Origin of the sequence: Caballeronia sp. AZ10_KS36, assembly GCF_023631105.1 — a bacterium.
Taxonomy (GTDB): domain Bacteria; phylum Pseudomonadota; class Gammaproteobacteria; order Burkholderiales; family Burkholderiaceae; genus Caballeronia.
In genome coordinates this window covers 1-55063 of record NZ_JALQDQ010000002.1, presented here as the reverse complement: position 1 = coordinate 55063, position 55063 = coordinate 1, and the positions used below count along the sequence as shown (strand labels likewise).

The window sequence follows — 55063 nt, the reverse complement described above, 5'->3', positions numbered from 1 at the left end:
GGCGCGCAGCTCATGGAATGGGGCGGCGCCCAACGCTGGTGGATCACCGACACCGATCCGCAGACCGTGCGCATCAGCGCGAAGCAGGCCGGCGGTCACGCGACGATCTTCCGCGCGGGTTCCGCCTACGACCGCAACGCGGGCGTGTTCACGCCGCTGCCCGCGCCGCTCATGAAGATTCACCGCGGGTTGAAGGCCGCGTTCGATCCGGCGCGCATCTTCAACCGCGCCCGGCTTTATCCCGATTTTTAGGCGAACCGAGCAACGCGCAATGCAAACCAATCTCGCCGATTTCATCCGCGGCACCGCCGATGGCGACGAAGCCGACGCGATTCTCCGCAAGTGCGTCCACTGCGGTTTCTGCACGGCGACTTGCCCGACGTATCAGCTGCTCGGCGACGAACTCGACGGACCGCGCGGGCGCATCTATCTGATGAAGCAGATGTTCGAGGGCGCGCCCCCCACGCGCAGCACGCAGACGCATCTGGACCGGTGCCTCACGTGCCGCAACTGCGAGACCACGTGTCCGTCGGGCGTGCAGTACGGCAAGCTCGTCGAGATCGGGCGCAAGGTCGTCGAGCAGAAGGTCGAGCGGCCGATGCGTCAGCGCATTCAGCGCCGCTTTCTCGCGAGCTTTCTGCCGAACAGCACGCTCTTCACGCCGGCGATGAAGCTCGGGCAGCAAGTGCGCGGCGTGCTTCCGCGCACGCTGCGCGCGAAGATTCCGGTGCCCGAAAAGCCGCTCGCGCCGCCCACGCGCAAGCACGCGCGCAAGATGCTGATGCTCGCCGGCTGCGTGCAGCCCGCGATGATGCCGAACGTCAACACGGCGACGGCGCGCGTGTTCGATGCGCTCGGCATCGAGATCGTGACCGCGCCGAGCGCCGGCTGCTGCGGCGCGATTCGTCTGCATCTCGGCTACAACGATGACGCGCTCGACGACGTGCGCAACAACATCGACGCGTGGTGGCCGTACGTCGAAAGCGGCGTCGAGGCGATCGTGATGAACGCGTCGGGCTGCGGCGCGACGGTCAAGGAGTACGCGCACCTGCTGCGCAACGATCCGGCGTATGCGGACAGGGCGCGGCGCATTGTCGATCTGACGCGCGATCTGGCCGAGATTCTGCCGGCATTCGAAGAAGAACTCGTCGCGCTGGCGCGGCGGCGCGCGGTGCATACGGTGGCGTTTCATCCGCCGTGCACGTTGCAGCACGGGCAGCAGATTCGCGGGCGCGTCGAGCATCTTCTGACGGCGCTCGGTCTCGAAGTGCGCCTGCCTGCGGACGCGCACATGTGCTGCGGATCGGCCGGAACGTATTCGGTGCTGCAACCGAAGATGGCTTACGCGCTGCGCAACCAGAAGCTCGACCGGCTGGAAAAGACCGAGCCGCAGATGATCGTGTCGGCGAACGTCGGCTGCATCTCGCATCTGCAAAGCGGGACGTCCACGCCGGTGACGCACTGGATTCAGCTTTTGGAGCATCTGCTGTACGGCTAGGCGGATTCGTATAATGGCCCGATCCGCCATGAATGTCGCTCGCGCATGTCCATCGCTCAACATCTGGAAGAAGTCCGTCAACGGATCGCGCAGGCCGCCGAACGCGCGTCGCGCGATCCGGCGTCCGTCAAGCTGCTCGCCGTATCCAAGACCTTCCCCGCCGACGACGTGCGCGCCGCCTTCGATGCCGGCCAGCGCGCGTTCGGCGAGAATTACGTGCAGGAAGGCATCGTGAAGATCGCCGCCCTCGCCGACTTGCGCAGCCAGATCGAATGGCATTTCATCGGGCCGTTGCAATCGAACAAGACGAAGCTCGTCGCGGAGCAGTTCGACTGGGTGCATTCCATCGACCGCCTGAAGATCGCGGAACGCCTTTCCGCGCAGCGTCCCGAAGGCGCGACGCCGCTCAACGTGTGCGTGCAGGTGAACGTGAGCGGCGAGGCATCGAAAAGCGGCGTGGAGCCGCACGATGCCGCGGTGCTCGCGCATGCGGTGGCCAAGTTGCCCGGCCTGCGTCTGCGCGGGCTGATGTCGATTCCCGAACCCGCCGACACGCTCGACGCCCAGCGCGCCCCGCACGCGCGCCTGCGCGATCTGATGGATGCGTTGCGCGCCGACGGCCTCGAACTCGACACGCTCTCGATGGGCATGTCCGCCGATCTCGAAGCCGCCGTGCTCGAAGGCGCGACCATCGTGCGCATCGGCACCGCGATCTTCGGCAAGCGCACTTATAACCACTGACTCATCACTCACCATGAAAATCGCATTCATCGGCGGCGGCAACATGGCCGCGGCGCTCATCGGCGGTCTCATCAAACGCGGCGTCGCGCCTGCGGATATCTACGCCATCGACATCAACGACGAAGCGCGCGCGCGCACCGCGAAGCAATTCGGCATAAAGACGGGCGCGGCCATCGACGCGACACTCGCCGCCTACGACGCCATCCTGCTCGCGGTGAAGCCGCAGGTGCTCAGAGGCGTCGCCGAGGCGCTCGCGCCGCATCTCGCGCGGCAGACGGTCATCAGCATCGCGGCGGGCATCCGCGCGGCGGACCTCTCGCGGTGGCTCGGCGGCTACGCGAACGTGGTGCGCACCATGCCGAACACGCCCGCGCTCATCGGCATGGGCGTGACCGGGCTCGCCGCATTGCCGGGCGTGAGCGACGAGGCGAAGGCGCTTGCATCGCAAGTGCTGGAAGCGGTCGGCACGACCGTCTGGTTCGACGACGAAGCGAAGATCGACGCCGTCACCGCCATCTCGGGCAGCGGCCCGGCGTACGTGTTTTATTTCATCGAAGCGATGCAGGAAGCGGCGCGCGCCCTCGGCATGGACGAAGAGCAAGGCCGCGCGCTCGCGGTCGCGACGTTCACGGGCGCGGCGCAGCTCGCGGCGCAGTCGAGCGAACCGGCGAGCGTGCTGCGCGAGCGCGTGACATCGAAGGGCGGCACGACGGCGGCCGCGCTCGCAGCCTTCGATGCGCAAGGCGTGAAGGACGCGATCGTGCGCGGCGCGCTGGCGGCAGAAGCGCGGGCCAGGGAAATGGGCGATGAATTTGGAGCGCGTTGAGCGCCCAAGGACGCGGAGCACGGATTCGATCCTCTCGCCGTCGCGGCACGAGCGGCTGACGATCTGCCGAGCGATGCGCTGATCCGCTTGCGGTGGTCGTTGTCATCAACGGCCATCCTGCGGCGGTTCAAGCGGCAAGCAGGTGACCGATCGAGCGAAGCGGAAACTGCGTTGAAGGATGCTGAGAGGTTGTGCCCGCGCGATCTCAGCTTCCGATTGCGTATTGAAGCGCAATCCCCGCGAACAACACACCGCCGAGCCAATTGTTGTGCTTGAACGCGGCGAAGCACGCCATGCGCTCGCGGTCACGAATGAGCAAGTAGTGATACCCCGCGCAACCGGCCGCGCCGAGCCAGCCGAGCCAGTAAGGCCAGCCGAAGTGCAGCGTGATGCCGATGCCCGCATACACCGCGAGCGTCGCCGCATAGCACAGCATCACGGCGAGCACGTCATACCGGCCGAACGTCAGCGCGGACGTGCGAATGCCGATCTTGATGTCGTCGTCGCGATCGACCATCGCGTATTCCGTGTCGTACGCGACCGACCAGAACACGTTGGCCGCGAGCATGATCCACGCGAGCATCGGCACATGATCCTGCACGGCGGCGAACGCCATCGGAATGCCGAAGCCGAACGCGATGCCCAGATACGCCTGCGGAATCGCGAAGAATCGCTTGGTGAACGGATACGTGCCCGCGACGAACAGCGCGAAGACCGACAGTTCCTTCGTGAGCGCGTTGAGCGGCAGAATCAGCAGGAACGCGACGAGCGACAGCGCCGCCGCGAGCGCCACCGCTTCCCACGCGCGAATCTTCCCCGACGTGATCGGCCGCTCGGCGGTGCGCTTCACGTAGCGGTCGAAGTCGCGGTCCGCGTAATCGTTGATCGCGCAGCCCGCCGAGCGCATCAAAAGCGTGCCGATTGCGAAGATCACGATCAGCATCGGCGATGGCCGGCCATCCGACGCGATCCATAACGCGTTGAGCGTCGGCCACAAGAGCAGCAGGCTGCCGATGGGCTTGTCCAGGCGCACGAGGCGCATATAGAGCGGGAGACGGGCGAGCATGGAAGGCGGCCGGAACGGAAGAGCAGATATTTTAGTCCAGCGCTGCGCGCCGCTCTGAAAAGCAAAAACCCGTGCAGTACATCGCACGGGTTTCATAAACGGACGAGAGAACCGCTTTACGCGAGCATCGAGCGCAGCATCCACGCGGTCTTTTCGTGCGTCTGCATGCGCTGCGTGAGCAGGTCGGCGGTGGGCTCGTCGTTGGCGGCTTCGGTCGCCGGGAAAATCTCGCGCGCCGTGCGCACCACCGCTTCCTGACCTTCGACCAGTTGGCGGATCATGTCTTCGGCGTCGGGCACGCCTTCGGCTTCCGGAATCGACGAGAGCTTCGCGAAGTCGCGATAGCTGCCCGGCGCGTGCACGCCGAGCGCGCGAATGCGTTCAGCGATCGAATCGACGGCCGTAGCCAGTTCCGTGTATTGCGTCTCGAACATCAGGTGCAGCGTGTTGAACATCGGCCCCGTGACGTTCCAGTGAAAGTTGTGCGTCTTCAGGTACAACGTGTAGGTGTCCGCGAGCAGCCGGGACAGCCCATCGGCGATCCGCTTGCGGTCTTTGTCGTTGATGCCGATGTTGACGGCAGGTGCAATGCCTTTTTTCGCCATGATGACTCCGTGAAAGAGTGATTCGAACGTGGTGCGCCGCGCGTGACGCATTGATTCGCCGCGCGGCGTTTCGAGCGATCGACAGTGTATCTTAGAAACGCGGCGGTTTCCTTGTGCAGCAAGGCTTCGAAGCCTTATGCCGCATGCCTGCGCTCCCCAGGTGGTCTCAAGCGAACCCGCCCGCGCCATGCAGCGCGCTTGCGACGACGAGTCCGTACGCCGCCGCCACGATTCCGAATGCAGCTGCGACGCGCGCACCGCGCGTTGCCCGGCGGCTCGTCGCTTCCAGGCGCTCCACCGCCTGGCCGATGATGTTCAGTGTCTGGGTCATGATCTTTCTCCTGCTTTCCCGTTCGACCGTTGCCGCCGCGCCTGTCACGCGAGTCACACAGCGGCCGTATCTTCCTCGTCGATGTCCTTGTTCACGTCGACCCGCTGCCCGATGCGGGCGAGCGCATCGACGACGCCTTGCGCATAAGCCGGATCGGCGCGGCGGAAGTGCTCGATCTGCCGCGCGACGATCTCGTCCGGCACGCCGTGAATGTGCCGCGCGATGTTGCCGAAGAGACGCTCGCGCTGCGCGTCGTCGAACAGGCGGAAGAGCGCGCCCGGCTGGCTGTAGTAGTCGTCGTCCTCGCGATGGTCGTAACGATCGACCGCGCCCGCCGCGAGCGGCGGCTCGTTGACGCTCGCGTCCTGAGCGAAGTCGCCGAAGCGATTCGGCTCGTAGTTCACGCGGCCGCCGAGATTGCCGTCGACGCGCATGCCGCCATCGCGGTGAAACGGATTCGCCACCGGCGTGCGCGGCGCGTTCACCGGAATCTGATGGTGATTGATGCCGAGGCGATAGCGTTGCGTGTCGCCGTACGAGAAGAGCCGCCCCTGCAACAGCCGGTCCGGCGAAAAGCCGATGCCCGGCACGACGTTCGCCGGCGTGAAGGCCGACTGCTCTACCTCCGCGAAGTAGTTCTGCGCGTTGCGGTTCAGTTCGATCACGCCGACATCGATCAGCGGATAGTCCTGGTGCGGCCACACCTTGGTGATGTCGAACGGATTGAAGCGGTACGTCGCTGCGTCCGCTTCCGGCATGATCTGCACGCGGAAATTCCAGCGCGGGAAGTTGCCACGGTCGATGTTCTCGACCAGATCGCGCTGCGCGCTTTCGCGGTCGGCGGCGATCACGGCGGCCGCTTCGGCATCCGTGAAGTTTTCGAGCGGCTGCTGCGACTTGAAGTGGAACTTCACGTAGAAGCGCTCGTTATCCGCGTTGATGAACGAGAAGGTGTGCGAACCGAAGCCGTGCATCTGCCGATAATTCTTCGGGATGCCGCGATCGCTCATCAAAATGGTCACCTGATGCAGCGATTCCGGATGACGCGACCAGAAGTCCCACGCCGCCACGTTGCTGCGCAAGTTGGTGTACGGATCGCGCTTTTGCGTATGGATGAAGTCGGGAAACTTGAGCGGATCGCGGATGAAAAACACCGGCGTGTTATTGCCGACCACGTCCCAGTTGCCCTCTTCCGTGTAGAACTTGATGGAGAAGCCGCGCACGTCGCGCTCGGCATCGGCCGCGCCGCGCTCGCCGGCCACCGTCGAAAAGCGCATGAAAATGGGCGTTTCCTTGCCGATTTCGTTGAAGAGCTTCGCCTTCGTGTAGCGGGAGATGTCGTGCGTCACGCGCAACGTGCCGAACGCGCCCGAACCCTTCGCATGCACGCGGCGCTCAGGGATGACTTCGCGATCGAAGTGCGCGAGCTTCTCGATGAGCCAGAAATCCTGCAGCGTCACGGGGCCGCGCGGGCCGGCGGTCTGCGAGTTCTGGTTGTCTCCTACGGGCGCGCCGCTGGCGGTGGTGAGTCGTTGGGTCGTCATCGCGATACTCCGTGGTTTGTGTTGGCTTGGGATGAAGAAGGCGTCACGCGGTGCGGGCGAAGGCAGCAAGGACGTCGAGCGCGACGGCGCGCAGTTCGGACCACGGCGTTGCTGCGGAAGCGGCGCGGGATGCGGCGGGCTGGCGGGAGGTCATCGCTCTGTTCCTCTTGTCTTGTCGGAGCCGGGCGGCTCTCTGGGAACAGAGCTTATCAAAACTATCGGATCTCGCTATTCGATTAATTTTATTTATCCGATAGGCCGGTCACGCGGAGGGAGGACGGCGCATCGCGCCGTCGATGCGTCAACTGTTGCCGAGCGGGTCGGAGCCGTAGCGATTCACGCCTTGCGTGCCGCGAGAGCAGATCCACACCAGCAACAAAATACTGCCGATGACGGGAATGCAGCCGATGAAATAAAACCAACCTGAACGGTCAGTGTCGTGCAGTCTGCGCACGGTGACAGCGAGACCCGGTATCACCATTATTAGAACAACGACCAGGCCGATCAAAATGCCGACTGCCGCATTCTTGGCCATTTCGGCAAGCACGCCTGCGCCGATCCCAACGAAAAACATGAAGAGTTGAAAGTACCAATATTCCGCGCGACGCGCACGGCCTGCAAAGGTCGCAAATTTCTCGATTAACGAGACGCGAACCGCCTCAAAAAAGCCCATTGTTATCCTCGTCTTGTAGAGGCGCGACGGAACTGCCGCGCCGGGTGTCGGATTTTAGGGCGCGGTACAGCGCGTATTTATCGAGAAAGCGAAGACCAATAAAAAACTACAAAGCCAAAATAAAAAACCGCGCCTCTTTCGAGAGCGCGGTTCAAATCAAACCGAAAGCCGAAGTCGCTTAATTCACCGCCACCGGCATATCCAGCTTTTTAACGCCCGGCAAATCGCAAGCGGCAATTGCATCGGAGATGGCGTCGATTGCCGGCATCCGCGTGAAACTCTTTCGCCACGCGAGCACCACGCGCCGGTCCGGCACCGGTTCGTCGAAAGGGACGTAACTGAGCAGGCCGGAGTCGATGCCCGGCGCGTGCGGCTTCACTTCCATGACCGACATGCGCGGCAGGACCGTGATGCCGACGCCGCTCGCGACCATATGCCGAATCGTTTCCAGCGACGAGCCTTCGAACGTCTTCTGAATGCCGTCGGCGTTCTGCGAGAAGCGCATCAGTTCCGGGCACACGCCGAGCACATGATCGCGGAAGCAATGGCCGCTGCCGAGCAGCAGCATGGTTTCCTGCTTCAGATCGTCCGGGTCGATTTTGCTGCGGTTCTCCCACGCGTGGCCCGACGGCATCGCGACGACGAACGGTTCGTCGTAGAGCGCGCGCACCATCAGCCCGGTTTCGGGAAACGGCAGCGCCATGATGGCGACGTCGATCTCGCCTTGCTTCAGAAGCTCGATCAGCTTGAGCGTGTAATTTTCCTGCAGCATGAGCGGCATCTGCGGGACCGACTTGATCATCTGCTTGACGAGCGTCGGCAGCAGATACGGCCCGATGGTGTAGATGACGCCCAGACGCAGCGGCCCGACGAGCGGATCCTTGCCCTGCTTGGCGATTTCCTTGATCGCGAGCGTCTGTTCGAGCACGCGCTGCGCCTGCGTGACGATCTGCTCGCCGATCGGCGTGACGCTGACCTCGCTCGTGCCGCGCTCGAAGATCTGCACGTTCAGCTCGTCTTCGAGCTTCTTGATTGCCACCGACAGCGTCGGCTGGCTGACGAAGCACGCTTCGGCGGCGCGGCCGAAGTGCCGCTCGCGCGCCACCGCGACGATGTACTTCAATTCAGTGAGCGTCATTGGGGACCAATGGAAGACATGGATTCAATAGGTTTGAGTTATACACCCGCGAATGCCGGTTCGACAACTCGTCGTTGACTCGTCGTTGACCGGCGAATCAAATAGGGACCGACGAAACGCCGGCAAGTTCGCGGCCTAAGCCTTCAGATACTGCTCGCGTGCGCCGAGCCAGCGGGCGAGATGCCGTTCGACGGCCTCCGGGAACGCGTCGAGCATCTGTTGGGCCGCCTCGCGCGCAGGCTCGATCAGCCAGCCGTCCTGCTCCAGGCTTGCGAAGCGCAGCATCGCCTCGCCCGACTGACGCGCGCCCAGGAATTCGCCGGGACCGCGTATTTCCAGATCGCGGCGCGCGATCTCGAAGCCGTCGGTGGTTTCGCGCATCGTCTGCAAGCGGGCGCGCGCCGTCTGCGAGAGCGGATTCGAATACATCAGCACGCACACGGACGCCGCGCTGCCCCGCCCCACGCGCCCGCGCAACTGATGCAACTGCGCGAGGCCGAAGCGTTCGGCGTGCTCGATCACCATCAGCGACGCGTTCGGGACGTCCACGCCCACTTCGATCACGGTGGTCGCGACGAGCAACTGCACTTCGTTGCGCGAGAAGGCGTCCATGACGGCGGCTTTCTCGGCGGGCGCGAGCCGCCCGTGAACCAGCCCGACGCGCAGTTCGGGCAGCGCGGCAACGAGCGTTTCGTACGTCTCGACGGCCGTCTGCAACTGCAAGGTCTCGCTTTCCTCGATCAGCGGACACACCCAGTAGACCTGCCGCCCGGTCAGCGCCGCCTCGCGCACGCGGCCGATGATCTCGTCGCGCCGCCCGTCCGACACGACCTTGGTGAGAATCGGCGTGCGGCCCGGCGGCAGTTCGTCGATGGTGGAAACGTCGAGGTCCGCGTAGTACGTCATCGCGAGCGTGCGGGGAATCGGCGTGGCCGACATCATCAGTTGATGCGGCTGGAAGTCGCGCGCGCCGTCCGACGCGTTTTGCGCCTTCGCCCGCAGCGCGAGCCGCTGCGCGACGCCGAAGCGATGCTGCTCGTCCACGATCACGAGGCCGAGACGCGCGAATTCCACCGTGTCCTGAATGATCGCGTGCGTGCCGATGACGAGTTGCGCCGTGCCGAGCGCCGCCGCCTCGCTCGCGGCGCGCTTTTCCTTCGCCTTCAGACTGCCCGCGAGCCACGCCACCGACACGCCGAGCGGTTCCAGCCAGCCGCGCAGCTTGCGCGCGTGCTGTTCCGCGAGAATTTCGGTCGGCGCCATCAGCGCGGCCTGATAACCGGCGTCGATGGCCTGCGCCGCCGCGAGCGCCGCCACGATGGTCTTGCCGCTGCCGACATCGCCCTGAAGCAGCCGCTGCATCGGATGCGCGAGCGTCAGTTCGCCCGCGATTTCCGCCACGACGCGCTCCTGCGCGCCGGTCAGCCTGAACGGCAGCGCATGCAACAGACGCGCGACGAGCGAACCGGCATCGCTGGCGGTGCGGCGCGGCATCGCGGGCGCGGCGCGCGTGCGGCGCTCGGCGTGCGCGCGCTTCAGCGACAGCTGCTGCGCGAGCAGTTCCTCGAACTTGATGCGCGTCCACGCCGGATGCGTGCCGTCGATGAGCGCGGTTTCGTCCGAATCCGCGCGCGGATGATGCAGCGTCTTCACCGCGTCGAGCAGGCCCGGCAGATTCAGCGGCGCGAGATGCGCGCGCGCCACCGGGTCCGGCAATAGCTCCGGCAACGAGACGCGAGTGAGCGCGTTGTCGATCGCCTTGCGCAGATACGCCTGCGAAATGCCCGCCGTCGACGGATAAACGGGCGTGAGCGCTTGTGGCAGCGGCGTATCGCCATCGACCGGGCGCACCGCCGGATGCACCATCTCCAGCCCGAAGAAGCCGCCTCGCACGTCGCCGCGCACGCGCAGGCGCGTGCCGATGGCCATTTGCTTGACTTGCGAGCCGTAGAAGTTGAGAAAGCGCAGCGTGAGTTCGTCGCCGGCGTCGTCGTGAATCTTGACGAGCAATTGCCTTCGCGGCCGATACGCAATCTCGTTGTCGAACACGATGCCTTCCGTCTGCGCGATGTCGCCGGGAATCAGTTCGGCGATCGGCGTGAGCGAGGTTTCGTCCTCATAGCGCATCGGCAGATGCAGCACCAGGTCGATGTCCGACTTGAGGCCGAGCTTCGCGAGCTTGTCCGCGGTCTTGACGACGGGCTTTGCCTTCTTCGCCGCGTCGTCGCCGGTTTTCGCGCGCTTGGCCGCCGGCGCGGCTGCGAGCGCGGCGCCAGGTTCGGCGCTGGAAAGCGCATCGGCCGGGGATGACAGGCGACGGTCGGACAAGGGCATCTAATCTCTTCGCAAGTACAATGTGAGGTTTGTTCGGCGCTGGTGCCTGTTTTCAGCTTCGTTCGCACGACTTCAAGCCATGTTCACGCTTTCCGATTTCGATTTTAATCTGCCGCCCGAGCTGATCGCGCAGAGCGCGCTCGCCGAGCGCAGCGCGAGCCGCCTGCTCGAAGTGGACAACAGCGCCTCGCCGGCCACGCTCATCGACCGGCGCTTTTCCGAACTGCCCGACCTGATTCAGCCGGGCGACCTGCTCGTATTCAACGATACCAAAGTCCTGAAGGCGCGGTTCTTCGGCCAGAAGGCCAGTGGCGGGCGCGTGGAAGTGCTGATCGAGCGCCTCACCGGCCCGACGACCGCGCTCGCCCAGATTCGCGCGAGCAAGAGCCCGACGGCGGGCAGCACGATCAAGCTCGCGGACGCGTTCGACGTCACTGTCGGCGAGCGCGTCGAGCCGTTCTACACGCTACATTTTCCGGCCGATTGCCTGACGCTCATCGAGCAATACGGGCGCTTGCCGCTGCCGCCGTATATCGAGCACGACGCCGACGCCTACGACGAATCGCGCTACCAGACCGTCTATGCCGCGAACCCCGGCGCGGTGGCCGCGCCCACGGCCGGCCTGCATTTCGACGACGCCCTCTTCGCCCGGCTGGATGCGCGCGGCGTCGAACGCGCGACGCTCACGCTGCACGTCGGCGCGGGCACGTTCCAGCCGGTGCGCGTCGACAACATCGCCGAGCACAAGATGCATAGCGAGTGGTACGCGCTGCCGCAGTCGCTCGTGGATCGCATCGCGGCCGTGAAGGCGCGCGGCAATCGCGTGATCGCCGTCGGCACGACGTCGATGCGCGCGCTCGAAGCCGCCGCCCGCGACGCGGCCGAGGCCGGCCGGCCGCTCGCGGCGACCAGCGCGGAAACCGATATTTTCATCACGCCGGGCTACGAATTCCGCATCGTCGACCGGCTGATTACCAACTTCCATCTGCCGAAATCGACGCTGATGATGCTCGTCTCCGCGTTCGCCGGCATGGAGACGATCCGCGAGGCGTACCGTCACGCGATCGAGGCGCGTTACCGCTTTTTCAGCTACGGCGACGCGATGCTGCTCACGCGCGCCTGATTTCTTAACCCGACGCGCCGGACTGTTCTCCGGTAGCACAGGAACCTACATGACCGAGAATCACACCCCGCCGGACAACGGCCTCAAGTTCGAACTGCTGACGACCGACGGCCAGGCGCGCCGCGGCCGCCTCACGCTCAATCACGGCGTGATCGAAACGCCGATCTTCATGCCGGTCGGCACGTACGGCACCGTGAAGGCGATTCAGCCGCGCGAGCTCGAAGAGATTCGCGCGCAGATCATTCTCGGCAACACGTTTCACCTCTGGCTGCGCCCGGGACTGGAGACGATCGGCGCGCACGGCGGCCTGCATCGCTTCATGGGCTGGGACCGGCCGATTCTCACCGACTCCGGCGGCTTCCAGGTGTTTTCGCTCGGCGATTTGCGCAAGATCACCGAAGATGGCGTCACGTTCGCGTCGCCGATCAACGGCGACCGGCTGTTCCTGTCGCCCGAAGTGTCGATGCAGATCCAGAAGGTGCTGAACTCGGACATCGTCATGCAGTTCGACGAATGCACGCCGTACGCGACCAACGGCGTGCCGACCTCGCACCAGGAAGCCGCCGACTCCATGCGCATGTCGATGCGCTGGGCGAAGCGTTCCATCGACGAATTCACGCGGCTCGGCAACCCGAATGCGCTTTTCGGCATCGTGCAGGGCGGCATGTTCGAAGATCTGCGCGACGAATCGCTGGCCGGGCTTTCGGACATCGGCTTTCACGGTTTCGCCATCGGCGGGCTGTCCGTCGGGGAGCCGAAGGAAGACATGATGCGCGTCTTGAACCACATCGGGCCGAAACTGCCTGCCGACAAGCCGCATTACCTGATGGGCGTCGGCACGCCGGAGGATCTCGTGGCGGGCGTGGCGGCGGGCGTCGACATGTTCGACTGCGTGATGCCCACGCGCAACGCGCGCAACGGCTGGCTTTTCACGCGCTTCGGCGATCTGAAGATCAAGAACGCGACGCACAAGAATTCGATGAAACCGCTCGACGAAAGCTGCGGCTGCTACACCTGCCGTAACTTCACGCGGGCGTATCTGCATCATCTGCATCGCGTGGGCGAAATTCTCGGCGCGCAGTTGAACACAATCCACAACCTGCACTACTACCTGCAATTGATCGGCGAAGTGCGCGAGTCGATCGAAAATCACAGCTTCGAGGCGTTCCGCAAGACGTTTGCGGAAAACCGCGCGCGCGGGGTCGACCAACTTACGCCAGCCGTCGCGCCGCTCGCATTACAATCACCTTTCTAACACTCGCCCGAACGGCCCGCGCGCGGGCCTAACGGCTTGATGCCAAAGCGCATTCCGGCGTCTTGCCGGCATGGGCGGGTGGTAGAATGTCGGGCTAATTTCCAAGCCGGTTTTTGAATCGCAATTTCGACGTATTTTCGACGTATAACGGAGAGACCAACGTGTCGTTCATTTCGAATGCCTTTGCACAAGGCGCCACCGCGGGCAGCGCGGAATCGAGCCTGATGAGCTTCCTGCCCCTGATCCTGATGTTCGCGGTGCTGTATTTCATCATGATCCGTCCGCAGATGAAGCGTCAGAAGGAGCATCGCAACATGCTGGCCGCCATGGCCAAGGGCGACGAAGTGGTGACCAACGGCGGCATCGTCGGCAAGGTGACGAAGGTGTCGGAAGCGTATGTCGGCGTCGAAATCGCCGAAGGCACGGAAATCACCGTGCAGAAGGCCTCCGTCACGACTATTCTCCCGAAGGGCACCATCAAGTCGCTGTAAGGCCAGATTCTTTCGCGTCCGGCGCGGCCTCGCTCCGCGCCCTCCGAGTCACACGAGTCACTCAACCGGCTCGTCGCGCATAACGCCGGACGCCCTCTCCCCCGAAGCCAACTTTCTGTTCGGCCATCCCCATGAATCGTTATCCCCTTTGGAAGTATGTCGTGATGCTGGTGGCGCTCGTCATCGGTCTCGTGTACACGCTTCCCAATTTCTTCGGCGAAGCGCCCGCCGTGCAGGTGTCGAGCGGCAAGGCGACCGTCAAGCTGGATTCGTCCACGCTCGCGAATGTGGAAGGCGCGCTCGCCGCGAGCCACATCACGGCGGACGAAGTCACGTTCGACAACTCGCAGGCCAACGCGAACATCCGCGTGCGCCTGAAGGACACCGACACGCAGTTGCGCGTGAAGGACCTGCTGACCAAAACGCTCAACAGCGACCCGACCGATCCGCAATACATCGTCGCGCTGAATCTGCAGAGCGCCTCGCCGCGCTGGCTGACGGCCCTGCACGCGCTGCCGATGTACCTCGGTCTCGACTTGCGCGGCGGCGTGCACTTCCTGCTTCAGGTGGACATGGCCGGCGCGCTGAACAAGAAGCTCGATTCGGACGCAGCCGACGCCCGCACGTATCTGCGCGATCGCAACATTCGCGATGGCGGCGTGAATCGCGTGGGGCAATCGGTCGTCGTGAATTTCTCGGATCAGGCGGTCGCGGACAACGCGCGCAACCTGCTTTCCACGGGCGTCTCCGAGTTGCAATGGACGACGCGCCAGGGCGGCGACGGCGTTCAGGTGGTCGGCACCTTCTCGGCGGACACGCAGAAGACGGTGGAGGACGGCGCGCTCAAGCAGAACATCACGACGCTGCATAACCGCGTGAACGAGCTCGGCGTCGCGGAGCCGGTAATTCAGCAACAAGGCGCGGACCGCATCGTGGTCGAGCTGCCGGGCGTGCAGGACACGGCGAAGGCGAAGGACATCATCGGCCGCACCGCGACGCTCGAAGCGCGCCTCGCGGACCCGGTCAACACATACGCCTCGGGCGCGAACGACCCCGTTCCTCCCGGCGACGAAGCGTTCAAGCAAGGCGACCGCACCGTGTTTCTGCGCAAGCAGGTGATCTTCACGGGCGACCGCATCATCGACGCGTCCGCAGGCTTCGACGATCACCAGCGTCCGTCCGTGAACATTCGTCTCGATTCGGCCGGCGGGCGCGCGGTGGGCGCGGTCTCGCGCGACAACATCGGCAAGCCGATGGCGATGGTACTCTTCGAAAAGGGCAAGGGCGAAGTGCTGACGGTCGCGACCATCCAGTCCGAACTGGGCGACCGCTTCCAGATCACCGGTCAGCCGACCCCGCAGGCCGCCACCGACCTCGCGCTGCTCCTGCGCGCCGGCTCGCTCGCCGCGCCGATGGACATCATCGAGGAACGCACGGTCGGCCCGAGCCTCGGCGCGGACAACATCAAGAAGGGCTTCGATTCGGTCACGTACGGTTTCGCCGCGATCGCCGTCTTCATGACCGTGTACTACCTGCTGTTCGGCCTGATCTCGATGCTCTCGCTGTCGGTGAACCTGCTGCTGCTCGTCGCGATTCTCTCGATGCTGCAAGCCACGCTGACGCTGCCGGGCATTGCCGCTATCGCGCTCGCGCTCGGTATGGCGATCGACGCGAACGTGCTGATCAACGAGCGCATCCGCGAAGAGCTGCGCAACGGCGCGCCGCCGCAGACCGCGATCCAGGAAGGCTTCAAGCACGCGTGGGCGACGATTCTCGATTCGAACGTCACCACGCTGATCGCCGGTCTCGCGCTGCTCGCGTTCGGCTCCGGCCCGGTGCGCGGCTTCGCGGTCGTGCACTGCATCGGCATTCTGACGTCCATGTTCTCGGCCGTGTTCTTCTCGCGCGGTCTCGTGAACCTGTGGTACGGCGGCAAGAAGAAGCTGAAGTCGCTGGCTATCGGGCAAGTGTGGCGTCCGGAAGGCGCGAGCGCTGAGTCCGCCGCTGCGGCGTATCTCGCGGCGCAGCAGGACCATGAAGCGGTCGCCGAGGAAGTCGTTCCGGCCGCCCGCAGCAAGGCCAAGGCGCGCGCCGCAGCGGCCGCGCCGCGCGCGAGCGCTCAGACGGCCCCGCGCACCGGCAAGCCGACCGTGCGCCGCCGCTCGGGCCCCGGCATCGATCAACAGAAACCGGGCCAGTCCGTTAAGCCCTGAGCCCCGGAGAAACGAAACATGGAATTCTTCCGCATTCGCCGCGACTTGCCGCTGATGCAGCGTGCGTTGATCTTCAACGCGATCTCGCTCATCACGTTCCTCGCGGCTGTCTTTTTCCTCGTGCATCGCGGGCTGCATCTGTCGGTCGAGTTCACCGGCGGCACGGTCATCGAAGTGCAGTATCCGCAGGCCGTGCCGCTCGAACCGGTGCGCGCCACCATGGCGAAGCTCGGTTACGGCGACGCGCAAGTGCAGAACTTCGGCACCTCGCGCGACGTGCTGATCCGCCTGCCGCTCAAGCAGGGCCTGACCTCCGCGCAGCAGAGCGATCAGGTGATGAGCGCGCTCAAGTCGAACGACGCACAAGTGACCTTGCAGCGCGTGGAGTTCGTCGGGCCGCAGGTCGGCAAGGAGCTCGTGACCAACGGGCTCGCCGCGCTCGCGTGCGTGGTGATCGGCATCGTGATCTACCTGTCGTTCCGCTTCGAGTGGAAGTACGCGGTGGCGGGCATCATCGCGAACCTGCACGACGTCGTGATCATTCTCGGCTTCTTCGCCTACTTCCAGTGGGAGTTCTCGCTCTCGGTGCTCGCGGCGATTCTCGCGGTGCTCGGCTATTCGGTGAACGAGTCGGTCGTTATCTTCGACCGGATTCGCGAGACCTTCCGCAAGCAGCGCAAGATGACGGTGATCGAAGTCATCAACCATGCCATTACCAGCACGATGTCGCGGACCATCATCACGCACGGCTGTACCGAAATGATGGTGCTCTCGATGTTCTTCTTCGGCGGTCCGACGCTGCACTACTTCGCGCTCGCGCTGACGGTCGGTATTCTGTTCGGTATCTATTCGTCGGTGTTCGTGGCCGCCGCGCTCGCCATGTGGTTCGGCGTCAAGCGTGAAGATCTGATTAAGGAAAAGAAGGACAAGTACGATCCGAACGACCCGAACGCGGGCGCTCAGGTTTAACGCTTCTTTCCAGCGCAAAAGCAAAAGGGCCGGTCTCGATGACCGGCCCTTTTCGTTTCTCTCGCGCGATGCGCCGAGACTTACTGCTTCACGCCTTCAGCCTGGATATGCAGCACCGTCTTCAGGCTGAAGCCGTACGACTTGCCGTAATCCACGCCGAAGTCGCCGCGATCGAACGTCCCCGTCGCTTCCGTGCCGCAGACTTCCTTCTTCATCATCGGGTTCACGAAGCACTTGAAGCTCTCGATCTTCAGGTTCAGCGGCTTCGTCACGCCGTGCAGGGTCAGCGTGCCGACCACTTCAGACGGCTTGTCGCCGTCGAATTTGATCGACGTGCCCTTGTACACGGCCGTCGGGTACTTGGCGACATCGAAGAATTCCGGCTTTTGCAGATGCTCGTCGAGCTTGGCGTTGCCCGTGTTGACCGACGACATGTCGATGGTCACGTCCACCGTGCCGGTCTTCGCGGCGCGGTCGAGCACCACGGTGCCGCTGCTCTTGTTGAACTTGCCGCGCCACGTCGACACGCCGCCGAAGTGGTCCGCCTCGAAGCTCGGATACGTGTGGTTCGGGTCGAGCTGATACGTGTCAGCGGCCATCGCGCTGAAGGACAGGCCGGCTGCAAGCATGCCGGCGGCGATCATCGAAAGCTTGTTCAAGTGCTTCTCCTGACTGAATGAACGTTGAATTTACGTTGTTGAACGAAACGGCCGCCGCTTACTTCTTCGCGGCGACGATATGGAACTTGATGACGACATCGTCCGCGACCACCGACGTGTCCTTCCACTCGCCCGTGCCCACGTCGAACTGCGAGCGCTTGATCGGCAAGGAGCCGTCGAAGGTTTCGGTCGCGCCCTGCTGCGTGATGGTGACGGGCACCGTGACCGTCTGCGATTTGCCCTTGATCGTGATCTTGCCCGTGACCTTGTACTGATTGCCGCCCGCCGGCGCGATGGCGCTCGAAACGAACGTGGCGGTCGGATACGTCGCGCTGTCGAACCATTCCTTGCCGCGCACCTGCTTGTTGTAGTCGTCGTCGCCGAGATCGTAGCTGCCGGTGTCGATGGTGATGTTCGCGCTGCCCGCCGCAGGCTTCGCGGGATCGAACGAAATCTGCGCGTTGAACTTGTTGAACTTGCCGTCGGTGGGCACGTTCATTTGCTTGGACGTGGCGATGACCGAGCTCTTCGCCATATCCACCTGCGCCTGCGCGCCCGCCGCCGTGGCGAGCGATGCCGCGGCCACCGCCGCCAGCATCCAACCATTGAGTTTCATTTTCATGTGTGCCTTTTGTGCCTTTTTAGACGTATCGACGAGCAACCGGTATTGAAAATCAAAAGCATGCGGGAACCAACAATGAGCCGGACATGCCTTGCCAACGGCGAGGAAACAATCGAACGTTGCGCCTCGATCACTTGATGAACGGCAGCATGCGGCCGAGCAAGCCGTCGCGATCGACGAAATGATGCTTGAGCGCCGCGAGCACGTGCATGGCGACGAGCACCAGCAGGCCGTAGTTCAGCGCCACATGGACGATGCGCAGCGTCGCCTTGAGCGCCTTGTCCGGGCCGATGATCGTCGGCAGCGGCAGCACGCCGAGATAGACGACCTGCAAGCCCGCCGCCGAACTGTACAGATAACCGGATGCGGGAATCACGATCATCAGCACGTAGAGCAGAATATGCGTGACGTGCGCCGCGCCCTGCTGCCAGCGCGGCATGCCGGCCGGCATGGCGGGCGCGCGATGCGTCATGCGCCACACGAGCCGCAGCGCCGCGAGCACGAACACGGTCACGCCGATCCACTTGTGCCACGAGAAGTACTTGAGCTTGGTCGGGGTGAAGCCGGGAATATCGGTCATGATCCAGCCGAGATAGAACCCGCCGACGATCAAGAGCGCGATGAGCCAATGAAACGCGATTGCCGTCGCGCCGTATCGCTCGGTCGTAGTGGCTTGTGAGATGCCAACACTGCTTTCCATGATGCTGATGTCCTGAATGTGCGTAATAAGCGTCTGGCCGATGCATGCGCCGCCATGCTACCCGAACAGCGGCGAAATGCCATCACACGCGCCGGGACATGCCGCGCAGGCTCCAAGCCAGCACTGGCGCGGCTTTGCGGCCGTTTTGCAGCGATGTACTGCATCCATGCAACGAACTATTCCGCGCATGCAACGGTCGACGCCTCCGGGCGCGGCCAGAAGTGAACGGAACCGTCGGCCGGTTTATTCCGCGCCGGTCTCGCTTGCGCTTCCAGCGTGCCCTATCGTCGCGCGTCATCGGTCTTTGATACCATGCTGCTACCGTGCGCGCTGGCCCGGGACTTGCTCTTACTGCCCCGGGCCGATCTTGCGGCGCCCTACGAACACGCATGAGAAGGCCCGGCATCGACTATGAATGTGAACGATTCAGAAGAACTGATCGCATGTCACGAATGCGACGCGCTCTTCAGAAAGCGCGCGCTGCCCGAACATAGCACCGCGAACTGTCCGCGCTGCGGCGCGCGACTCTACCGCGGCATGACATCCAACCTCGACCGCATCTGCGCGACGACGCTCGCCGCGCTCATCACCTTCGTCATCGCGCAGGCGTTTCCCATCGTCGAACTCGACGCGAACGGCATTACCTCGCAAACGACGCTCATCGGCGCGATCATCGCGCTGTGGGGCGAGCACATGGAGTTCGTCGCGGTGCTCGTGTTTTGCGCGACCATCCTGTTTCCGCTTTGCGAACTGACCGCGCTGCTCTACGTGCTGATGCCCGTGCGCGCTGGTTACGTGCCGCCGGGCTTTCACCTCACCTTGCGCGCGATTCAGTTCGTGCGGCCGTGGGGCATGATCGAAGTGTTCATGCTCGGCGTGCTCGTCACGCTCGTGAAGATGCTGAGCGTCGCGCGCGTGATTCCGGAGGCCGCGCTCTTCGCGTTCGGCGCGCTCACGCTGATGGTGGCGGTCGTCGTCAGTTTCGATCCGCGCTCGCTCTGGGATCTCGCGGGTCAGCTTCCCCCGCGCGGGCGTGCGGCCGTCGCGCCGCCCGCGAGGCAGAAATCGTGACCGACGCGCAGCGCAACACCGACTCGCCCGCGCCCGGCGCCGAACCGCCCACGCTGTTCACCACGGCATCGCGCGAGCGCGTAGTCGGCTGCCACGCCTGCGGCCTCGTGCAGCCGCTCGCGCGCACGGTCGAAAAGCAGCGCTGCACGCGGTGCGGCGCGGCCGTGCATCGGCGCAATCCGGACAGCATCGCGCGCACGTGGGCGCTTCTCATCAGCGCGGCGATCCTCTACATTCCCGCGAACGTCTATCCGATGCTGCACACGTCGTCCATCCTCGGCGCGGAAGACGACACCATCATGAGCGGCGTCGCGTTGTTCTGGAACGATGGCGACTATCCGCTCGCCGTGGTCATTTTCGTGGCGAGCATTCTCGTGCCGATGCTGAAGCTGCTGTCGCTCGCGTTTCTGCTCGTGAGCGTGCAGCGGCGCTCGACGTGGCGTCCGCGTCAGCGCACGACGCTCTATCGCATCGTCGAAGGCATCGGCCGATGGTCGATGCTCGATATCTTCGTCGTCACGCTCACCGTCGCGCTGGTGCGCTTCAAGTCGGTCGCGGTCATCACGGCGGGGCCGGCCGCGCTCGCGTTCGCGTCCGTCGTCGTCCTGACGATGCTCGCGTCCATGCAGTTCGACCCACGTCTGATATGGGACAACATAGAACCGTCAGGAAAGAAATATGACTAGTGCCCAAGGTCCGAATGGGCCGGATACGCCTAAGCCTCCCGAGGAAACGAGCGGCGACGGCCTGCCGCCGAGACTGCCCGAGCCGGTGATCGAGCCGCGCAGCCGCTGGCTGCCGTCGCTCGTGTGGGTCATTCCGATCGTCGCGGCGCTGATCGGCGTGTTTCTGGTCGTGAAGACGGTGTCGAGCCGCGGTCCGACCGTCACCATCAGTTTCGTGAGCGCCGAGGGCCTGGAGCCCGGCAAGACCAAGGTCAAGTTCAAGGACGTGGACATCGGCACGGTCAAGACCATCACGCTGTCGAAGGATCATTCGCGCGTGCTCGTCGATGTGCAGCTCACCAAGGAAGCCACCGATTTCGCCGTGAAGGACACGCGCTTCTGGGTCGTGCGGCCGCGCGTGGCGGCAAGCGGCGTCACCGGTCTTTCCACGCTGCTTTCCGGCGCGTACATCGGCGCGGACGCGGGGAAATCGACCGAGGATCAGACCTACTTCGTCGGTCTGGAGACACCGCCTGCCGTCACCGGCGACCAGAAAGGACACACGTTCACGCTGCACGGCGAATCGCTCGGCTCGCTGGATATCGGCTCGCCGGTGTATTACCGGCGCGTGCAGGTCGGGCAGGTCACGGCGTTTTCGCTCGACAAGGACGGCACCGGCGTCACCATGCAGGTCTTCGTGAACGCGCCGTACGACCAGTACGTCGGCACGAACTCGCGCTGGTGGCACGCGAGCGGCGTCGATCTGCGGCTGGATTCGAGCGGCTTCACGCTCAACACGCAGTCGCTCGCGACCGTCGTGCTCGGCGGCATCGCGTTCCAGACGCCGCCGAATCAGCAGGCCGGCGCCCAAGCGAAGGAAAACGCGACCTTCCGCCTCGCCTCGGATCAGGCCGACGCGATGCGCGATCCCGACGGCGATCCCGTGCATGTGGTGATGAACTTCAATCAGTCGTTGCGCGGCTTGTCGGTCGGCGCGCCGGTCGATTTCCGCGGCATCGTGCTCGGGCAGGTGACGGGCATCGGCGTGCGATACGACCAGCAGACGCATTCGTTCATGATGCCCGTGACCATCGACCTGTATCCGGACCGGCTCGGCCGCCGCGCGAAAGCCGCGCTGCCCGAACAGGGAACGGAGCAGAGCCACGACATGCTTCAGTTGCTCGTCAAGCGCGGCCTGCGCGGACAGTTGCGCACCGGCAATCTGCTGACGAGCCAGCTTTACGTCGCGCTCGACTTCTTCCCGAAGGCCGCGCCCGCGAAGGTGAACGTCGCGGGCGATCCGATCGAACTGCCGACGGTGCCGAACACGCTCGACGAACTGCAACTGCAGATTGCCGACATCGCGCGCAAGCTGGACAAGATTCCGTTCGACCAGATCGGCACGAATCTCAACGGGTCGCTGAAGAACGCCAATACGCTCTTCGATCAGCTCAACAAGGAAGTCATGCCCGAAATGCGCGACACGCTCACGCAGGCGAAGAAAACCTTCGGCGCGGCGCAATCGACGCTTCAGCAAGATTCGCCGCTTCAGTCCGACGTGCATCAGGCGATGCAGGAACTGACGCGGACGCTTCAATCGCTCAATGCGCTGGCGGATTATCTGGAACGTCATCCGGAATCGCTCTTGCGCGGCAAACCGGAGGACAAACCATGAGGTTCGGCGCGTTGTTGTTGACCGTGGGCGCGGCAGGCGCGCTGTGCGCGTGCGCGTCCTCGCCGTCGAGCCGGTTCTATACCCTGGGCGGCGCGGCGCAGACGCCGGCTGCAGTGTCGTCGTCGGCGGCGGCGTTCTACTTCCAGCTCGCGCCGGTGGACATGCCGGAGCAGGTTTCGCGCAATCAGCTGGTCGTGCAGACGAGTCCCGCGCAGGTGAGCGTGCTGGAGCAGGAACGCTGGGCCTCGCTGCCCGGCGACGAAGTGCGGCGCGCGCTGTCGAGCGATCTGTCGCAGCAGTTGAATGCGATCGACGTCTACGGCACGCCGTATCCGGAGTCCGCGCCGGTGTATCGCGTGACGGTGAAGGTGCAGCGGTTCGAGTCGTGGCCGGGCTCGCGGGCCGTGCTCGACGCGGTCTGGAGCGTGCGCGCCGCCGGTTCGCAGACGGTCATGACCTGTCGCACGGTCGCGGACGAGCCTGTCGGCGAAGGTTACGGCGCGCTGGTCGACGGGCATCGCAAAGCGGTGAATGCGCTCGCCACGGCGATTTCGGCAGGCGTGCGAAGTCTCGGTGCGCTGCCGCCTGCCGTCGCGACGCCATCGTCGGCCAAGGGCAAGGCGGCAGCGGCCAGCGCGCGCCCCGCGCCGGTTTTGCCGTGCCCGGCGTCGGATGGCGCGACGACTGCCAGCGCGCAGTAAGTTCGGCGCGTTGCATGCGCCGAACGCATAGGAACCCGATATTTCCGTCTGCTTCGCACCGTGTTTCGTCTGCTGATGAGCAGCACTGAGCGTCTTGCCGCAACGGCATGTTGTCGCCAGACGACACCGGCCTGCGCCGCATCTCGAAAATGCGGTTGACGCAGGCGCGCCCGGTTAAGATCGACCTCCGCTTTATCCGAAACGAACGCGAAGAATAGATGATGAAACTGATCGGTTCGCACACGAGTCCATTCGTCCGCAAGGTGCGGATTGTGATGGCGGAAAAGAAGATCGACTGCGAACTGGTGCTCGAAGACGTCTGGGCATCCGATTCGAAGATCCACGATTTCAACCCGCTCGGCAAAGTGCCGTGTCTGATTCTGGACGGCGGCGAAGCGGTGTTCGATTCGCGTGTGATCTGCGAATACGTGGACACGCTGACGCCCGTGGGCAAGCTGTTGCCGCAGGAACGGCGCGAGCGCACCGAAGTGCGCTGCTGGGAGGCACTCGCGGACGGCATGCTGGACGCTGCCGTCCTGATTCGCCTCGAAAGCGTGCTGCGCGACGAAGCCCAGCGCAGCGAGAAGTGGATCGCGCGGCAGCGGCACAAGATCGAGGACGCTCTGCGCGCGATGGCGCGCGGTCTCGACACGAAACAGTGGTGCTCCGCGAACCGCTTCACGCTCGCCGACATCGCGTGCGGCTGCGCGCTCGGCTATCTCGACTTCCGCATGCCGGACCTCGACTGGCGCGAGGCGCATCCGGCGCTCGACAAGTTCTACGCGCGGCTCGCGCAACGGCAATCGTTCATCGATACCGAGCCGCGCTGAGCGCCGCGCTCCCGCGCAAGGCGGGAGCGGTCCGGCAAGCACGCGTTACTTCTTCAGCGCGGCCTTGAGCGTCGCGTTGGCCTGCGCGATTGCGGCGCGCGTGGCGGGCGTCTCGGCGAGCGCGTTCAGCATCACGAAGTCGTGGATCGTGCCGTTGTAGCGGACGGACGTCACCGGTACGCCGGCTTCGGTCAGCTTGCGGGCGTAGGCTTCGCCTTCGTCGCGCAGCACGTCGTTTTCGTCGGTGATGACGAGCGCCGGCGGCAATCCCTTCAATTCATCGATGCTTGCGCGCAGCGGCGACGCCGTGACTTTCGCGCGATCCGCCGCGTTCGGCGCGTAGGCGTCCCAGAACCACTTCATTGCGTCGCGCGTGAGCCATGGGCCGTTGGCGAACTCGTTGTACGAACCGTCGTCGAAGTTCGCGTCCGTCACCGGATAGAACAGCACCTGCGCGCGCAGCGCCGGGCCGCCCCGCTCCTTCGCGAGCAGCGTCACGGCCGCGGCCATGTTGCCGCCGACGCTGTCGCCGGCCACCGCCATGCGCGACGCATCGACGTTGAACTCGCGGGCGTGGTCCGCCACGTAGCGCGTCGCTGCGTACGCTTCTTCGATCGGCACCGGGTACTTCGTCTCGGGCGACCGGTCGTAATCGACGAACACGACTTCGGCCTGGGCGCCGTTGGCAATCTCGCGCACCAGCCTGTCGTGCGTGTTCTTGTCGCCGAGCACCCAGCCGCCGCCGTGGAAATACATGATGACCGGCAGCGTGCCCTTCGCATGCGCCGGCCGCACGACGCGCAACGCGATCTTGCCCGTCGGACCGGCTTCTATCACGCGGTCTTCGATTTTCGCGGCTTCCTTCTGAACCGGCTGTGCTTGCGCGCCTGCAAGCACGTTGCGCGCGTCGGCCGGAGACAGCGTGTAGATCGGCGGGCCGTTCTTCGCAGCGAGCGTGTCGATAAATTGCTGCGTCGTCGGTTCGAGCACCGGCGCGGCGTCGGCTGCGGTATGCGCCAGAACGGCGGTGGCGACGGCGGTAGCGAGCAACGTGGCTTTCAGCTTTTTCATGGTGTTCTCCGGTCGGTAAAAAGGAAACGAACGTTTTACGTAAATCTACTACTAGATAGACACATCGGCGGATTCGCCAGCTTTATGCACTGCGCGGCAAGAGAGCGGCTGACGCCAACCCGCAGCCGGGCGCGCCATTCAAAGGCGAACGACGCTGCACTGCGCCCAGAAGGCTTCAGTTACGCCAAAATCTACCTATCAAACGATAGACAAAGGCACGAAGGAAAACGGGTTTTTCACAGACTTATCCACAGGGTTATCTACCGCCGCACGGTTGCGGCGACTTCGTCCAGACGCGCGCGCGTCTGAAACAATCGGCATGCGAGCAGACTGCCTTGAAACGCGGCATAGAGGGCGCGCGCCGCCGCCTCGGGCTTGCCTCCGGCATCGAGCGTATCCTGCGCCTCGCCTTCCGCGAGGACCTTCGCCAGCCAGTTTTCGTTGGCGCGAAAGAACGCCTGAATGGCATGCCGCACTTTCTCCGGCAGCGACTCGATGTCCGCCGCCAGCATGCCGCAGAGGCAGACTTGCGTTCCGTCGCCGATGATGCGCCCGAAGAGCTTCGTGTAGCGGTCGAGCTTCTTGTCGGCCGAGGCCGAACTGTCGATGGCATAGACCGAGGACATGACGTCCGCGCTATAGGCGTTCACCGCTTCGAGCGCGAGATCTTCCTTCGTCGGAAAGTAATAGTGGATGCTCGACGTCTTCACGCCGACGAGGTCCGACAAGTCGCGATAACTGAAGCCGTTGTAGCCGCGCTTCATCATGACCGTCTGCGCATGATCCAGCAGCGCCTCGCGTACCGTGTTCTTGTCCATCGCGTCATTCACCGTTCATCCGATGTCGATGGGCGTACTTTATCTACCAATAGGTAGAGAGTCAAGCGATTGTATCAAATGACTTTTTATCGAGACGATAGCCGACGGCTACCGATGCGCGCCCCGGCGCACTCGCGTCCGGGGCACGCGACGTCAGTTTGCGGCAGCCGCCACCGCGCGCGGCGCGGGCGATGCCACGTCCGCCGCCGCGCTTTCGATGATCCCGCCGCCGAGGCACACGTCGCCCTGATAGAGCACCGCCGACTGTCCCGGCGTCACCGCCCACTGCGCGTCGTCGAAGTTCAACTGGAAATGACCGTCGTCCGCAGCGGCGAAGCGGCACGCGGCGTCCTGCTGCCGATAGCGCGTCTTCGCCGCGCACGCCGTGCCGTTCTCGGGCGCGAAACCCGCGACCCAGCTCGTGTTCCCCGCGACGAGCGTCTGGGACAGAAGCCACGGATGGTCGTGGCCCTGCACGACATAGAGCGTGTTGCTCGCCATGTCCTTGCCCGCGACGAACCACGGCTCGCCGCTGCCGTCCTTCGCGCCGCCTATGCCGATGCCCTTGCGCTGTCCGAACGTGTAGAACGCGAGTCCCATGTGCTCGCCGACGACTTTCCCTTCGGCCGTCTTCATCGGGCCGGGTTGCGTCGGCAGATAGCGGTTCAGGAAGTCGCGAAACGGCCGTTCGCCGATAAAACAGATGCCGGTCGAATCTTTCTTCTTCGCGTTGGGCAGGCCGATCTGCGCGGCGATTTCCCGCACCTTCGTCTTCGGAATTTCGCCGAGCGGGAAGAGCGTCTTCGAAAGCTGCTGCTGATTCAGCCGATGCAGGAAGTAGGACTGATCCTTCGTCGAATCGGTGGCCTTCAGCAACTGGAAGAGGCCATCGTGCTCGCGCACGCGGGCGTAGTGGCCGGTCGCGATGGTTTCCGCGCCGAGCGACATCGCGTGATCGAGGAACGCCTTGAACTTGATCTCTGCGTTGCACAGCACGTCCGGATTTGGCGTGCGGCCGGCCGAGTACTCGCGCAGGAATTCGGCGAACACGCGGTCCTTGTATTCGGCGGCGAAGTTGACCGCTTCGACGTCGATGCCGATCAGGTCCGCCACCGACACCACGTCGATCCAGTCCTGCCGCGTCGAGCAGTATTCGCCGTCGTCGTCGTCTTCCCAGTTCTTCATGAACAGGCCGACCACGTCGTAGCCCTGCTCTTTCAGCAGCCACGCCGTCACCGACGAATCCACGCCGCCCGACATGCCCACCACTACTCTTCGCTTGCTCATAGGATTACCGCGTTGTTGGCGCGCGAGCGCGTCAGGAGCGCGCCACCGGCGCGACCGAATGCGTATGGATGAAATCGAGTGGCACGCGCCGCCCGGCCAGATAGTCGTCCACGCACTGCATGACGAGCGGCGTGCGATGCTGCGCGGCCGTCGCGCGCAGTTCGTCGGGCGTGAGCCACATCGCGCGAACGATGCCTTTGTCCAGCGCGCGCCCCGCCACCTCGCCCGCCGATTTGCCGCAGAACGTGAAGCGCAGATACGTCACGTCGCGCCCGGGACGCTGAAAGTGCGTCATGTACGCGCCGACGAGAGCCTCGGGCTCGAAGCGATGCGCCGTTTCTTCCAGCGTCTCGCGAACGACCGCCTCGACGAGCGTTTCGCCCGCTTCGAGATGACCGGCCGGTTGGTTGATTCGCAGCCCTGCGGACGTGTGTTCCTCGATGACGAGGAAGCGCCCGTCCTGCTCGACGACCGCCGCGACCGTAACGTGAGGAGCCCAAGTATCTGATTTCATGGCCGACATTTTACCGTCACCCGTCCGATCACGTGCGCGCGGCCTAAGGGTTAGCGCGGGGTGCGATCGCGCCCCGGATTGCATGTTGGGCGCATATTCTTCAGTTAGAGTTGAGAAGTCGTCCGTCAGCATCTGAAACCCGAAAACAGCCTTGGTCTCTCCCTCGTGCGTGGCCGCGCGCGAGGGCAAGAAAAGAAAAGACAGGAGGATTCAACATGCATATCGGAGTGCCTGCCGAGACGCGGGCGAACGAGGCGCGCGTCGCCGCCACGCCGGAGACGGTCAAAAAGCTCGTCGCGCAAGGACACCGCCTTTCGGTGCAAAGCGGCGCGGGCGTGCGGGCGAGCTATATCGACGACGCGTTCGCGCAAGCGGGCGCCGATATCGTCGATGCCACCACCGCGTTTTCAGCCGACATCGTGCTCAAGGTCCAGTCGCCATCCGCCGAAGAACTCGCGACGATCAAGCCGGGCGCCGTGCTCATCGGCATGCTCGATCCGTTCAACACCGAGAACACCGCGCGGCTCGCGGCAGCGAACATCACCGCGTTCGCGCTCGAAGCCGCGCCGCGCACGACGCGCGCGCAGAGCCTCGACGTGCTCTCTTCGCAGGCGAACATCGCCGGATACAAGGCCGTGCTGATGGCCTGTCAGTACTACCAGCGATTCATGCCGATGCTCATGACCGCCGCCGGCACGGTGAAGGCGGCGCGCGTGCTCGTGCTGGGCGCGGGCGTCGCGGGCCTGCAGGCGATCGCGACGGCGAAGCGCCTCGGCGCCGTCGTCGAAGCGTCGGATGTGCGGCCGGCCGTGAAGGAGCAGATCGAATCGCTCGGCGCGAAGTTCGTCGACGTGCCGTTCGAAACCGACGAGGAACGCGAGGCGGCGCAAGGCGTCGGCGGCTACGCGCGGCCCATGCCGCCGAGCTGGCTCGCGCGACAGTCGGCGCTCGTGCACGAACGCGCGAAGGCCGCCGACATCGTCATTTCGACCGCGCTGATTCCCGGCCGTCCCGCGCCGACGCTCATCTCGGTGGAAACGGTGAAGCACATGAAACCGGGCTCGGTGATCGTGGACCTCGCCGCCGGACGCGGCCCCGAGTTCGAAGGCAGAAAAGGCGGCAATTGCCCGCTCACCGAAGTCGATCAGGTGGTGACGAAGCATGGCGTGCATATCGTCGGCCACACGAATCTCGCCTCGATGGTCGCCGCCGACGCCTCCGCGCTCTACGCGCGCAACCTGCTCGACTTCCTGAAGCTGATCCTGACGAAGGAAGGCACGCTCAACATCGACCTCGCGGACGACATCGTCGCGGCCACGCTCCAGTGCCGCGACGGACAGCTTGCCCGCGCGACCGCCTGACACGGAGACGAACATGGACGTCATCAACCATACGGTGATCAACCTCATCATCTTCGTGCTGGCGATCTACGTCGGCTATCACGTGGTCTGGAACGTGACGCCCGCGCTGCATACGCCGCTCATGGCCGTGACGAACGCCATTTCGGCGATCGTGATCGTCGGCGCGATGCTCGCGGTCGGTCTGACGGTCGGCGGCACGGGCAAGTTCTTCGGCGCGCTGGCGGTGCTGCTCGCCGCGGTGAACGTGTTCGGCGGCTTTCTCGTCACGCGGCGCATGCTCGAAATGTTCAAGAAGAAGGAGCCGAGGAAGCTGACCAGCAAGGAGGGCGCGTAAATGAGCATGAACGTCGTCACTCTGCTGTATCTGATCGCTTCGGTGTGCTTCATTCAGGCGCTCAAGGGCCTGTCGAATCCGAAGACCGCGCGCATCGGCAATACGTTCGGCATGGCGGGCATGGCGATCGCCATTTTCACGACGCTCGCGCTGATCGCGAAACAGGCCGCTTATCTCGGATCCAATCTCTCGCTCGGGCTCTCGCTTCTGTTCGCCGCGTTGATTATCGGCGGCGCGGCGGGCGCGTATATCGCGGCCAAAGTCGAGATGACGAAGATGCCCGAGCTCGTCGCCGCGATGCACTCGCTGATCGGTCTCGCGGCCGTGTGCATCGCGTATGCGGTGGTTGCGGAGCCGTCCGCGTTCGGACTCGCGCCGCCGGGCGATCTGATTCCGTACGGCAATCGCGTCGAGTTGTTCATCGGCACGTTCGTCGGCGCGATCACGTTTTCGGGATCGGTCATCGCGTTCGGCAAGCTTTCGGGCAAGTACAAGTTCCGGCTTTTTCAGGGCGCGCCGGTGGTGTACTCGGGGCAGCATCTGATCAATCTGCTGCTGGCTGTCGCGATGATCGGGTTCGGCATCATCTTCATGGTGACGCAGTCGTGGCTGCCGTTCGTCATCATGACGCTGATCGCGTTTGCGCTGGGCGTGCTCATCATCATTCCGATCGGCGGCGCGGACATGCCGGTCGTCGTCTCCATGCTCAATTCGTACTCCGGCTGGGCGGCGGCGGGCATCGGCTTTTCGCTCAACAATCCGATGCTGATCATCGCGGGATCGCTGGTCGGTTCCTCGGGCGCGATTCTCTCGTACATCATGTGCCGCGCCATGAACCGCTCGTTCTTCAACGTGATTCTGGGCGGCTTCGGCGGCGAGGCGGGCGGCGCGGCGGCGGGCGGCGCGCAGGAGCAGCGGCCGGTGAAATCCGGTTCCGCCGATGATGCCGCCTTCATGCTCGGCAACGCCGAAAGCGTGGTGATCGTGCCGGGTTACGGGCTCGCCGTCGCACGCGCGCAGCACGCGCTGAAGGAGCTGACGGACAAGCTCGTTGAAAAGGGCATCGACGTGCGGTATGCGATTCACCCGGTCGCGGGGCGCATGCCGGGGCACATGAACGTACTGCTCGCGGAAGCCGAAGTGCCGTACGAGATGGTTCAGGAGATGGAGGACATCAACAGCGAGTTCGGGCAGACGGACGTGGTGCTCGTGCTCGGCGCCAACGACGTAGTGAACCCGGCTGCGAAGACGGACCCGAAATCGCCTATCGCGGGCATGCCTATCCTCGAAGCGTACAAGGCGCGGACGATCATCGTGAACAAGCGGTCGATGGCGGCGGGCTACGCCGGGCTCGATAACGAACTCTTCTATATGGACAAGACGATGATGGTGTTCGGGGATGCGAAGAAGGTGGTCGAGGAGATGATGAAGGCGGTGGAGTGAGGGTTGGCGACTAAGAAGAACCGCGCTCGTTCGCCAGCCGTGGACGAGCGCATAAAGTCATGCCACGCACCATTCCATTCATTAGCCAACGATCAAGATACCCTTCAGACGAAGCCGCATCCGGTTGCTCGCCAAGAGGGTGTCGAAGAACGTGACGACGCGGTCGAAGTCTGGGTTCGTCACGCCCGCGGCAACGTAGACGTTCCGGACTGCAATCGCCAGATAGTCGACGTCATCCATCATGCACGCTTGGAAGAGGCCTTTGAGGAACTGGTTGTTGGTCACTCCACGTCCGGCCTCGACCTCGACCACGTACCGTTCGTCCGCGTGATAGGCATCCGCTTCGAATGCCTTGGCGACTCATCCGTTGTTGCCATATAAGACGGGGACGCGAATCTTGTCCGCGTGCTTTTTCCCTGCCTCGACGGCGAAGCCGAGTTTTACAAGAGGCGCGGCAACATAAGCCAGAACACCGTTGCTCGGAAGCGCATGTCTATCCGAAGCAATCGACGAATGAACTTCGTCGATTGCCTGGACAACGCCGACGGCAAGACGCGTCGCTTTGTCGGACCTCGGGAAATAAGCCCAATTGACCATTTTTAGAATTTGATAGCGAATGCGTGTATCGGGCTGCTTGCACGGACTAACACTTTGCGAATGAAAGACCGCCGGAGTTACTGACCGTCTGTGCCGAAGCGGAAGGAGACGTTGCCATTTCCTTGGCCGGCGCGGGCCGGAAACGACGCGGCGGCAGATTCTAGCGCACAGCCTTTCGAAGTTCCCCCGCGTACAATACCGCCTTTGAACCCCGCAACCGCCCCACATGTCCTCCCCTCTCTTCGACTGGTTTGTCCCCTGCCCGCGCGGTCTCGAAGCGCCGCTCGCCGCCGAGCTTGCCGAGATCGGGGAGCGACACGTCAGCACTGCGCCGCTCTCGGGAAGCGGTCCGCTCACCGTCGGCGCGCAAGTGCCGGGCGGCGTGCACTTCCGGGGCGGCTGGGTCGCGGGCATGGCGGCGAACCTGCACTCGCGCATCGCGAGCCGCGTGTTGCTGAAGATCGCGCACGGCCCGTATCGCAATGAGCACGATATCTACGAACTGACGCATCGGCAGCGATGGGAACAGTGGTTCACGCCGAGCCAGACCATGCGCGTCGATCTGACGGCGATCAAATCGCCGCTCAAGAGCCTTGAATTCACCACGCTGCGCGTAAAAGACGCCGTGTGCGACCGCCTGCGCGATCTGAGCGGCGCACGCCCGAGCATCGATACGGCGCAGCCCGACGTGCGCGTGTTCGCGTTCCTCACCATGAACGAGTGCACGCTCTATCTCGACACCTCCGGCGAACCGCTCTTCAAGCGCGGCTGGCGGCTCGACAAGGGCGCGGCGCCCCTTCGCGAAAATCTTGCCGCCGGCATTCTGCGCCTCACCGGATGGACGCCCGGCACGCCCCTTTTCGATCCGATGTGCGGCAGCGGCACCTTCCTCGCCGAGGCCGCGCAAACCGCGCTCAACATCGCGCCAGGCAGCGAGCGGCGCTTCGGCTTCGAAAAGCTGAAGCCGTTCCATCCGGGCATGTGGCAAAAGCTCAAGAACGCCGCGATGGAAGCGAAGCGCGCCGCGCGCGCCAACGCGAAGGACATCAACATCTTCGGCAGCGACATCTCCGGCGACATGCTCGACAAGGCGCGCGCGAACCTGAGCCGCGCCGGCGTGCCGGAACTCTCGCTCAAGCAGGTGGACGCCCGCAACATGACGCCGCCCACCGAGGCGCCCGGCATCCTCGTCGCGAATCCGCCGTATGGCGAACGCATCGAAGTGCGCGGACGCGGCCCGCGCGGCGAAATCCGCGACACGGCTCGGTCGCGCCGCGAGGACGACGACGCATTCGCCCGCGCCCAGCCCGATCCCGCCGACACCGAATTCTTCGTCTCGTTCGGCAACGCGCTCAAGCAGCGCTTCCCCGGCTGGCGCGCCTATGTGCTGACGTCCGACCGCAAGCTGCCCGGCATGCTCCGGCTGCGCGAATCGACCAAGACGCCGCTGTTCAACGGCGCGCTCGAATGCCGGCTGTTCCGCTTCGACCTCGTGGCGGGCAGCGTGCGCAACCGGGTGCAAGAGTAGGCACGCGGTAACGAGCTCGACCGCTTTCGGGCGAGTATGCCCCGCCGTGTGACATGCGACCACTAGGCCGAATGGCCTATTCGCGCAGCTTGTAGGCCGGCGCTACAATCGGCGCATGAACTCACTTACCGAAGATGTCAGCCCGATCGCCGTCGATGTCTACCGCAGCCGCCGCGAGCGTGTGCTCGCGCAGTTGCGCGCGCAGGGCGGCGGGCTCGCCGTCCTTTCGACCGCGCCGGAAGTCATGCGCAATCGCGACACCGACTATCCGTTCCGCCACGACAGCTACTTCTATTACCTGACCGGCTTCAGCGAACCCGAGGCGACGCTCGTGCTGAACGCGAGCGCGCGGGATGGCGAGCCCGCGTCTATCCTGTTCTGTCGGGAGAAGAACGCCGAACGGGAGACATGGGAAGGCTTTCGCTACGGCCCCGAAGCTGCCGCCGAGGCGTTCGGTTTCGATGCCGCCTTTGCCATCGGCGCGCTCGACGAACACATGCCGCGCCTTCTCGCCGACCAGCCCGCGCTCTTTTACGCGCTCGGAACGTCGGCTGAACTCGACGCCAAGGTTCGCGGCTGGCTCGACGCCGTACGGGCGCAAAGCCGCAGCGGCGTGCGCGCGCCGACGCGGGCGCAGCATCTGTTGCCGATCATCGACGAAATGCGGATGGTGAAGGACGCGCACGAGATCGCGATCATGCGCCGCGCGGCATCCATCTCCGCCGAGGCGCACCGCCGCGCGATGCACGCTTGCCGCCCCGGCATGCGCGAATACGAACTCGAAGCGGAACTGCTCTACACGTTCCGGCGGCGCGGCGCGCAAGCGCCCGCGTACGGTTCCATCGTGGCTACGGGCGCGAATGCCTGCGTGCTGCATTACCCGGCGGGCAATGCAATCCTGCGCGACGGCGACCTCGTCCTCATCGACGCCGCGTGCGAGCTGGACGGCTACGCCTCCGACATCACGCGCACGTTCCCGGCAAGCGGCCGTTTCACGCCAGCGCAGCGCGAGCTCTATGACATCGTGCTCGCCGCGCAGTCCGCCGCCATCGACGCGACGCGTGCGGGCGTGAGCTTCGACGCGCCGCATCAGGCCGCGCTCGAAGTGCTGTCGCAAGGTCTGCTCGACACCGGCATCCTCGATAAAGCGAAGTTCGGCGGCGTGGAGAACGTCATCGCGGAACGCGCCTACGCGCGCTTCTATATGCATCGCACCGGCCATTGGCTCGGCATGGATGTGCATGACGCGGGCGAGTATCGGGAAGCCGACGGCCCGCGCGACGAGCAAGGCGCGCGTCCCTGGCGTACGCTCGTGGCCGGCAACGTGCTGACCATCGAGCCGGGCCTGTACGTGCGCGCCGCCGAGGACGTGCCCGAGCGCTTCTGGAACACAGGCATCCGAATCGAAGACGACGCGCTCGTCACGCCCGGCGGCTGCGATTTGCTGACGCGCGAAGTCCCCGTCGCAGCCGACGAGATCGAGGCGCTCATGCGCGAATCCATCAGCCATTGAACCTCACGACATGAGCGACGCCACCACGCAGCCGCATTTCGATTACGACATCGCCATCGTCGGCGCGGGGCCGGTCGGGCTCGCGCTCGCCGGCTGGCTCGCGCGGCGCAGCGCGACCTCGCGGCTTTCCATCGCGCTGATCGACGCGCGCACGCCCGAAGCCGCCGCGAACGATCCGCGCTCGCTCGCGCTTTCGCACGGCAGCCGCGTCATGCTCCAGCCGCTCGGCTTTCCCGCCGACGTCACGCCGATCCGCCGCATTCACGTTTCGCAGCGCGGGCATTTCGGGCGCACGCTGATCGAGCACGACGAACACGACTTGCCGGAACTCGGTTACGTGGTGCGCTACGGCTCGCTCGTCAGCGCGCTCGCGAAGGCCGTGCGTGCGACTAAGGTCGATTGGCTCACCGATACTTCCGCCCTGCCGCCCTTGCAGGACAACGAAGGCGTGACCTTGCCGCTGCAATCAGGCGGTGTCGAGCGCATGATCCGGGTGCGCGTGCTGGTCAACGCAGAAGGCGGGCTGTATCAGCAAGGTCCGCGCGATGTCGCGGAATCCGCGCAGCGCCGGGCTCGCGACTACGGGCAGACGGCCATCGTCGGCACCGTGAGCGTGTCGGACCCGCAAGCCAACGTCGCGTGGGAACGCTTCACGAATCAAGGCCCGATTGCGCTTCTGCCGTGCGGCGGCCAGCGTCACGCGGACTATTCGCTCGTCTGGTGCTGCTCGCCCGATGAAGCCGCGCGACGCATGCAGCTCGACGACGACGCCTTCCTCGCCGAACTCGGCGTCGCGTTCGGCTCGCGCATGGGGCGCTTTACGCGCATCGTCGGGCGGGCGGCGTACCCGCTCGGGCTGACGGCGCTCGACACGCTGGTGGACCGGCGCACGGTCGCCATCGGCAACGCGGCGCAAACGCTGCATCCGGTGGCGGGCCAGGGCTTGAACCTCGGGCTGCGCGACGCGCAGGCGCTCTGCGACGCCCTCTCGACCGACGGACCGCGCCCGCTCGCGCTCGCGCATTTCGCACAGCGGCGCGCGCTCGACCGGCGCTTCACCATCGGCGCGACGGATACGCTCGCCCGCATCTTCACGGTGGATTTTGCGCCGCTCGCCGCCGCGCGCGGGCTGGCGCTGACTGCGCTCGAATTCCTGCCGCCGCTCAAAACGGCGCTCGCGCGGCAGATGATGTTCGGCCAGCGGCGCTGAACCTGTGCGACTTGTGTGGCAGACGCGCGACTTATCCTCTATGGCCGCGTCTGCTTTCATAGAAGATTTAAACACTTGCACGCGATTGCTCTTAATTTCAGCACTCGCTTAGCGTTAAAATACGCGTTTCCCTTCCGCATTCCTGCATCCGTCTGACGCGACACGGCGCTCCTTGCCGAACGTTCGCCCGCCCGGTGCCCCGACTTCATGCCCATCATCGGTTCACACGTTCTGCGCAATAACCTGTTCGTCGCTCCGATGGCAGGCGTCACCGACCGGCCGTTCCGCCAGTTGTGCAAGCGCATGGGCGCGGGCTACGCGGTGTCGGAGATGGTCGCGTCCAACGCGCAGTTGTGGAAGAGCGAAAAGACCATGCGCCGCGCGAACCATGCGGGCGAGGTCGAGCCGATTGCCGTGCAGATCGCGGGCGCCGACCCGCAGATGCTCGCCGAAGCCGCGCGTCACAACGTGGCGAACGGCGCGCAGATCATCGACATCAACATGGGCTGCCCGGCCAAGAAGGTGTGCAACGTCGCCGCGGGATCGGCGCTCTTGCAGAACGAACCGCTGGTCGCGCGCATCGTCGAGGCGGTCGTGCAGGCGGTCGGCGTCGGCCCGGACGCGGTGCCGGTCACGCTCAAGATTCGCACGGGCTGGAATCGCGAGAACAAGAATGCGCTGACCATCGCGCGCATTGCCGAGAATGCCGGCATCTCCATGCTGACCGTGCACGGACGCACGCGCGCCGACTTGTATAAGGGCGACGCGGAGTACGAGACCATCGCCGCCGTGAAGGCGTCGGTGAAGATTCCGGTCGTCGCGAACGGCGACATCGCGACGCCCGAAAAAGCGCGCGACGTGCTCGCGGCAACCGGCGCGGACGCCATCATGATCGGCCGCGCGGCGCAGGGCCGGCCGTGGCTCTTCCGCGAGATCGAGCACTTCCTTGCGACGGGCGAGCGCATGCCGCCGCCGCGCATCGACGAGATCCAGCAGGTGATGAACGAGCACCTCGAAGATCACTACGCGTTCTACGGCGAATTCACGGGCGTGCGGACTGCGCGCAAGCACATCGGCTGGTACACTCGCGGCCTTTCCGGGGCCAACACCTTCCGGCACCGGATGAATACGCTCGACACGACCAAAGAACAATTGTTCGCTGTGAACGAATTCTTCGACGCGCAAAAGGCGCTGTCAGACCGTCTCGTCTATGTGGATGAGGCCGCGGACGCAGACGAAGCGGCCGATGAAGAATCGTGCGGCGGACAGAACAACACAGACCGACGAATCGCCGCATGAGCAGACATAACATCGAACAATGCGTCCGCCAGAGCCTCGACAGCTACTTTCAGGACCTGGACGGCTCGAACCCGCACGACGTATACGACATGGTGATCTCGTGCGTGGAGAAACCGATGCTCGAAGTGGTGCTCGCGCAGGCAGGCGGCAATCAGTCGCTCGCCGCCGAGTATCTCGGCATCAACCGCAACACGCTACGCAAGAAACTTCAGCAGCACGGATTGATTTGATTCTTCGGACGAGGCGCGCGCCTCGAGTCCGGCCTGGTTATCCTTTCTGGTTTCAGTGTTCATCATGATCAAGCAAGCGCTCATCTCGGTTTCCGACAAGTCCGGCATCGTCGAATTCGCCCAATCGCTCTCGCAGCTCGGCGTCAGGCTTCTTTCGACCGGCGGCACGGCGAAACTGCTCGCGGACGCGGGACTGCCCGTGACCGAAGTCGCCGACTACACCGGCTTCCCGGAAATGCTGGATGGGCGCGTGAAGACGCTGCATCCCAAGGTGCACGGCGGCATTCTCGCGCGCCGCGATCTGCCCGAGCACATGGCCGCGCTGGAGAAGCACGACATTCCGACGATCGACCTGCTCGTCGTCAACCTGTATCCGTTCGTGCAGACGGTGGCGAAGGAACAGTGCTCGCTGGAAGACGCCATCGAGAACATCGACATCGGCGGGCCGACCATGCTGCGCTCAGCGGCGAAGAATCATCGCGATGTGACCGTCATCGTCGATCCGGCCGACTACGCCGCCGTGCTCGACGAAATGCGCGCGAACAACAACAGCGTCGGCTATGCGACGAACTTGCGGCTCGCGACGAAGGTCTTCGCGCACACCGCGCAGTACGACGGCGCGATCACGAATTATCTGACGAGCCTCACCGACACGCTTCAGCACAGCGAGCGCAACACCTACCCCGCCACGTTCAATCTGGCGTTCGAGAAGGTGCAGGACCTGCGCTACGGCGAAAACCCGCATCAAAGCGCGGCGTTCTACCGCGATCTTTCGGTGCCCGCCGGCGCGCTCGCCAACTACGAGCAGTTGCAGGGCAAGGAACTCTCGTACAACAACATCGCGGATTCGGACGCCGCGTGGGAATGCGTGAAGACCTTCGACGCGCCGGCGTGCGTCATCATCAAGCACGCGAATCCGTGCGGCGTCGCCATCGGCGCGAACGCGCACGAGGCTTACTCGAAGGCGTTCCAGACGGATCCCACTTCGGCGTTCGGCGGCATCATCGCGTTCAATCGCGAAGTGGACGAAGCGGCGGCGCAGGCCGTGGCGAAGCAGTTCGTCGAAGTGCTGATCGCGCCTTCGTTCAGCGAAGCCGCGCGTGCCGTGTTCGCCGCGAAGCAGAACGTGCGCTTGCTGCAAATCGCGCTCGGCGACGGCCACAACGCATTCGACCTAAAGCGCGTGGGCGGCGGTCTGCTGGTTCAGTCGCTCGACTCCAAGAACGTGCAGCCGCATGAATTGCGCGTCGTCACCAAGCGCCATCCGACGCCGAAGGAAATGGACGATCTGATGTTCGCCTGGCGCGTGGCGAAGTACGTGAAGTCGAACGCCATCGTTTTCTGCGGCGGCGGCATGACGCTCGGCGTCGGCGCGGGCCAGATGAGCCGCGTGGATTCGGCGCGCATCGCGGGCATCAAGGCGCAGAACGCAGGTCTCTCGCTCAACGGCTCGGCGGTCGCATCGGATGCGTTTTTCCCGTTCCGCGACGGCCTCGACGTCGTGGTGAACGCGGGCGCGACCTGCGTGATCCAGCCGGGCGGCTCCATGCGCGACGACGAAGTGGTCGCCGCCGCCGACGAGCACAATGTCGCGATGATCCTCACCGGCACGCGCCATTTCCGCCATTAATCGCGCCGAGTTCATTTAGTATTGGCCTGTTTGCGCGTCGAGTCGCGCAAGCAGGCCATTTCACTTTGGACGAGCCGCATCGCGAACGAATGAGAATACTAGGCATCGACCCCGGCCTGCGCGTGACGGGCTTCGGCATCATCGACATGGCGGGGCACTCGCTCAACTATGTGACGAGCGGCGTCATCAAGACGGCCGACGCCGATTTGCCTTCGCGCCTGAACACCATCTTCGACGGCATTTCCACGCTGATCCGGCAGCACAATCCCGATCAGGCGGCGATCGAGAAAGTCTTCGTCAACGTCAATCCGCAATCGACGCTGCTGCTCGGGCAGGCGCGCGGCGCGGCCATTTGCGGGCTGGTCGCGAGCGGCGTGCCGGTCGCCGAATACACCGCGCTGCAACTGAAGCAGGCTGTTGTCGGCTACGGCCGCGCGACCAAGGAGCAGATGCAGCACATGGTCGTGCGCCTGCTGAATCTTACGGGCGTGCCGAGCACCGACGCCGCCGACGCGCTCGGCATGGCCATCTGTCACGCGCACGGCGGCACGGGGCTCGCCACGCTCGGCGGCATTGCGCCGTCGCTCGCGAAGAAAGGCCTGCGCGTGCGGCGCGGCAGGCTCATCGGCTAAATCTTTTCATTCGATAACGCAAACATGATTGGTCGCATCGCCGGCGTTCTGCTGGAAAAAAATCCGCCGCACCTGCTCGTCGACTGCAACGGCGTCGGCTATGAAATCGACGTGCCGATGAGCACGTTCTACAACCTGCCGAACGCGGGCGACAAGGTTGTACTGCTCACGCAGATGATCGTGCGCGAGGACGCGCATCTGCTCTACGGCTTCCTCACATCGCAGGAACGCGCGACGTTTCGCGAATTGTTAAAGATCAGCGGCATCGGCGCGCGCATGGCGCTCGCGGTGCTTTCCGGCATGAGCGTCCAAGAGCTTGCGCAGACGGTGACGACGCAAGACACCGCGCGCTTGACGCGCGTGCCGGGCATCGGCAAGAAGACGGCTGAACGCCTGCTGCTCGAACTGAAGGGCAAGCTCGGCGCCGATCTCGGCGCAATGGCGAGCGCCGCTTCGCAGTCCGACCATGCGTCCGACATTCTCAATGCGCTGCTCGCGCTCGGCTATTCCGAGAAGGAAGCGCTCGCCGCCATCAAGAACGTGCCGGCGGGTACGGGCGTCTCGGAAGGCATCAAGCTCGCGTTGAAGGCGCTCTCGAAAGCCTGATTCTCGGGGCGCCCGGCGCTGTGCGCCACTAGGCCGTTCGGCCAGGTTCGCGGCGAGAAGGCTCGCTGTACAATCGACCCATGATCGAAACCGACAAACTCGCCGCCGAACGCATCATCTCGGCCACGCCCGTCTCGCCGAACGAAGAAGCCTTCGAGCGCGCGCTGCGACCGCGCCAGCTCGACGAATACGTGGGGCAGGAAAAGGTGCGCGGGCAGCTCGAAATCTTCATCGAAGCGGCCAAGCGGCGTTCCGAAGCGCTGGATCATGTGCTGCTGTTCGGCCCTCCGGGTCTCGGCAAGACCACGCTCGCGCATATCATCGCGCGGGAAATGGGCGTGAATCTGCGGCAGACGTCGGGGCCGGTGCTGGAGCGCGCAGGCGACCTCGCCGCGCTGCTCACCAATCTCGAAGCGAACGACGTGCTTTTCATCGACGAGATTCATCGGCTGTCGCCGGTCGTCGAGGAAATCCTGTACCCGGCGCTCGAGGATTATCAGATCGACATCATGATCGGCGAAGGGCCGGCCGCGCGCAGCGTGAAGCTGGATCTTCAGCCGTTCACGCTCGTCGGCGCGACCACGCGCGCGGGCATGCTGACGAATCCGCTGCGCGACCGCTTCGGCATCGTGTCGCGGCTGGAGTTCTATAACGCGAACGAGCTCGCGCGTATCGTGTCGCGCTCGGCGTCGCTCCTGAAGGCGGACATCGTGCCCGAGGGCGCGCTCGAAATCGCGCGGCGTTCGCGCGGCACGCCGCGTATCGCGAACCGGCTGCTGCGCCGCGTGCGCGACTACGCGGAAGTGAAGGCGAACGGCAGCATCACGGCGGAAGTGGCGGATGCTGCGCTGAAGATGCTGGACGTCGATCCGGTCGGCTTCGACCTGATGGACCGGAAGCTGCTCGAAGCGATCCTGCACAAGTTCGACGGCGGGCCTGTCGGCGTCGATAACCTCGCGGCGGCCATCGGCGAAGAACGCGACACCATCGAAGACGTGCTGGAACCGTATCTGATCCAGCAAGGCTATTTGCAGCGCACGCCGCGCGGGCGCGTCGCGACCTTGCTGACGTATCGGCACTTCGGCATTGCCGCGCCGGACGGCGGCCCGATCCGCGACCTCTGGGACGCCAACAACGGCTAGCGCATGTCGGATCAGGCAACGTTGGTCACGCGCGTGCGGTCGTCGATTGCACGCGGCATCACGAATCTCACGACCGGTAGCGGGCCGACGCTCGATTACTCCTCGCCGCCGGGCGATCCGGGCCTCTTCGGGCCGGACACCATCTGCTGGAAAGTCCACGCCGATTTCACGTCGATGATGACGAGCGGCATCAGCGCGCTGTTGCTCCAGACGCTGCATCCGCTGGCGCTCGCGGGCGTGTGGGATCACTCCACGTTTCGCACGGATATCCTCGGGCGTCTGCGGCGCACGGCGACTTTCATCGCGGGAACCACGTTCGGCAACCGGCAAGACGCGCTCGCGCTGATCGAGCGCGTGAAGCGCATCCATATGGGCGTGACGGGCACCGCGCCCGATGGCCGGTCGTATCGCGCGAGCGATGCCGATCTTCTGACATGGGTGCACGTCGCGGAAGTCACGAGCTTTCTGCAAGGCTATCTGCGCTACGTCGACCCAACTCTGTCCGAGGCGGATCAGGACCGCTACTTCGAAGAAACGGCGCTCGTCGCCCGCCTGCTCGGCGCGCGGGACGTGCCGACCACGCGCGCGCAGGTCGACGCTTATCTCGCCGCCATGCGTCCGCATTTGCATGCAAGCGAGCGCACGCAGGAAGTCATTCGCGTGCTCAGGAACGCGCCGACGCCGAGCGTCGTCATGAAGCCCGCGCGCGTGCTCGTGTTCAATGCGGGCGTCGATTTGCTGCCCGACTGGGCGCAGGACATGCTCGGGCTGTCGTCGCTCGCGCCGATGCGGCGGGTCATCGTGCGTCCCTGCGTGCGGGCGATGGCGCCGGTCGTCCGCTGGGCGCTCGTCAACGGCATCTCGAAGCGTGCGCGCTTGCGAGTTGCCGCAAAGAAGAACGACTAGGCTGTCTTGCGCAGGCTGTCGTCGGCGGTGTCGGTCACGAGATGCGACACGTCACCCCACGACATCACCGTCGCATGGCCGCTGTCGTAATCGACCACGTTGAGGCTGCAATTGAGCAGCGGCCAGTTGCGCGGCGCGTCGAGCGGCAGTTTCATCGCGAACCGGTAGATGCAGTCGAGCACGCCGCCGTGCGCCACGCACGCGATGCGCCCGCCCGGATGCGCGGCGACGATCGGCTCCATCGCGTGGATCACGCGGTGGAAAAAGACGCGCAGCGATTCCCCGCCGGGCGGCGTGAAGCCGGGATCGCGCGTCTGCCATTCGACGTACTCGGCCGGAAACTTCTCGCTGATTTCGTCGCTGTCGTGGCCCTGGAACGCGCCGTAGTTGCGTTCGCGCAAGCCTTCGGACAAGCGCAGGTCGAGTCCGAGCGCATCGGCGAACGGGCGGGCGGTCTGTTGGGCGCGTAGAAGATCGCTGGTGTAGACGGCGTCGAGCCGCCCTTCCCGCGCGATGCGCGCGCCCAATTGTTCCGCTTGCAGCACGCCATGCGCGGACAGCGGAATGTCGATATGCCCCTGGATGCGCTTCACGCGGTTCCAGTCGGTTTCGCCGTGGCGGATGAACAGGACTTGCGTCGTCATGGCCGCACCTGCAGCCAGAACGTCACCGGTCCGTCGTTGACGAGCGACACCTGCATTTCCGCGCCGAATTCGCCGGTCTCGACAATCGGATGCTTCGAACGCGCCTCGCGCACGAAGTAATCGAAGAGCCGCTTGCCTTCGTCGGGCGGCGCGGCCGGCGTGAAGCTCGGGCGCAAACCGCTCGATGTATCGGCGGCGAGCGTGAACTGCGAGACCAGCAGCACGCCGCCCGCCTGCCCCGCGCCGTCGATGTTCTGCACGGAGAGGTTCATCTTGCCGGCCGCGTCGCTGAACACGCGGTACGCCAGCATCTTCGCGAGCAGCTTGTCGGCTGCGGCCTCGGTGTCGCCTCGTTCGGCGCAGACGAGCGCGAGCAGGCCCGCGTCGATCGCGCCGGTCACGCGTTCGCCGACGCGCACGTCGGCGCGCCGCACTCGCTGGATAAGCGCGATCATCCGCTTACGCCGTCAGCGTGATGCGCGCGAAGCGGCGCTTGCCCACCTGCACGACGAACTCGCCCGGCTCGACTTTCAAACCCTTGTCGGAAACCGTCGCGCCGTCGATCTTCACGCCGCCCTGCTCGATGTTGCGCAGCGCCTCGCTCGTAGACGGCACGAGCCCCGCCTGCTTCAGCAACTGGCCGATGGCAAGCGGCGCGCCCGCGAGCGTCACGGTCGGGATATCGTCCGGCACGCCGCCCTTCGCGCGATGGTTGAAGTCTTCGAGCGCGCGCTCCGCGTCCGCCGGCGAATGGAATCGCGCGACGATTTCCTGCGCGAGCATCACCTTGAAGTCGCGCGGATTGCGGCCGCCCTCCGCTTCCTGCTTGAAGCGCGCGATCTCTTCCATGCTGCGGAACGACAGCAGTTCGAAGTAACGCCACATGAGCACGTCGGAAATGCTCATCAGCTTGCCGAACATCTCGGTCGGCTTCTCGCTGATGCCGACATAGTTGTGCTTCGACTTCGACATCTTTTCGACGCCGTCGAGCCCTTCGAGGAGCGGCATCGTCAGAATGCATTGCTGCTCCTGACCGTATTGCTTCTGCAATTCACGGCCGACAAGCAGATTGAACTTCTGATCCGTGCCGCCGAGTTCCAGGTCCGCATTGAGCGCGACGGAGTCGTAGCCCTGCATCAGCGGATAGAGGAATTCGTGAATCGAGATGGGCACGCCGGTCTGGAAACGCTTGGTGAAATCTTCGCGTTCCAGAATGCGCGCGACCGTGTAACGCGAAGCGAGCTTGATCATGCCGTCCGCGCCGAGCGGCATGGACCATTCGCTGTTGTAGCGGATCTCGGTTTTCTCGCGGTCGAGCACCAGCGACGCCTGATCGAAATACGTCTTCGCGTTCATTTCGATCTGCTCGCGCGTGAGCGGCGGGCGCGTGGCGTTGCGCCCGGACGGATCGCCGATCAGCGACGTGAAATCGCCGATCAGGAAGATGACCTGATGCCCGAGGTCCTGCAACTGGCGCATCTTGTTGAGCACCACCGTATGGCCGATGTGAATGTCCGGCGCGGTCGGGTCCAGCCCGAGCTTGATGCGCAACGGCTTGCCCGTGGCGGCGCTCCGTGCGAGCTTCTGCGCGAACTCGTCTTCGATCAGCAGTTCGTCGCAGCCGCGCTTGGCGATCGCGAGGGCGGCGCGCACGTCGTCGGTGATCGGAAAGGCCTCGCGCGGCGGCGCGGAAGAAGCGTTGGAGTCAGTGGTCATGCTTGCGGCTTGTGATGTGGAAAATTGCGATGGCGCCGTCCCGGACGGCCTCGCGCGGTGCGCAATGGCGTAATGGGCGTGATGGGCGTATTGGCGTGTTCAGGCTCACGATTTTACGCGATGAGCCGCGCATTCGGTCCGTTCGGCGGCGCGCGGACATTCGGCGGCGGCTGCGGGCGGTGGCCGCGGTCGGTGGCTGCGTCTTAACGATCGGCGCGGATGCGCGGATAATCCCGCGTTGATGGACAAGCACCGACGAGCATCGACGAGGAGGCGAGCGTGGGGAAAAAAGCCGAAGCAATGGAACCGGGCAAGGCAGACGGCGTGTACTTCGGCCTGATGTCCGGCACGAGCATGGACGGCGTCGATGGCGTCGCGGTGCAGTTCGCCACGGGCAAACCGCCGGTCGTGCTCGGCGAGGCGCACGTGTCCTTCTCCGAGGGTCTGCGCGACGCGCTCTTCGCGCTGCAGGCGCCGGGCGACAACGAACTGGAACGCGAGGCGCTCGCCGGCAATGCGCTCGCCACGCGCTACGCCGTCTGCTGCCACGAGTTGCAGAGCGTGAGCGGCTATTCGTCGACGAAGGTGCGCGCGATCGGCGTGCACGGTCAAACGGTGCGGCATCGGCCGGAAAAAGGGTACACGCGGCAGATCAACAATCCGGCGTTGCTCGCGGAAATGACCAATATCGACGTGATCGCCGATTTCCGCAGCCGCGACGTCGCCGCCGGCGGTCAGGGCGCGCCGCTCGTGCCGGCGTTCCACGCGACGATTTTCGGCGCGAAGAACGAGACGCGCGTCGTCTGCAATCTGGGCGGCATCAGCAATATCACGGTCCTGGCGGCGAGCGGCGCGGTGCGCGGCTTCGATTGCGGCCCGGCGAACGCGCTGCTGGATGAATGGGCGCACCGGCATCTGAACAAACCGTACGACGACGGCGGGAAGTTCGCGGCGCGCGGCGAGGTGAACCGGCCGCTACTCAACGCGCTGCTGGACGAGCCGTTTTTCGAGGAAGCGCCGCCGAAAAGCACGGGCCGCGATCTGTTCAACCCGTCGTGGCTGGATGCGAAGCTCGCGCCGTTCCCGTCGCTCGCCCCCGCCGACGTGCAAGCGACGCTCACCGCGCTCACGGCCGTGACGGTCGCGCGCGAAATCGAGCGCCACGCGTCCGACGCCCGCGCGGTCTACGTCTGCGGCGGCGGCGCGCGCAATCCCGTGCTCATGCAGATGCTGCAACAGGCGCTCGATGAAACCGGCGTCTCGGGCGTGCCCGTGATGACGACGGATGCGCTCGGCGTGCCGCCGCAGCAAGTCGAAGCGTTCGCGTTCGCGTGGCTCGCGATGCGCTGCGTGGCGCGCGAGCCCGGCAATCTCGCGTCGGTGACAGGCGCGGCCGGCGAGCGCGTGCTGGGCGCGATCTACCCGCGCTGACTTTTTTCGCGAGCAGAAACGAAAAACGGAGCCCGAAGGCTCCGCTTTTCCACAACCGCTCGATCCGCGTTCAGACCGAGAACGACGAACCGCAACCGCAAGTCGTCGTCGCGTTCGGATTCTTGATCACGAACTGCGCGCCGTTGAGATCGTCCTTATAGTCGATTTCCGCGCCGACGAGGTACTGATAGCTCATCGAATCGACGAGCAGCTGAACGCCGCTCTTGTCCATCACGGTGTCGTCTTCGTTGATTTCTTCGTCGAACGTGAAACCGTACTGGAAGCCCGAGCATCCGCCGCCTTGCACGAACACGCGCAGCTTCAGATCCGGATTGCCTTCTTCGTCGATCAATTGCTTGACCTTGTCGGCCGCAGCGTCGGTGAAGACGAACGGCATCGGCATTTCGGTCGTGGGGGTGTCGCTGACTGCGCTCATTGAACTCTCCAATTTAGCTTCTAGCCGCTATTGTAGGGCTGATCTCAAAATCGTGCCGAAAGCCCATGAAATCAAGAGGCTATATGCAAATTCGACTGATTCGGGTAAATCGCGCCCATAGAAAAAGCCGCCGGCACCTTGCAGTGCGGGCGGCTTTCGCAGCAGCTTCGCCGGCAGAACCGGCGAAACCCGAAGCGATTAACGCTTCGAGAATTGCTTCCTGCGGCGTGCCTTGTGGAAACCGACCTTCTTACGTTCCACTTCACGCGCGTCACGCGTGACGAAGCCGGCGTTCGACAGTTGCGACTTGAGCGTTGCGTCGTAGTCCATCAGCGCACGGGTGATGCCGTGGCGGACCGCGCCTGCCTGACCCGTTTCGCCGCCGCCGTTCACGTTGACTTTGATGTCGAACGTGGTGGCGTGGTTCGTGAGTTCCAGCGGTTGACGCACGATCATCAGCGACGTTTCGCGCGAGAAATAGTCGGCGATGGGCTTGCCATTGACGATGATCTCGCCCTTGCCCGACTTGATGAAGACACGAGCGACGGCGCTCTTGCGGCGGCCCGTACCGTAGTTCCAGTTACCGATCATGTGGGCTCCCTTAGATCTCGAGCGACTTGGGCTGTTGAGCCGTGTGCGGATGCGTGGCTTCAGCGTAGACCTTCAGCTTCTTGATCATCGCGTAGCCGAGCGGGCCCTTCGGCAGCATGCCCTTCACAGCCTTCTCGAGCGCGCGGCCCGGGAAACGCTCTTGCATCTTGCCGAACGTCGTTTCATAGATGCCGCCCGGGTAGCCCGAGTGACGGTAGTACTTCTTGTCCGTGGTCTTGTTGCCGGTGACCTTCAGCTTGCCGGCATTGACGACGATGATGTAGTCACCGGTGTCGACGTGCGGAGTGAATTCAGGCTTATGCTTGCCGCGAAGACGGCGTGCCACTTCGCTGGCGACACGGCCGAGAACCTTATCCGTCGCGTCAATCACGTACCATTCGCGCGTCACCTCTTCGGCTTTTGCGGAAAACGTCTTCATGATCGATCCAAAAATTAATCTGCCCTTTGCTCTTTACCTTGTTCGGTCCTGCTTATATGAGTGCGCTAAATGACTTTCCTTGCGCGTGCAGGCTCTCCCTGACTTCTCTCCGCGGGCGTGTGACGAAGAGAACTTTGAAGTATAGCGGGAAAACGCTCGTTGCGTCAAAGGGTTGCGGCACTCGGCGGCCCATTGCGACGGCGCGCGGCTCTTCGAACGAAAAAAAGCCCGAGCATTTGAAGCTCGGGCTCAATCCACCTAGGAGGAGGTGGAGGAGACGCTGTAGGTACTGCAATAACCAATGGCCTGAGTATAGGCACGGTCATGCTGCAAAGCAAGAAGATTCGCATCATGAGAGAACGTTTCATAATGTGGATTCGGCTTGCGCTGTCGCCACGGCGTTTCGGTGTCGCGGCGGCTGAATTTCCGAGCGTCAGCGTGGCGCGCGCGGTTATGCGGATTCTGGCTTCCCGGCTGCGTCAATCCGAGAATGCGCGAACCCGGTCCGCGATGACGGTTCGATGAACCGCTACAATGAAAGCTGTCTACAACGCGTCAAGCGGGCGGAGCCTCAGCATGGAATGCAAAGTGAGCTGGATGGGACAGGACGGCATGGCGTTCGCCGCCGAAACCGGCAGCGGTCATCTCGTCAACATGGACGGCGCGCCGGAAGGCGGCGGCCGCAATCTCGCGCCGCGCCCGATGGAAATGGTTCTGCTCGGCACGGGCGGCTGCACCGCGTACGACGTCGTGATGATCCTGAAGAAAAGCCGTCAGGAAATCGAAGGCTGCTCGGTGACGCTCAAGGCCGAGCGCGCAAGCGAAGACCCGAAGGTGTTCACCAAGATCCACTTCCACTTCACGGTCACGGGCGAGAACCTGAATCCCGCGACGGTGGAACGCGCCATCAATCTGTCGCACGACAAGTATTGTTCGGCGTCGATCATGCTCGCCAAGACGGCGGAACTCACGCATTCGTTCGATATCGTCGAACGCTAAGCGCGTCGCAGAAAAAAAGAGCCGGCGTCATGATGACGCCGGCTCTTTCTTTTGAATGACGACAAAGCGGGCCGATAAGCCGGATTCTGTGCGCGCGCCGCCCGAAGGCGAACGCGCGTGGCAGCCATTCCTCTAGGCGCGCCATTGCTGACGCGCTCGAGCTTCCTACCCGCAGACGAACGGGGGCACCGTCCTGCATCGCGAAGATGCGCGCCTGCCTATTTGGAATTGCTCCGGGTGGAGGTTACCGTGCCGGCACGTCTCGCGACGGCCGCGGTGCGCTCTTACCGCACCGTTTCACCCTTACCTGATCTTCGGACTTGCGCCCGAAGCCATCGGCGGTTTGCTTTCTGTTGCCCTGTTCCGCGTGTTGCCACGGATGGCCGTTAGCCATCACCCTGCCCTGTGGAGTCCGGACTTTCCTCGCCCTCGACGCCAGAAGCGCCGAAGCCGCGGCTGCCTGGCCTGCTTTGCAGCGTCGATTCTAACATGCGGCTTTCGCGCGCTTCGCTGCGCCTGCCGCGCTGCGCCGGCCGGGACGGAAGACGGACGGGTCGTCGTAGAACGCTGCGTCCGCGTTTGCGTCGCACCAGCCGGGCACGCCGAGCACCGGCAGGGGCGCGAACGCGCGGCTCGCGGGCGGCTCGGCCATCAGGCTACGCGAAACGAGATCGTCGAGCATGGAGCGGCGCTCGGCATCGTCCGATGAGAAATAGGCAGCCGGCACGTCCACGATCCACGCGTGCCCCGTGCACGCCTTGTATGGCGCGACGAGCTTTTCGAGCAACGCGTGGCCGAAGATGCGCGCCTCGCACCGGCTGCCCCACGACGTACGTTCCGTGACGAACAACGCGCGCCAGTCGAAGCGGCGCAGCGCATCGGCGAGCGATGGATCAGCGCACGCGAACAGCACCGCATTTTCGTCGAAGAGCGTGAGCGCATCGCGCACGCCGCCGCGCGTCGGGCCGATGCCGAGCGCGTCGATCTGCTCCGCCTGACACGCGTTGAGCGCCGCCTTGATGTGCGGATACGCGAACCACATCAGGCCGTTGAAGAAATCGTGGAGATTGTGGCGCGTCGGCACGCAGCCGGTCGCGGCGATATGCGCCTCGTACGACGCGCCCTCCCGCAGCGATTCTTGCGCGATGAACGCGAGCGGCCGGCCGCGTCCGGTGACGAACGCGGCTTCGCTCGCGTCATCGTTCAATGCTTCGAGATAGCGCGCGGGACCATCGAGCGCCGCCGCCTGCCAGCGTTTGCCGCGCGACGCGAGCGGCGCGAGCCACGGGCGCGTCCAATCGATCTCGTCGAAACGCGCGGACACTGCTGCTACCGTCAGACCGATTCCACGAACCGCCAGCCGATCGACTCGCCGCCGCGCAGCGGGACGATCTGCGTATCGCCCGCGGCGAACTCGGCGGGCAGCGTCCATGACGCGCGCTCCAGCGTCACCGTCTCCGCGCTGCGCGGCAGGCCGTAGAAATCGGCGCCGTGGAAACTCGCGAAGCCTTCGAGCTTGTCGATCGCGCCGGCCTTGTCGAAGGCTTCGGCATAGAGTTCGAGCGCGTGCAGCGCCGTGTAGCAGCCCGCGCAGCCGCACGCGTGTTCCTTCAGGCCCTTCGGATGCGGCGCGCTGTCAGTGCCGAGGAAAAAGCGCGGATTACCGGAGGTCGCCGCCTCGACGAGCGCCACGCGATGCGTCTCGCGCTTGAGCACCGGCAAGCAGTAATAGTGCGGACGGATGCCGCCGACGAGCATCGCGTTTCGGTTGTACAGCAGATGATGCGCGGTGATCGTCGCGCCGATCGTGCCTTGCGCGTCGCGCACGTAGTCGGCGGCGTCTTTCGTCGTGATGTGCTCGAAGACGATCTTGAGCGCGGGGAAATCGCGGTGCAGCGGCGTCATCACGCGGTCGATGAACACTTTCTCGCGGTCGAACACGTCGATGTCGCTATCGGTCACCTCGCCGTGCGTCAAGAGCGGCATGCCCACTTCCTGCATCGCTTCGAGCGTTTTCGCGCACTTGCCGAGCAGATCCGTCACGCCGGCGTCGGAATTCGTCGTCGCGCCGGCCGGGTACAGCTTCACGCCGTGCACGAAGCCGCTTTCCTTCGCGCGGCGGATTTCGTCGGGCAGCGTGTTGTCGGTGAGATAGAGCGTCATCAGCGGCTCGAAGCGCGCGCCCGCGCCCTCTTTCGGCAATGCCGCCAGAATCCGCTCGCGGTACGCCCCGGCCATTTCGGTGGTCGTCACCGGCGGCTTCAGGTTCGGCATGATGATCGCGCGGCCGAACTGGCGCGCCGTATGCGGGAGCACGGCGGCGAGCGTCGCGCCGTCGCGCACGTGCAGGTGCCAGTCGTCGGGGCGCGCCAGGGTCAGGGTCGTAGGCGAATCGGGCGATGCGGAAGTAGCGGACATGGCGTGGTGACGGCGAGGACGTTGAGAGAAAGCAAACCGCAAGCAAAGAACTGCGCAGCCGAGAAGCGCACGGCCGGAAAAAATCGCCGTGGAAATTCCACAACGGGCCGCCAACCGGCGACGGCGTTCGATTTTTTCGGGAATGCCCCGGTGATATGCTTGTCGGACGTATTGTAACAACCCGACTTCAGGGCTTCGGCCCGCCGCATCGAGCAACATGTGCCAACTTCTCGGAATGAATTGCGCCGAACCGACCGACGTGACGTTCTCGTTCACCGGCTTCGCGGCGCGCGGCGGAATGACGGATCATCACGCGGATGGCTGGGGCATCGCGTTCTTCGAGGACAAGGCGTGCCGGCTGTTCATCGATCATCAGTCGTCGGCGAGCTCGCCGCTCGCCGAGATGGTCAAGCGGTATCCGATCAAGTCGAAGAACACCATCGCGCATATTCGCAAGGCGACGCAAGGGCATATCCTTCTGGAGAACTGCCACCCGTTCATGCGCGAGTTGTGGGGCCGGCACTGGATCTTCGCGCATAACGGCGATCTGAACGGCCACGCGCCGCAACTGACCGGCGTCTATCAGCCGGTCGGCACCACGGACAGCGAACTCGCGTTTTGCGCGCTGCTGCAAGGCTTGCGCAGCGCCTTTCCGTGCTCGCAGCCGCCGCTCGACGAACTCTTCGAGGCGCTCGCCACGCTCACGCGCGAGATCACGCAGTACGGCGTGTTCAACTTCCTGATGTCGAACGGGCAGGCGCTCTTTTCGCACTGCTCCACGCATCTCTACTATCTCGTGCGCAGCTGGCCGTTTTCGACCGCGCATCTGATCGACGCGGACATGTCGATCGACTTCGCGAAGTACACGACGCCCGAAGATCGCGTCGCCGTCATCGCGACTTCGCCGCTCACCGATAACGAAGTCTGGACGCGCTTCGCTCCCGGCGATCTCGCGATGTTCCAGCAAGGCGCGCTCGCGCGAACGTTCAACATTCCGGTGCCCGAGGCAGTCGCGAAGAAGGCGGCCGAACCGCTTGCGAAGGCGTGCGTCGGCTCCGCGCTGAAAATCGACGAGATCCGCACGACGGCGGCAGTCGAATCGGAACTGGGCATCGAATAAAAAAACGCGGCGCTTCTTCTCAGAAGCGCCGCGTTTCTTTCTAGCGTTGCGAAAGCTCAGTGCAGGATCTTCGCGAGGAAGTCCTTCGCGCGGTCCGACTTCGGGTTCGCGAAGAACGCGTCTTTCTGGTCGTCTTCCACGATCAAGCCACGGTCCATGAAGATCACGCGATGCGCGACCTTCTTCGCGAAGCCCATTTCGTGCGTCACGCACATCATGGTCATGCCTTCCTGTGCGAGCTCCACCATCACGTCGAGCACTTCGTTGATCATCTCCGGATCGAGCGCGGAAGTCGGCTCGTCGAAGAGCATCGCGATCGGGTCCATCGAAAGCGCGCGCGCAATCGCCACGCGCTGCTGCTGACCGCCCGACAACTGGCCGGGATACTTGTCCGCGTGCGCGCGCAAACCGACGCGATCCAGAAGCTTCAGGCCCTTCTGCGTCGCTTCGTCGTTCGAGCGGCCGAGCACCTTGATCTGCGCGAGCGTCAGGTTCTGCACGATCGACAGATGCGGAAAGAGTTCGAAGTGCTGGAACACCATGCCGACCTTCGAGCGCAGCTTCGACAGATTCGTCTTCTTGTCCGTGAGCGACTGGCCGTTGATGCTGATCTCGCCCTTCTGGAACGGCTCCAGGCCGTTGACGGTCTTGATGAGCGTCGACTTGCCCGACCCCGACGGGCCGCACACGACGACGACTTCGCCCTTCTTCACTTCGGTCGTGCAGTCGGTGAGCACCTGGAACTGCCCGTACCACTTCGAAACATTCTTGATAGAGATCATCTTGCGACCTTTTTCTGAAGACTTTTGACGAGCGCCGACGCCACCACGCACACCGCGAAATAACATGCCCCGGCGAACAGCACCATTTCGACGGTCGTGCCGTCGCGGTCGCCGATGTTCGTCGCCGTGCGGAAGAAGTCCGCGAGACTGATCACGTAGACGAGCGACGTGTCCTGGAACAACACGATCGCCTGCGTGAGCAGAAGCGGCACCATCGCGCGGAAGGCCTGCGGCAGCACGACGAGCTTCATCGCCTGACCGTAAGTCATGCCGAGCGCGAAGGCTGCATTGACCTGCCCGCGCGGCACCGCCTGAATGCCGGCGCGGATGATTTCCGAATAGTACGCGGCTTCGAACAGCGAGAACGCGACCATCGCCGATGCAAGGCGAATGTCGATATCCGCCGACAGCCCGAGCACGTTCTGCAGCACCTGCGGCACGATCAGGAAGAACCACAGCAGCACCATCACGAGCGGGATGGAGCGGAACAGCGTGACGTAGGCGCCCGCGAACCATTGCAGCGGCTTGATGCCCGAAAGGCGAAACAGCGCGACGACCGTCCCCCACACGATGCCGATCACGATGGCGAGCAGCGTGATCTGCAGCGTGATGATGGCGCCCGTCCACAGCGTAGGCAGCGAGCCGATGACGCCACTCCAGTTGAACTGATGCATTACTTGCCTCCGATGTAGCCAGGCAGCCGCGTTTTCGCTTCGATCCAGCGCATGAGCAGCATCACGATAAGGTTGATGAGCATGTACGCGAGCGTCACCGCGATAAACGATTCATAGGTCTGCGCCGTGTAGTCCACGAGCTGACGCGCCTGCGCCGACAGATCGAGCAGACCGATGGTGGAGGCCACCGCCGAATTCTTGAACACGTTCAGAAATTCCGACGTGAGCGGCGGCACGATGATGCGATACGCCACCGGCATCAGCACGTAGCGATACGTCTGCCATTGCGTGAAGCCCATCGCGAGGCCGGCGTTGCGCTGCCCGCGCGGCAACGCGTTGATGCCCGAGCGCACCTGTTCGCACACGCGCGCGCCGGTGAAGAGTCCGAGACAGATGATCGACGACGAAAAGAACTGCGCGGAAGGCGGCAGTTGCTTGAACCAGTTGCCGATGGAAGCCGGCAGCAGTTCCGGTATCACGAGATACCAGATGAAGAACTGCACGATCAGCGGAATATTGCGGAAGATCGCGACATAGACGGTGCCGATGCCCGCCAGCGTGCGATTCGGGACCGTGCGCAAGATGCCGAACAACGAGCCGACCACGAGCGCGATGACCCAGGCCGCGAGCGACACGGTAATCGTCACCCAGAAGCCTGAAATCAGCCAGCCGAGATACGTGGTGGGCTCGCCGGTGGAAACCGGACTCAGCAGAACGCCCCAGTTCCAGTGATAAGACATGGACTCACTCCAAAAAGAAACGGAAGAAGCAAGGCTCCTTCCGTCTCGTTCGTTCTTTACCCGAACCGGTTAGTCGATTGCCTTGTCATTCGGGCTCTTGAACAGAGCCTTCATGTCTTCGCTTTCCGGGAAGTTCAGGTTGAGCCCCTTCGGAGGAATCGGGCTTTCGAACCACTTCTTGTAGATCTTGTCGGCTTCGCCCGACGTCTCGACCTTTGCGATCGCGTCGTCGACCACCTTCTTGAACTCGGGGTCGTTCTTGCGCATCATGCAGCCGTACGCTTCATGCGATTGCGGCGCGCCGACGATCACGAAATCGCCCGGGTTGTTCGACTTCGCGCGCTCGCCGGCGAGCAGCGCATCGTCCATCATGAACGCGACCGCGCGGCCCGTCGACAGCGTCAGGAACGACTCGCCGTGGTCCTTCGCGCTGATGATGTTCATGCCCATGTTCTTTTCCTGATTCATCTTGCGAAGCAGGCGCTCGGACGTGGTGCCGGCGGTCGTCACGACGGTCTTGCCCTTCAGGTCGGCCCAGTCCTTCACGCCGGAATCCTTCTTGGTCATGAGACGCGTGCCGATCACGAAGATCGTGTTCGAGAAAGCCGCTTGCTGCTGGCGCTCGACGTTGTTCGTGGTCGAACCGCATTCGATATCGACGGTGCCGTTCTGCACGAGCGGAATGCGGTTCTGCGACGTCACCGGCGTCAGCTTCACCTTCAGGTTCGGCATGTTGAGCTTCTGCTTGACCGCCTCGACGACCTTCAGCGCGAACTCGTGCGAATAGCCGACGACATTCTGCTTGTCGTCATAGTACGAGAACGGAATGGACGATTCGCGATGCCCCAGCGAGATGACACCCGTATCCTTGATTTTCTTGAGCGTGCCCGCGTCCTGGGCGTAGGCGCCCGTGGCGAAAATTCCCAGCGCGGCGACGAGCAGCGCAGCCTTTTTAACCTTCATGTGTTCGATCTCCTGTGGCGAAAAACCGGGCCAAGTTTAGCAGGGTAATCAATCTGAAAGAATGATTGTTAACCGCAGTTCGTCTTATTTTAGAGACGGTTGAGTGCAACCCAGTGCAACTCCGCGTAGGCGCGCATATTACGCGAATTGATAAAAAAAGTGGCGGGGGGGGGGGGGGGGGGCGGGCCGGGGCCGCGGGGGGGGGGGGGGGGGGGGGGGCGGGGGGGGGGGGGGTGGGGGGTGGGGGGGGGGGGGGGCG

General features: G+C 64.2%; 57 protein-coding genes and 1 other RNA gene (1 of these 58 cut by a window edge). 30 read left to right on the top strand and 28 right to left on the bottom strand.

Annotated elements, in window-relative coordinates; genetic code table 11:
- The 4 genes in view from glcE to proC are tightly spaced (at most 45 nt apart) and all read left to right on the top strand, a layout consistent with a single transcriptional unit that may run on beyond the window.
- Window positions 1–252: the end of a glycolate oxidase subunit GlcE gene (gene glcE, locus NCR35_RS03310; RefSeq protein WP_250533042.1), read on the top strand. The gene continues 837 nt to the left of window position 1, outside the view; 252 of the gene's 1089 nt are visible here — the last part of the coding sequence; the start codon falls outside the window, past its left edge; it ends in the stop codon at window positions 250–252.
- A 19-nt stretch (window positions 253–271) separates the two neighbouring features.
- A complete protein-coding gene (gene glcF / locus NCR35_RS03305; protein ID WP_250533041.1) occupies window positions 272–1498 on the top strand; it encodes a glycolate oxidase subunit GlcF in 1227 nt (408 codons plus the stop codon).
- Between the two features lie 45 nt (window positions 1499–1543).
- The gene (locus NCR35_RS03300) at window positions 1544–2239 is read left to right on the top strand and encodes a YggS family pyridoxal phosphate-dependent enzyme (RefSeq protein ID WP_250533040.1); all 696 of its coding nucleotides are present in this window, start codon (window positions 1544–1546) and stop codon (window positions 2237–2239) included.
- Window positions 2240–2252: 13 nt separating this feature from the next.
- Window positions 2253–3065, top strand: coding sequence for a pyrroline-5-carboxylate reductase (gene proC, locus NCR35_RS03295; protein WP_250533039.1), 813 nt, complete (start codon window positions 2253–2255; stop codon window positions 3063–3065).
- Between the two features lie 205 nt (window positions 3066–3270).
- Here proC and ubiA read toward each other — a convergent pair whose 3' ends face one another.
- The 7 genes from ubiA to recG all read right to left on the bottom strand — a co-directional run bounded on the left by ubiA (window position 3271) and on the right by recG (window position 10756).
- Window positions 3271–4131 carry a 4-hydroxybenzoate octaprenyltransferase gene (gene ubiA, locus NCR35_RS03290; protein ID WP_250533038.1) on the bottom strand — a complete coding sequence of 287 codons (861 nt, stop codon included), beginning with the start codon at window positions 4129–4131 and terminating at the stop codon, window positions 3271–3273.
- Between the two features lie 116 nt (window positions 4132–4247).
- Window positions 4248–4736, bottom strand: coding sequence for a Dps family protein (locus NCR35_RS03285; protein ID WP_175939482.1), 489 nt, complete (start codon window positions 4734–4736; stop codon window positions 4248–4250).
- 166 nt (window positions 4737–4902) lie between these two features.
- Entirely contained in the window at window positions 4903–5067 is a 165-nt protein-coding gene (locus tag NCR35_RS03280; protein WP_250533037.1) for a hypothetical protein, read from the bottom strand.
- A 53-nt stretch (window positions 5068–5120) separates the two neighbouring features.
- Complete coding sequence (locus tag NCR35_RS03275) at window positions 5121–6611, bottom strand: catalase (protein WP_250533036.1); 1491 nt, start codon at window positions 6609–6611, stop codon at window positions 5121–5123.
- A gap of 301 nt (window positions 6612–6912) precedes the next feature.
- Window positions 6913–7284, bottom strand: coding sequence for a DUF805 domain-containing protein (locus NCR35_RS03270; RefSeq protein ID WP_250533035.1), 372 nt, complete (start codon window positions 7282–7284; stop codon window positions 6913–6915).
- Window positions 7285–7462: 178 nt separating this feature from the next.
- Window positions 7463–8422, bottom strand: coding sequence for a hydrogen peroxide-inducible genes activator (locus NCR35_RS03265; RefSeq protein WP_175939478.1), 960 nt, complete (start codon window positions 8420–8422; stop codon window positions 7463–7465).
- A gap of 135 nt (window positions 8423–8557) precedes the next feature.
- Window positions 8558–10756: an ATP-dependent DNA helicase RecG gene (gene recG, locus NCR35_RS03260; RefSeq protein ID WP_250533034.1), complete on the bottom strand. Its 2199-nt coding sequence runs from the start codon at window positions 10754–10756 to the stop codon at window positions 8558–8560.
- Between the two features lie 79 nt (window positions 10757–10835).
- Between recG and queA the strand changes: the two genes are divergently transcribed.
- From queA to secF, 5 genes are all read left to right on the top strand, one after another.
- The gene (gene queA / locus NCR35_RS03255; protein ID WP_250533033.1) at window positions 10836–11879 is read left to right on the top strand and encodes a tRNA preQ1(34) S-adenosylmethionine ribosyltransferase-isomerase QueA; all 1044 of its coding nucleotides are present in this window, start codon (window positions 10836–10838) and stop codon (window positions 11877–11879) included.
- 49 nt (window positions 11880–11928) lie between these two features.
- Complete coding sequence (gene tgt, locus NCR35_RS03250) at window positions 11929–13134, top strand: tRNA guanosine(34) transglycosylase Tgt (protein WP_250533032.1); 1206 nt, start codon at window positions 11929–11931, stop codon at window positions 13132–13134.
- A gap of 161 nt (window positions 13135–13295) precedes the next feature.
- Window positions 13296–13625, top strand: coding sequence for a preprotein translocase subunit YajC (yajC, locus tag NCR35_RS03245; RefSeq protein WP_159835259.1), 330 nt, complete (start codon window positions 13296–13298; stop codon window positions 13623–13625).
- Between the two features lie 131 nt (window positions 13626–13756).
- Window positions 13757–15838, top strand: coding sequence for a protein translocase subunit SecD (gene secD, locus NCR35_RS03240; RefSeq protein WP_250533031.1), 2082 nt, complete (start codon window positions 13757–13759; stop codon window positions 15836–15838).
- 18 nt (window positions 15839–15856) lie between these two features.
- Window positions 15857–16807, top strand: a complete 951-nt coding sequence (gene secF / locus NCR35_RS03235; protein WP_250533030.1) for a protein translocase subunit SecF — start codon at window positions 15857–15859, stop codon at window positions 16805–16807.
- 80 nt (window positions 16808–16887) lie between these two features.
- On the opposite strand, the gene NCR35_RS03230 is transcribed toward secF, so the two are convergent.
- The 3 genes from NCR35_RS03230 to NCR35_RS03220 all read right to left on the bottom strand — a co-directional run bounded on the left by NCR35_RS03230 (window position 16888) and on the right by NCR35_RS03220 (window position 18788).
- A complete protein-coding gene (locus NCR35_RS03230) occupies window positions 16888–17451 on the bottom strand; it encodes a YceI family protein (protein ID WP_502801641.1) in 564 nt (187 codons plus the stop codon).
- Between the two features lie 73 nt (window positions 17452–17524).
- The gene (locus tag NCR35_RS03225) at window positions 17525–18088 is read right to left on the bottom strand and encodes a YceI family protein (protein WP_250533028.1); all 564 of its coding nucleotides are present in this window, start codon (window positions 18086–18088) and stop codon (window positions 17525–17527) included.
- A gap of 130 nt (window positions 18089–18218) precedes the next feature.
- Window positions 18219–18788 carry a cytochrome b gene (locus NCR35_RS03220; protein ID WP_244847897.1) on the bottom strand — a complete coding sequence of 190 codons (570 nt, stop codon included), beginning with the start codon at window positions 18786–18788 and terminating at the stop codon, window positions 18219–18221.
- A 411-nt stretch (window positions 18789–19199) separates the two neighbouring features.
- Here NCR35_RS03220 and NCR35_RS03215 point away from each other — a divergent pair, with 411 nt between their 5' ends.
- The 5 genes from NCR35_RS03215 to NCR35_RS03195 all read left to right on the top strand — a co-directional run bounded on the left by NCR35_RS03215 (window position 19200) and on the right by NCR35_RS03195 (window position 23730).
- On the top strand, window positions 19200–19859 hold the full coding sequence (locus tag NCR35_RS03215; RefSeq protein ID WP_250533027.1) for a paraquat-inducible protein A: 660 nt from the start codon (window positions 19200–19202) through the stop codon (window positions 19857–19859).
- Window positions 19856–20545: a paraquat-inducible protein A gene (locus NCR35_RS03210; RefSeq protein WP_502801637.1), complete on the top strand. Its 690-nt coding sequence runs from the start codon at window positions 19856–19858 to the stop codon at window positions 20543–20545. Before NCR35_RS03215 ends, NCR35_RS03210 begins: the two co-directional genes overlap by 4 nt.
- Window positions 20538–22199 (top strand): PqiB family protein, encoded by a 1662-nt coding sequence (locus NCR35_RS03205; RefSeq protein ID WP_250533026.1) that lies wholly within the window; start codon window positions 20538–20540, stop codon window positions 22197–22199. Before NCR35_RS03210 ends, NCR35_RS03205 begins: the two co-directional genes overlap by 8 nt.
- On the top strand, window positions 22196–22900 hold the full coding sequence (locus NCR35_RS03200) for a PqiC family protein (protein WP_250533025.1): 705 nt from the start codon (window positions 22196–22198) through the stop codon (window positions 22898–22900). The genes NCR35_RS03205 and NCR35_RS03200 overlap by 4 nt, the downstream gene beginning before the upstream one ends.
- A 218-nt stretch (window positions 22901–23118) precedes the next feature.
- Window positions 23119–23730: a glutathione S-transferase gene (locus tag NCR35_RS03195; protein ID WP_250533024.1), complete on the top strand. Its 612-nt coding sequence runs from the start codon at window positions 23119–23121 to the stop codon at window positions 23728–23730.
- A 45-nt stretch (window positions 23731–23775) separates the two neighbouring features.
- Here NCR35_RS03195 and NCR35_RS03190 read toward each other — a convergent pair whose 3' ends face one another.
- The 4 genes from NCR35_RS03190 to NCR35_RS03175 form a co-directional block, all read right to left on the bottom strand.
- Window positions 23776–24801, bottom strand: a complete 1026-nt coding sequence (locus NCR35_RS03190; RefSeq protein ID WP_250533023.1) for an alpha/beta hydrolase — start codon at window positions 24799–24801, stop codon at window positions 23776–23778.
- Between the two features lie 260 nt (window positions 24802–25061).
- Window positions 25062–25619 carry a TetR/AcrR family transcriptional regulator gene (locus NCR35_RS03185; RefSeq protein ID WP_250533022.1) on the bottom strand — a complete coding sequence of 186 codons (558 nt, stop codon included), beginning with the start codon at window positions 25617–25619 and terminating at the stop codon, window positions 25062–25064.
- Between the two features lie 153 nt (window positions 25620–25772).
- Entirely contained in the window at window positions 25773–26906 is a 1134-nt protein-coding gene (gene mnmA / locus NCR35_RS03180) for a tRNA 2-thiouridine(34) synthase MnmA (protein WP_250533021.1), read from the bottom strand.
- A gap of 31 nt (window positions 26907–26937) precedes the next feature.
- Complete coding sequence (locus tag NCR35_RS03175) at window positions 26938–27420, bottom strand: NUDIX hydrolase (RefSeq protein ID WP_250533020.1); 483 nt, start codon at window positions 27418–27420, stop codon at window positions 26938–26940.
- A 215-nt stretch (window positions 27421–27635) separates the two neighbouring features.
- On the opposite strand from NCR35_RS03175, the gene NCR35_RS03170 reads away from it, so the two are divergent.
- Genes NCR35_RS03170 through NCR35_RS03160 form a run of 3 tightly spaced genes read left to right on the top strand, consistent with a single transcriptional unit; the run spans window position 27636 to window position 30558 of the window.
- The gene (locus NCR35_RS03170) at window positions 27636–28781 is read left to right on the top strand and encodes a Re/Si-specific NAD(P)(+) transhydrogenase subunit alpha (RefSeq protein ID WP_250533019.1); all 1146 of its coding nucleotides are present in this window, start codon (window positions 27636–27638) and stop codon (window positions 28779–28781) included.
- Between the two features lie 13 nt (window positions 28782–28794).
- Entirely contained in the window at window positions 28795–29115 is a 321-nt protein-coding gene (locus NCR35_RS03165) for an NAD(P) transhydrogenase subunit alpha part 2 (protein ID WP_175939459.1), read from the top strand.
- Entirely contained in the window at window positions 29116–30558 is a 1443-nt protein-coding gene (locus NCR35_RS03160) for an NAD(P)(+) transhydrogenase (Re/Si-specific) subunit beta (protein ID WP_250533018.1), read from the top strand.
- 81 nt (window positions 30559–30639) lie between these two features.
- On the opposite strand, the gene NCR35_RS03155 is transcribed toward NCR35_RS03160, so the two are convergent.
- On the bottom strand, window positions 30640–30870 hold the full coding sequence (locus NCR35_RS03155) for a hypothetical protein (RefSeq protein WP_250533017.1): 231 nt from the start codon (window positions 30868–30870) through the stop codon (window positions 30640–30642).
- A gap of 511 nt (window positions 30871–31381) precedes the next feature.
- Here NCR35_RS03155 and NCR35_RS03150 point away from each other — a divergent pair.
- The 10 genes from NCR35_RS03150 (at window position 31382) to NCR35_RS03105 (ending at window position 41851) form a co-directional block, all read left to right on the top strand.
- Complete coding sequence (locus NCR35_RS03150; protein ID WP_250533016.1) at window positions 31382–32683, top strand: THUMP domain-containing class I SAM-dependent RNA methyltransferase; 1302 nt, start codon at window positions 31382–31384, stop codon at window positions 32681–32683.
- A gap of 115 nt (window positions 32684–32798) precedes the next feature.
- Complete coding sequence (locus NCR35_RS03145) at window positions 32799–34196, top strand: aminopeptidase P N-terminal domain-containing protein (protein WP_250533015.1); 1398 nt, start codon at window positions 32799–32801, stop codon at window positions 34194–34196.
- A 10-nt stretch (window positions 34197–34206) separates the two neighbouring features.
- The gene (locus tag NCR35_RS03140) at window positions 34207–35406 is read left to right on the top strand and encodes a UbiH/UbiF/VisC/COQ6 family ubiquinone biosynthesis hydroxylase (protein ID WP_250533014.1); all 1200 of its coding nucleotides are present in this window, start codon (window positions 34207–34209) and stop codon (window positions 35404–35406) included.
- 207 nt (window positions 35407–35613) lie between these two features.
- The gene (gene dusB, locus NCR35_RS03135; protein ID WP_250533013.1) at window positions 35614–36705 is read left to right on the top strand and encodes a tRNA dihydrouridine synthase DusB; all 1092 of its coding nucleotides are present in this window, start codon (window positions 35614–35616) and stop codon (window positions 36703–36705) included.
- Window positions 36702–36935 carry a Fis family transcriptional regulator gene (locus NCR35_RS03130; RefSeq protein WP_175939453.1) on the top strand — a complete coding sequence of 78 codons (234 nt, stop codon included), beginning with the start codon at window positions 36702–36704 and terminating at the stop codon, window positions 36933–36935. Before dusB ends, NCR35_RS03130 begins: the two co-directional genes overlap by 4 nt.
- 64 nt (window positions 36936–36999) lie before the next feature.
- Window positions 37000–38565, top strand: a complete 1566-nt coding sequence (purH, locus tag NCR35_RS03125; RefSeq protein WP_250533012.1) for a bifunctional phosphoribosylaminoimidazolecarboxamide formyltransferase/IMP cyclohydrolase — start codon at window positions 37000–37002, stop codon at window positions 38563–38565.
- An 89-nt stretch (window positions 38566–38654) separates the two neighbouring features.
- Window positions 38655–39197, top strand: a complete 543-nt coding sequence (gene ruvC, locus NCR35_RS03120; protein ID WP_250533011.1) for a crossover junction endodeoxyribonuclease RuvC — start codon at window positions 38655–38657, stop codon at window positions 39195–39197.
- 24 nt (window positions 39198–39221) lie between these two features.
- Window positions 39222–39803, top strand: a complete 582-nt coding sequence (gene ruvA / locus NCR35_RS03115) for a Holliday junction branch migration protein RuvA (RefSeq protein ID WP_244847879.1) — start codon at window positions 39222–39224, stop codon at window positions 39801–39803.
- A gap of 80 nt (window positions 39804–39883) precedes the next feature.
- Entirely contained in the window at window positions 39884–40945 is a 1062-nt protein-coding gene (ruvB, locus tag NCR35_RS03110) for a Holliday junction branch migration DNA helicase RuvB (protein ID WP_175939449.1), read from the top strand.
- A 3-nt stretch (window positions 40946–40948) separates the two neighbouring features.
- On the top strand, window positions 40949–41851 hold the full coding sequence (locus NCR35_RS03105) for an oxygenase MpaB family protein (RefSeq protein WP_250533010.1): 903 nt from the start codon (window positions 40949–40951) through the stop codon (window positions 41849–41851).
- Here the strand turns inward: NCR35_RS03105 and NCR35_RS03100 are convergent.
- From NCR35_RS03100 to tyrS, 3 genes are read right to left on the bottom strand one after another with little or no spacing between them, the layout of a single operon-like run.
- Window positions 41848–42495: a histidine phosphatase family protein gene (locus tag NCR35_RS03100; RefSeq protein ID WP_250533009.1), complete on the bottom strand. Its 648-nt coding sequence runs from the start codon at window positions 42493–42495 to the stop codon at window positions 41848–41850. The two genes, NCR35_RS03105 and NCR35_RS03100, sit on opposite strands and share 4 nt — an antisense overlap.
- A complete protein-coding gene (gene dtd, locus NCR35_RS03095) occupies window positions 42492–42950 on the bottom strand; it encodes a D-aminoacyl-tRNA deacylase (protein WP_250533008.1) in 459 nt (152 codons plus the stop codon). Before dtd ends, NCR35_RS03100 begins: the two co-directional genes overlap by 4 nt.
- A gap of 4 nt (window positions 42951–42954) precedes the next feature.
- On the bottom strand, window positions 42955–44211 hold the full coding sequence (gene tyrS / locus NCR35_RS03090) for a tyrosine--tRNA ligase (protein ID WP_250533007.1): 1257 nt from the start codon (window positions 44209–44211) through the stop codon (window positions 42955–42957).
- A 300-nt stretch (window positions 44212–44511) separates the two neighbouring features.
- Between tyrS and NCR35_RS03085 the strand changes: the two genes are divergently transcribed.
- Window positions 44512–45642 carry an anhydro-N-acetylmuramic acid kinase gene (locus tag NCR35_RS03085; RefSeq protein ID WP_250533121.1) on the top strand — a complete coding sequence of 377 codons (1131 nt, stop codon included), beginning with the start codon at window positions 44512–44514 and terminating at the stop codon, window positions 45640–45642.
- A gap of 70 nt (window positions 45643–45712) precedes the next feature.
- Here the strand turns inward: NCR35_RS03085 and erpA are convergent, their stop codons facing one another.
- The 3 genes from erpA to rplM all read right to left on the bottom strand — a co-directional run bounded on the left by erpA (window position 45713) and on the right by rplM (window position 47108).
- Window positions 45713–46078: an iron-sulfur cluster insertion protein ErpA gene (erpA, locus tag NCR35_RS03080; RefSeq protein WP_175939444.1), complete on the bottom strand. Its 366-nt coding sequence runs from the start codon at window positions 46076–46078 to the stop codon at window positions 45713–45715.
- Window positions 46079–46276: 198 nt separating this feature from the next.
- The gene (gene rpsI / locus NCR35_RS03075; RefSeq protein ID WP_008351569.1) at window positions 46277–46669 is read right to left on the bottom strand and encodes a 30S ribosomal protein S9; all 393 of its coding nucleotides are present in this window, start codon (window positions 46667–46669) and stop codon (window positions 46277–46279) included.
- Between the two features lie 10 nt (window positions 46670–46679).
- A complete protein-coding gene (gene rplM, locus NCR35_RS03070; RefSeq protein WP_159835229.1) occupies window positions 46680–47108 on the bottom strand; it encodes a 50S ribosomal protein L13 in 429 nt (142 codons plus the stop codon).
- Window positions 47109–47684: 576 nt separating this feature from the next.
- Between rplM and NCR35_RS03065 the strand changes: the two genes are divergently transcribed.
- Complete coding sequence (locus NCR35_RS03065; RefSeq protein ID WP_250533006.1) at window positions 47685–48107, top strand: OsmC family protein; 423 nt, start codon at window positions 47685–47687, stop codon at window positions 48105–48107.
- Window positions 48108–48166: 59 nt separating this feature from the next.
- Here the strand turns inward: NCR35_RS03065 and rnpB are convergent.
- From rnpB to pyrC, 3 genes are all read right to left on the bottom strand, one after another.
- Window positions 48167–48579: RNase P RNA component class A (rnpB, locus tag NCR35_RS03060), an RNA gene on the bottom strand.
- A 12-nt stretch (window positions 48580–48591) separates the two neighbouring features.
- Window positions 48592–49431, bottom strand: a complete 840-nt coding sequence (locus NCR35_RS03055) for a DUF3025 domain-containing protein (RefSeq protein ID WP_350029178.1) — start codon at window positions 49429–49431, stop codon at window positions 48592–48594.
- 11 nt (window positions 49432–49442) lie between these two features.
- Window positions 49443–50525 carry a dihydroorotase gene (gene pyrC, locus NCR35_RS03050; protein WP_250533005.1) on the bottom strand — a complete coding sequence of 361 codons (1083 nt, stop codon included), beginning with the start codon at window positions 50523–50525 and terminating at the stop codon, window positions 49443–49445.
- A 217-nt stretch (window positions 50526–50742) separates the two neighbouring features.
- On the opposite strand from pyrC, the gene NCR35_RS03045 reads away from it, so the two are divergent.
- Window positions 50743–51645: a class II glutamine amidotransferase gene (locus NCR35_RS03045; protein ID WP_350029177.1), complete on the top strand. Its 903-nt coding sequence runs from the start codon at window positions 50743–50745 to the stop codon at window positions 51643–51645.
- A gap of 56 nt (window positions 51646–51701) precedes the next feature.
- Here the strand turns inward: NCR35_RS03045 and NCR35_RS03040 are convergent, their stop codons facing one another.
- The 4 genes from NCR35_RS03040 to NCR35_RS03025 all read right to left on the bottom strand — a co-directional run bounded on the left by NCR35_RS03040 (window position 51702) and on the right by NCR35_RS03025 (window position 54804).
- On the bottom strand, window positions 51702–52427 hold the full coding sequence (locus NCR35_RS03040; RefSeq protein WP_244847873.1) for an amino acid ABC transporter ATP-binding protein: 726 nt from the start codon (window positions 52425–52427) through the stop codon (window positions 51702–51704).
- Window positions 52424–53101, bottom strand: coding sequence for a glutamate/aspartate ABC transporter permease GltK (gene gltK / locus NCR35_RS03035; RefSeq protein WP_250533004.1), 678 nt, complete (start codon window positions 53099–53101; stop codon window positions 52424–52426). The genes NCR35_RS03040 and gltK overlap by 4 nt, the downstream gene beginning before the upstream one ends.
- Window positions 53101–53841 carry an amino acid ABC transporter permease gene (locus NCR35_RS03030; protein WP_206467497.1) on the bottom strand — a complete coding sequence of 247 codons (741 nt, stop codon included), beginning with the start codon at window positions 53839–53841 and terminating at the stop codon, window positions 53101–53103. Before NCR35_RS03030 ends, gltK begins: the two co-directional genes overlap by 1 nt.
- 69 nt (window positions 53842–53910) lie before the next feature.
- Window positions 53911–54804, bottom strand: a complete 894-nt coding sequence (locus NCR35_RS03025) for a glutamate/aspartate ABC transporter substrate-binding protein (protein ID WP_250533003.1) — start codon at window positions 54802–54804, stop codon at window positions 53911–53913.
- Window positions 54805–55063 lie beyond the last annotated feature (259 nt).

Bases quoted from the DNA above. Each gene is read 5' to 3' on its own strand.
- secD (WP_250533031.1), top strand. From the start codon at position 13,757: ATGAATCGTTATCCCCTTTGGAAGTATGTCGTGATGCTGGTGGCGCTC.
- erpA (WP_175939444.1), bottom strand. From the start codon at position 46,078: ATGAGCGCAGTCAGCGACACCCCCACGACCGAAATGCCGATGCCGTTC.
- NCR35_RS03215 (WP_250533027.1), top strand. From the start codon at position 19,200: ATGAATGTGAACGATTCAGAAGAACTGATCGCATGTCACGAATGCGAC.
- NCR35_RS03195 (WP_250533024.1), top strand. From the start codon at position 23,119: ATGATGAAACTGATCGGTTCGCACACGAGTCCATTCGTCCGCAAGGTG.
- ruvA (WP_244847879.1), top strand. From the start codon at position 39,222: ATGATTGGTCGCATCGCCGGCGTTCTGCTGGAAAAAAATCCGCCGCAC.
- NCR35_RS03300 (WP_250533040.1), top strand. From the start codon at position 1,544: ATGTCCATCGCTCAACATCTGGAAGAAGTCCGTCAACGGATCGCGCAG.
- NCR35_RS03085 (WP_250533121.1), top strand. From the start codon at position 44,512: ATGGAACCGGGCAAGGCAGACGGCGTGTACTTCGGCCTGATGTCCGGC.
- NCR35_RS03150 (WP_250533016.1), top strand. From the start codon at position 31,382: ATGTCCTCCCCTCTCTTCGACTGGTTTGTCCCCTGCCCGCGCGGTCTC.
- ubiA (WP_250533038.1), bottom strand. From the start codon at position 4,131: ATGCTCGCCCGTCTCCCGCTCTATATGCGCCTCGTGCGCCTGGACAAG.
- NCR35_RS03100 (WP_250533009.1), bottom strand. From the start codon at position 42,495: ATGACGACGCAAGTCCTGTTCATCCGCCACGGCGAAACCGACTGGAAC.
- NCR35_RS03025 (WP_250533003.1), bottom strand. From the start codon at position 54,804: ATGAAGGTTAAAAAGGCTGCGCTGCTCGTCGCCGCGCTGGGAATTTTC.
- NCR35_RS03140 (WP_250533014.1), top strand. From the start codon at position 34,207: ATGAGCGACGCCACCACGCAGCCGCATTTCGATTACGACATCGCCATC.
- queA (WP_250533033.1), top strand. From the start codon at position 10,836: ATGTTCACGCTTTCCGATTTCGATTTTAATCTGCCGCCCGAGCTGATC.
- NCR35_RS03040 (WP_244847873.1), bottom strand. From the start codon at position 52,427: ATGATCTCTATCAAGAATGTTTCGAAGTGGTACGGGCAGTTCCAGGTG.
- NCR35_RS03275 (WP_250533036.1), bottom strand. From the start codon at position 6,611: ATGACGACCCAACGACTCACCACCGCCAGCGGCGCGCCCGTAGGAGAC.
- NCR35_RS03185 (WP_250533022.1), bottom strand. From the start codon at position 25,619: ATGGACAAGAACACGGTACGCGAGGCGCTGCTGGATCATGCGCAGACG.
- NCR35_RS03175 (WP_250533020.1), bottom strand. From the start codon at position 27,420: ATGAAATCAGATACTTGGGCTCCTCACGTTACGGTCGCGGCGGTCGTC.
- NCR35_RS03190 (WP_250533023.1), bottom strand. From the start codon at position 24,801: ATGAAAAAGCTGAAAGCCACGTTGCTCGCTACCGCCGTCGCCACCGCC.
- rplM (WP_159835229.1), bottom strand. From the start codon at position 47,108: ATGAAGACGTTTTCCGCAAAAGCCGAAGAGGTGACGCGCGAATGGTAC.
- NCR35_RS03220 (WP_244847897.1), bottom strand. From the start codon at position 18,788: ATGGAAAGCAGTGTTGGCATCTCACAAGCCACTACGACCGAGCGATAC.
- ruvC (WP_250533011.1), top strand. From the start codon at position 38,655: ATGAGAATACTAGGCATCGACCCCGGCCTGCGCGTGACGGGCTTCGGC.
- rpsI (WP_008351569.1), bottom strand. From the start codon at position 46,669: ATGATCGGTAACTGGAACTACGGTACGGGCCGCCGCAAGAGCGCCGTC.
- NCR35_RS03265 (WP_175939478.1), bottom strand. From the start codon at position 8,422: ATGACGCTCACTGAATTGAAGTACATCGTCGCGGTGGCGCGCGAGCGG.
- NCR35_RS03205 (WP_250533026.1), top strand. From the start codon at position 20,538: ATGACTAGTGCCCAAGGTCCGAATGGGCCGGATACGCCTAAGCCTCCC.
- proC (WP_250533039.1), top strand. From the start codon at position 2,253: ATGAAAATCGCATTCATCGGCGGCGGCAACATGGCCGCGGCGCTCATC.
- secF (WP_250533030.1), top strand. From the start codon at position 15,857: ATGGAATTCTTCCGCATTCGCCGCGACTTGCCGCTGATGCAGCGTGCG.
- NCR35_RS03030 (WP_206467497.1), bottom strand. From the start codon at position 53,841: ATGTCTTATCACTGGAACTGGGGCGTTCTGCTGAGTCCGGTTTCCACC.
- NCR35_RS03225 (WP_250533028.1), bottom strand. From the start codon at position 18,088: ATGAAAATGAAACTCAATGGTTGGATGCTGGCGGCGGTGGCCGCGGCA.
- gltK (WP_250533004.1), bottom strand. From the start codon at position 53,101: ATGCATCAGTTCAACTGGAGTGGCGTCATCGGCTCGCTGCCTACGCTG.
- ruvB (WP_175939449.1), top strand. From the start codon at position 39,884: ATGATCGAAACCGACAAACTCGCCGCCGAACGCATCATCTCGGCCACG.
- pyrC (WP_250533005.1), bottom strand. From the start codon at position 50,525: ATGTCCGCTACTTCCGCATCGCCCGATTCGCCTACGACCCTGACCCTG.
- NCR35_RS03045 (WP_350029177.1), top strand. From the start codon at position 50,743: ATGTGCCAACTTCTCGGAATGAATTGCGCCGAACCGACCGACGTGACG.
- dusB (WP_250533013.1), top strand. From the start codon at position 35,614: ATGCCCATCATCGGTTCACACGTTCTGCGCAATAACCTGTTCGTCGCT.
- NCR35_RS03285 (WP_175939482.1), bottom strand. From the start codon at position 4,736: ATGGCGAAAAAAGGCATTGCACCTGCCGTCAACATCGGCATCAACGAC.
- NCR35_RS03105 (WP_250533010.1), top strand. From the start codon at position 40,949: ATGTCGGATCAGGCAACGTTGGTCACGCGCGTGCGGTCGTCGATTGCA.
- NCR35_RS03130 (WP_175939453.1), top strand. From the start codon at position 36,702: ATGAGCAGACATAACATCGAACAATGCGTCCGCCAGAGCCTCGACAGC.
- NCR35_RS03145 (WP_250533015.1), top strand. From the start codon at position 32,799: ATGAACTCACTTACCGAAGATGTCAGCCCGATCGCCGTCGATGTCTAC.
- NCR35_RS03200 (WP_250533025.1), top strand. From the start codon at position 22,196: ATGAGGTTCGGCGCGTTGTTGTTGACCGTGGGCGCGGCAGGCGCGCTG.
- dtd (WP_250533008.1), bottom strand. From the start codon at position 42,950: ATGATCGCGCTTATCCAGCGAGTGCGGCGCGCCGACGTGCGCGTCGGC.
- NCR35_RS03165 (WP_175939459.1), top strand. From the start codon at position 28,795: ATGGACGTCATCAACCATACGGTGATCAACCTCATCATCTTCGTGCTG.
- NCR35_RS03280 (WP_250533037.1), bottom strand. From the start codon at position 5,067: ATGACCCAGACACTGAACATCATCGGCCAGGCGGTGGAGCGCCTGGAA.
- tyrS (WP_250533007.1), bottom strand. From the start codon at position 44,211: ATGACCACTGACTCCAACGCTTCTTCCGCGCCGCCGCGCGAGGCCTTT.
- NCR35_RS03270 (WP_250533035.1), bottom strand. From the start codon at position 7,284: ATGGGCTTTTTTGAGGCGGTTCGCGTCTCGTTAATCGAGAAATTTGCG.
- glcF (WP_250533041.1), top strand. From the start codon at position 272: ATGCAAACCAATCTCGCCGATTTCATCCGCGGCACCGCCGATGGCGAC.
- NCR35_RS03230 (WP_502801641.1), bottom strand. From the start codon at position 17,451: ATGATCGCCGCCGGCATGCTTGCAGCCGGCCTGTCCTTCAGCGCGATG.
- tgt (WP_250533032.1), top strand. From the start codon at position 11,929: ATGACCGAGAATCACACCCCGCCGGACAACGGCCTCAAGTTCGAACTG.
- recG (WP_250533034.1), bottom strand. From the start codon at position 10,756: ATGCCCTTGTCCGACCGTCGCCTGTCATCCCCGGCCGATGCGCTTTCC.
- purH (WP_250533012.1), top strand. From the start codon at position 37,000: ATGATCAAGCAAGCGCTCATCTCGGTTTCCGACAAGTCCGGCATCGTC.
- NCR35_RS03170 (WP_250533019.1), top strand. From the start codon at position 27,636: ATGCATATCGGAGTGCCTGCCGAGACGCGGGCGAACGAGGCGCGCGTC.
- mnmA (WP_250533021.1), bottom strand. From the start codon at position 26,906: ATGAGCAAGCGAAGAGTAGTGGTGGGCATGTCGGGCGGCGTGGATTCG.
- NCR35_RS03065 (WP_250533006.1), top strand. From the start codon at position 47,685: ATGGAATGCAAAGTGAGCTGGATGGGACAGGACGGCATGGCGTTCGCC.
- NCR35_RS03160 (WP_250533018.1), top strand. From the start codon at position 29,116: ATGAGCATGAACGTCGTCACTCTGCTGTATCTGATCGCTTCGGTGTGC.